Source organism: Dyadobacter sp. CY345 (genome assembly GCF_021502725.1).
Taxonomy (GTDB): Bacteria; Bacteroidota; Bacteroidia; order Cytophagales; family Spirosomataceae; genus Dyadobacter.
Genome location: NZ_JAKFFS010000002.1, coordinates 1 through 57,671 on the forward strand (window position 1 = coordinate 1; position 57,671 = coordinate 57,671).

At 40.5% G+C, this 57,671-nt stretch carries 48 protein-coding genes and 2 rRNA genes (1 of these 50 running past the window's edge); 19 read left to right on the forward strand and 31 right to left on the reverse strand.

Going from position 1 to position 57,671, the window contains the following annotated elements; genetic code table 11:
• A 23S ribosomal RNA gene (locus L0657_RS09805) occupies window positions 1-139 on the forward strand; the annotation flags it as partial.
• Window positions 140-288: 149 nt separating this feature from the next.
• Window positions 289-400: ribosomal RNA gene (gene rrf / locus L0657_RS09810) — 5S ribosomal RNA — on the forward strand.
• A gap of 310 nt (window positions 401-710) precedes the next feature.
• On the opposite strand, the gene L0657_RS09815 is transcribed toward rrf, so the two are convergent.
• A complete protein-coding gene (locus L0657_RS09815) occupies window positions 711-1,505 on the reverse strand; it encodes a class I SAM-dependent methyltransferase (RefSeq protein ID WP_235150443.1) in 795 nt (264 codons plus the stop codon).
• 274 nt (window positions 1,506-1,779) lie between these two features.
• On the opposite strand from L0657_RS09815, the gene L0657_RS09820 reads away from it, so the two are divergent.
• Entirely contained in the window at window positions 1,780-2,265 is a 486-nt protein-coding gene (locus L0657_RS09820; protein WP_235150444.1) for a hypothetical protein, read from the forward strand.
• Window positions 2,237-3,052 carry a tetratricopeptide repeat protein gene (locus L0657_RS09825; protein ID WP_235150445.1) on the forward strand — a complete coding sequence of 272 codons (816 nt, stop codon included), beginning with the start codon at window positions 2,237-2,239 and terminating at the stop codon, window positions 3,050-3,052. Before L0657_RS09820 ends, L0657_RS09825 begins: the two co-directional genes overlap by 29 nt.
• Window positions 3,053-3,065: 13 nt before the next feature.
• On the opposite strand, the gene L0657_RS09830 is transcribed toward L0657_RS09825, so the two are convergent.
• The 3 genes from L0657_RS09830 to accC form a co-directional block, all read right to left on the reverse strand.
• Window positions 3,066-3,740: a 2-C-methyl-D-erythritol 4-phosphate cytidylyltransferase gene (locus L0657_RS09830; RefSeq protein WP_235151385.1), complete on the reverse strand. Its 675-nt coding sequence runs from the start codon at window positions 3,738-3,740 to the stop codon at window positions 3,066-3,068.
• A 99-nt stretch (window positions 3,741-3,839) separates the two neighbouring features.
• Entirely contained in the window at window positions 3,840-4,889 is a 1,050-nt protein-coding gene (queA, locus tag L0657_RS09835; RefSeq protein ID WP_235150446.1) for a tRNA preQ1(34) S-adenosylmethionine ribosyltransferase-isomerase QueA, read from the reverse strand.
• A 268-nt stretch (window positions 4,890-5,157) separates the two neighbouring features.
• Window positions 5,158-6,663, reverse strand: a complete 1,506-nt coding sequence (gene accC / locus L0657_RS09840; RefSeq protein WP_235150447.1) for an acetyl-CoA carboxylase biotin carboxylase subunit — start codon at window positions 6,661-6,663, stop codon at window positions 5,158-5,160.
• 187 nt (window positions 6,664-6,850) lie between these two features.
• On the opposite strand from accC, the gene L0657_RS09845 reads away from it, so the two are divergent.
• Both L0657_RS09845 and L0657_RS09850 read left to right on the forward strand, forming a co-directional pair.
• Entirely contained in the window at window positions 6,851-8,122 is a 1,272-nt protein-coding gene (locus L0657_RS09845) for a pyridoxal phosphate-dependent aminotransferase family protein (RefSeq protein ID WP_235150448.1), read from the forward strand.
• A gap of 256 nt (window positions 8,123-8,378) precedes the next feature.
• Entirely contained in the window at window positions 8,379-8,558 is a 180-nt protein-coding gene (locus L0657_RS09850; RefSeq protein WP_194123229.1) for a histone H1, read from the forward strand.
• A gap of 55 nt (window positions 8,559-8,613) precedes the next feature.
• Here L0657_RS09850 and L0657_RS09855 read toward each other — a convergent pair whose 3' ends face one another.
• From L0657_RS09855 to L0657_RS09865, 3 genes are all read right to left on the reverse strand, one after another.
• Complete coding sequence (locus tag L0657_RS09855) at window positions 8,614-9,027, reverse strand: MaoC family dehydratase (protein WP_235150449.1); 414 nt, start codon at window positions 9,025-9,027, stop codon at window positions 8,614-8,616.
• Window positions 9,028-9,159: 132 nt separating this feature from the next.
• Window positions 9,160-9,537, reverse strand: coding sequence for an HPF/RaiA family ribosome-associated protein (locus L0657_RS09860; protein ID WP_235150450.1), 378 nt, complete (start codon window positions 9,535-9,537; stop codon window positions 9,160-9,162).
• Between the two features lie 229 nt (window positions 9,538-9,766).
• Entirely contained in the window at window positions 9,767-10,069 is a 303-nt protein-coding gene (locus L0657_RS09865; RefSeq protein ID WP_235150451.1) for a DUF4286 family protein, read from the reverse strand.
• A gap of 152 nt (window positions 10,070-10,221) precedes the next feature.
• Here L0657_RS09865 and L0657_RS09870 point away from each other — a divergent pair, with 152 nt between their 5' ends.
• Window positions 10,222-10,641, forward strand: coding sequence for a cytochrome B (locus tag L0657_RS09870; protein WP_235150452.1), 420 nt, complete (start codon window positions 10,222-10,224; stop codon window positions 10,639-10,641).
• A gap of 119 nt (window positions 10,642-10,760) precedes the next feature.
• On the opposite strand, the gene cysM is transcribed toward L0657_RS09870, so the two are convergent.
• The 11 genes from cysM to L0657_RS09925 form a co-directional block, all read right to left on the reverse strand.
• Window positions 10,761-11,633 carry a cysteine synthase CysM gene (cysM, locus tag L0657_RS09875; RefSeq protein WP_235150453.1) on the reverse strand — a complete coding sequence of 291 codons (873 nt, stop codon included), beginning with the start codon at window positions 11,631-11,633 and terminating at the stop codon, window positions 10,761-10,763.
• A 171-nt stretch (window positions 11,634-11,804) separates the two neighbouring features.
• Window positions 11,805-13,013, reverse strand: coding sequence for a S9 family peptidase (locus L0657_RS09880; protein ID WP_235150454.1), 1,209 nt, complete (start codon window positions 13,011-13,013; stop codon window positions 11,805-11,807).
• A gap of 86 nt (window positions 13,014-13,099) precedes the next feature.
• On the reverse strand, window positions 13,100-13,831 hold the full coding sequence (locus L0657_RS09885; protein ID WP_235150455.1) for an alpha/beta fold hydrolase: 732 nt from the start codon (window positions 13,829-13,831) through the stop codon (window positions 13,100-13,102).
• Between the two features lie 274 nt (window positions 13,832-14,105).
• Window positions 14,106-14,306, reverse strand: a complete 201-nt coding sequence (locus L0657_RS28045; RefSeq protein WP_310588275.1) for a hypothetical protein — start codon at window positions 14,304-14,306, stop codon at window positions 14,106-14,108.
• Window positions 14,306-14,542, reverse strand: coding sequence for a hypothetical protein (locus L0657_RS09895; protein WP_235150456.1), 237 nt, complete (start codon window positions 14,540-14,542; stop codon window positions 14,306-14,308). Before L0657_RS09895 ends, L0657_RS28045 begins: the two co-directional genes overlap by 1 nt.
• A 75-nt stretch (window positions 14,543-14,617) precedes the next feature.
• Entirely contained in the window at window positions 14,618-16,327 is a 1,710-nt protein-coding gene (locus L0657_RS09900) for an AMP-binding protein (RefSeq protein WP_235150457.1), read from the reverse strand.
• A 146-nt stretch (window positions 16,328-16,473) separates the two neighbouring features.
• On the reverse strand, window positions 16,474-16,983 hold the full coding sequence (locus L0657_RS09905; protein WP_235150458.1) for a GNAT family N-acetyltransferase: 510 nt from the start codon (window positions 16,981-16,983) through the stop codon (window positions 16,474-16,476).
• 40 nt (window positions 16,984-17,023) lie between these two features.
• Complete coding sequence (locus L0657_RS09910; protein ID WP_310588276.1) at window positions 17,024-18,406, reverse strand: hypothetical protein; 1,383 nt, start codon at window positions 18,404-18,406, stop codon at window positions 17,024-17,026.
• Between the two features lie 39 nt (window positions 18,407-18,445).
• Window positions 18,446-19,588, reverse strand: coding sequence for a hypothetical protein (locus L0657_RS09915; protein WP_235150459.1), 1,143 nt, complete (start codon window positions 19,586-19,588; stop codon window positions 18,446-18,448).
• A 99-nt stretch (window positions 19,589-19,687) separates the two neighbouring features.
• The gene (locus L0657_RS09920; protein ID WP_235150460.1) at window positions 19,688-20,305 is read right to left on the reverse strand and encodes a hypothetical protein; all 618 of its coding nucleotides are present in this window, start codon (window positions 20,303-20,305) and stop codon (window positions 19,688-19,690) included.
• A gap of 27 nt (window positions 20,306-20,332) precedes the next feature.
• Window positions 20,333-20,887 (reverse strand): thermonuclease family protein, encoded by a 555-nt coding sequence (locus tag L0657_RS09925; RefSeq protein WP_235150461.1) that lies wholly within the window; start codon window positions 20,885-20,887, stop codon window positions 20,333-20,335.
• A gap of 101 nt (window positions 20,888-20,988) precedes the next feature.
• On the opposite strand from L0657_RS09925, the gene L0657_RS09930 reads away from it, so the two are divergent.
• The gene (locus tag L0657_RS09930; protein ID WP_235150462.1) at window positions 20,989-21,576 is read left to right on the forward strand and encodes a Uma2 family endonuclease; all 588 of its coding nucleotides are present in this window, start codon (window positions 20,989-20,991) and stop codon (window positions 21,574-21,576) included.
• 1 nt (window position 21,577) lies between these two features.
• Here the strand turns inward: L0657_RS09930 and L0657_RS09935 are convergent, their stop codons facing one another.
• The 5 genes from L0657_RS09935 to L0657_RS09955 all read right to left on the reverse strand — a co-directional run bounded on the left by L0657_RS09935 (window position 21,578) and on the right by L0657_RS09955 (window position 29,280).
• Window positions 21,578-22,006 (reverse strand): hypothetical protein, encoded by a 429-nt coding sequence (locus tag L0657_RS09935; protein ID WP_255717807.1) that lies wholly within the window; start codon window positions 22,004-22,006, stop codon window positions 21,578-21,580.
• Between the two features lie 24 nt (window positions 22,007-22,030).
• Window positions 22,031-23,263: a sulfite oxidase gene (locus tag L0657_RS09940; RefSeq protein ID WP_235150463.1), complete on the reverse strand. Its 1,233-nt coding sequence runs from the start codon at window positions 23,261-23,263 to the stop codon at window positions 22,031-22,033.
• Between the two features lie 243 nt (window positions 23,264-23,506).
• A complete protein-coding gene (locus L0657_RS09945; RefSeq protein ID WP_235150464.1) occupies window positions 23,507-24,292 on the reverse strand; it encodes a ferritin-like domain-containing protein in 786 nt (261 codons plus the stop codon).
• A gap of 30 nt (window positions 24,293-24,322) precedes the next feature.
• Window positions 24,323-25,051: a ferritin-like domain-containing protein gene (locus L0657_RS09950; protein ID WP_235150465.1), complete on the reverse strand. Its 729-nt coding sequence runs from the start codon at window positions 25,049-25,051 to the stop codon at window positions 24,323-24,325.
• Window positions 25,052-25,263: 212 nt separating this feature from the next.
• Complete coding sequence (locus L0657_RS09955) at window positions 25,264-29,280, reverse strand: Ig-like domain-containing protein (protein ID WP_235150466.1); 4,017 nt, start codon at window positions 29,278-29,280, stop codon at window positions 25,264-25,266.
• Between the two features lie 1,609 nt (window positions 29,281-30,889).
• On the opposite strand from L0657_RS09955, the gene L0657_RS09960 reads away from it, so the two are divergent.
• Both L0657_RS09960 and L0657_RS09965 read left to right on the forward strand, forming a co-directional pair.
• Complete coding sequence (locus tag L0657_RS09960; RefSeq protein WP_235150467.1) at window positions 30,890-31,192, forward strand: hypothetical protein; 303 nt, start codon at window positions 30,890-30,892, stop codon at window positions 31,190-31,192.
• Window positions 31,193-31,323: 131 nt separating this feature from the next.
• Window positions 31,324-32,694 (forward strand): sigma-54 dependent transcriptional regulator, encoded by a 1,371-nt coding sequence (locus L0657_RS09965; RefSeq protein ID WP_235150468.1) that lies wholly within the window; start codon window positions 31,324-31,326, stop codon window positions 32,692-32,694.
• Here L0657_RS09965 and L0657_RS09970 read toward each other — a convergent pair.
• From L0657_RS09970 to L0657_RS10000, 7 genes are all read right to left on the reverse strand, one after another.
• Window positions 32,682-35,234 carry an ATP-binding protein gene (locus L0657_RS09970; protein WP_235150469.1) on the reverse strand — a complete coding sequence of 851 codons (2,553 nt, stop codon included), beginning with the start codon at window positions 35,232-35,234 and terminating at the stop codon, window positions 32,682-32,684. The genes L0657_RS09965 and L0657_RS09970 overlap by 13 nt on opposite strands.
• 176 nt (window positions 35,235-35,410) lie before the next feature.
• Window positions 35,411-37,348: a c-type cytochrome gene (locus tag L0657_RS09975; protein ID WP_235150470.1), complete on the reverse strand. Its 1,938-nt coding sequence runs from the start codon at window positions 37,346-37,348 to the stop codon at window positions 35,411-35,413.
• Between the two features lie 58 nt (window positions 37,349-37,406).
• The gene (locus tag L0657_RS09980) at window positions 37,407-39,257 is read right to left on the reverse strand and encodes a family 16 glycoside hydrolase (protein WP_235150471.1); all 1,851 of its coding nucleotides are present in this window, start codon (window positions 39,255-39,257) and stop codon (window positions 37,407-37,409) included.
• 260 nt (window positions 39,258-39,517) lie between these two features.
• Complete coding sequence (locus L0657_RS09985; RefSeq protein WP_235150472.1) at window positions 39,518-41,164, reverse strand: RagB/SusD family nutrient uptake outer membrane protein; 1,647 nt, start codon at window positions 41,162-41,164, stop codon at window positions 39,518-39,520.
• A 12-nt stretch (window positions 41,165-41,176) separates the two neighbouring features.
• Window positions 41,177-44,254, reverse strand: a complete 3,078-nt coding sequence (locus tag L0657_RS09990) for a SusC/RagA family TonB-linked outer membrane protein (RefSeq protein ID WP_235150473.1) — start codon at window positions 44,252-44,254, stop codon at window positions 41,177-41,179.
• A 401-nt stretch (window positions 44,255-44,655) separates the two neighbouring features.
• Window positions 44,656-45,678 carry a LacI family DNA-binding transcriptional regulator gene (locus L0657_RS09995; RefSeq protein ID WP_235150474.1) on the reverse strand — a complete coding sequence of 341 codons (1,023 nt, stop codon included), beginning with the start codon at window positions 45,676-45,678 and terminating at the stop codon, window positions 44,656-44,658.
• 126 nt (window positions 45,679-45,804) lie between these two features.
• Window positions 45,805-48,117, reverse strand: coding sequence for a GH92 family glycosyl hydrolase (locus tag L0657_RS10000; RefSeq protein ID WP_235150475.1), 2,313 nt, complete (start codon window positions 48,115-48,117; stop codon window positions 45,805-45,807).
• A 299-nt stretch (window positions 48,118-48,416) separates the two neighbouring features.
• On the opposite strand from L0657_RS10000, the gene L0657_RS10005 reads away from it, so the two are divergent.
• From L0657_RS10005 to L0657_RS10045, 9 genes are all read left to right on the forward strand, one after another.
• Window positions 48,417-49,181, forward strand: a complete 765-nt coding sequence (locus L0657_RS10005) for a DUF1080 domain-containing protein (RefSeq protein ID WP_235150476.1) — start codon at window positions 48,417-48,419, stop codon at window positions 49,179-49,181.
• Between the two features lie 168 nt (window positions 49,182-49,349).
• Window positions 49,350-49,550 (forward strand): type II toxin-antitoxin system HicB family antitoxin, encoded by a 201-nt coding sequence (locus L0657_RS10010; RefSeq protein ID WP_235150477.1) that lies wholly within the window; start codon window positions 49,350-49,352, stop codon window positions 49,548-49,550.
• A 47-nt stretch (window positions 49,551-49,597) separates the two neighbouring features.
• Window positions 49,598-49,768: a type II toxin-antitoxin system HicB family antitoxin gene (locus tag L0657_RS10015; protein WP_235150478.1), complete on the forward strand. Its 171-nt coding sequence runs from the start codon at window positions 49,598-49,600 to the stop codon at window positions 49,766-49,768.
• A 156-nt stretch (window positions 49,769-49,924) separates the two neighbouring features.
• Window positions 49,925-50,491: a hypothetical protein gene (locus L0657_RS10020; protein ID WP_235150479.1), complete on the forward strand. Its 567-nt coding sequence runs from the start codon at window positions 49,925-49,927 to the stop codon at window positions 50,489-50,491.
• 96 nt (window positions 50,492-50,587) lie between these two features.
• The gene (locus L0657_RS10025) at window positions 50,588-51,727 is read left to right on the forward strand and encodes a hypothetical protein (protein WP_235150480.1); all 1,140 of its coding nucleotides are present in this window, start codon (window positions 50,588-50,590) and stop codon (window positions 51,725-51,727) included.
• Between the two features lie 201 nt (window positions 51,728-51,928).
• Window positions 51,929-52,708, forward strand: coding sequence for a 3'(2'),5'-bisphosphate nucleotidase CysQ (gene cysQ, locus L0657_RS10030; RefSeq protein WP_235150481.1), 780 nt, complete (start codon window positions 51,929-51,931; stop codon window positions 52,706-52,708).
• A gap of 103 nt (window positions 52,709-52,811) precedes the next feature.
• Entirely contained in the window at window positions 52,812-53,873 is a 1,062-nt protein-coding gene (locus tag L0657_RS10035; RefSeq protein ID WP_235150482.1) for a DUF3500 domain-containing protein, read from the forward strand.
• A gap of 29 nt (window positions 53,874-53,902) precedes the next feature.
• Window positions 53,903-55,546: an alpha-glucan family phosphorylase gene (gene glgP, locus L0657_RS10040; protein ID WP_235150483.1), complete on the forward strand. Its 1,644-nt coding sequence runs from the start codon at window positions 53,903-53,905 to the stop codon at window positions 55,544-55,546.
• Between the two features lie 218 nt (window positions 55,547-55,764).
• Entirely contained in the window at window positions 55,765-56,835 is a 1,071-nt protein-coding gene (locus L0657_RS10045; protein WP_235150484.1) for an isoaspartyl peptidase/L-asparaginase family protein, read from the forward strand.
• A gap of 37 nt (window positions 56,836-56,872) precedes the next feature.
• On the opposite strand, the gene L0657_RS10050 is transcribed toward L0657_RS10045, so the two are convergent.
• Window positions 56,873-57,671 carry the 3' portion of an NAD(P)-dependent oxidoreductase gene (locus L0657_RS10050; protein ID WP_235150485.1) on the reverse strand. Its footprint extends 122 nt past the window's final position, so 799 of the gene's 921 nt are visible here — the last part of the coding sequence; its start codon lies off the right edge, out of view; the stop codon is at window positions 56,873-56,875.

Consider the following 57,671-nt stretch of genomic DNA (forward strand, 5'->3'; position numbering starts at 1 on the left):
AAGCATCTAAGTGCGAAACTAGCCCGAAGATGAATCTTCCACACAAGGGTCGTTGTAGACTACGACGTTGATAGGCTGCAGGTGTACGTGTAGAAATACATTCAGCTGAGCAGTACTAATTACCCAACAGCTTGCACAACTTTTAACTCATTCTCTTTTGCTTCCAATATGACATGAAATTCAATGAATGAATTTTGAATGAGTGAATAAATGAATGACTGCATCTGCAGCCACCATTCAAAACTCTATCATTCTCTCATTCAATCATTGTACACTCACAAAGATCTTGTTGGTGGCTATTGGCCCGGTGTTCACCTCTTCCCATCCCGAACAGAGAAGTTAAGCCCGGAACCGCCGATGATACTTGGGTCAAACCTGGTAAAGTAGGTAGTCGCCACAATACTATTACAATAAAAAAAGGCCATCTCGAAAGGATGGTCTTTTTTCGTTTATCGCCACCGCCTCTAAGGGAGGCGCAGTCCAAGGCTTGGCCGACTGCCCACGTTGATTGCCTAAGCGCCGGGATCCGCTCTGAGTTTACTCCAATTCAAAACATTGTGGATAGAAAATGTAGCAATTTCCGCCACCCTCACATAAGAATTTTATCACTTGCAATGCGGTAAAATCAAAAAAACCACCTCGTTTATCGGGATGGTTTTTGATAATATCTTCGTTTTTACTTGCGGTATAAATAAAATTTTACTTTTTATTTAAACCTGTAAAATTGCGATGCTGGTTCCTCCTATGTGCTTAATGTTTTTAAATCTCGAATCTGAAAGATACAACTCATTTAGGGCAGTCCATACTCCTTCCCAATTGGTATAATCATGCCAAATAATTAGTCCTCCTGGGCGCATGGTTGATAAAATTTTCTTGCTGTCATTTATAACATATTCATAGGCATGCGACCCGTCAATAAAAGCGAGATCAATCGTATTTTGATAATTGGCGAACGAATAAGTAGCAGAATCCCCAAAAACCTGCGTGATTTTCTGTGCCATCGGATGCCCAATAAATCTTTCTCCGGATACATCTTTTTTTACATACCTTATTTCCCCTTCCTCAATTTCCATAGCAGTAGAGCTCAAACCTTCACTCGGCAGGTCCAAAGTCGTAATTACAGCGTTAGATTTTGTGTTCAAAGCCATATTCAATGTCGTTCTTCCTTGGAAAGTTCCGATTTCGAATATACTATTCGGATCGAATTTTTTGACAAGATTACTGATCACCTTCAATTCGAACTCGGTGGTGTGACCGAAACCACATTCATAAACTCCCTCATATTGAGCATTGTCATTTCCAAACAATTCAAATACATCCGTTTTAGGAAGTATAAAAGGATCAATAGGTGTGACATCTTGTTGGCTATCTTTATTTTCGTAGTGATTATAAAGGGCTAAAAGATTGTTTCTGCGTTTTTCATCCAACATGCCGACTGTAAGGGTGGACCCAACTCTGCGACATACGCCAAAGTATAACCTAAGATTATTCAAAAAATTTGCCATGCAACGATTGAGTTTATGATATTTCGGGTTAAAATACTATTTTTTAATTATATATCATATACAAGTAAATTAATCCTGGTTTGAGAGCTAGGCTGAGCTAGATTTTTATCTTTGACGTCTGAAGTTAAATAAGTACATATTGCAAAACATTGAATTGGAACATGTGACTTCCATAGTGAAGTTGCCGTCTGAGAATAACACATGTTTTCAGCGTACAGTCTCTTTGTTATATAAGATCCCAGGAGTGTTTCCAATCTGTTAATCCGCTGGACAAATGAAAGTTGTCTTTAGGTTATATTTATTACTGTCATCCATAAGTCTGTTTGGGCAAAATTATATTACTCCAAAAGGAGAATTTATGGATACAACCAGGGTGTATAGCCCTGGTTGTGCTCCGCCGTATCAGATATTTTATTATCAGGTAAAGGCCAAGTATCCAGTGTCTTCGGCGCTTTTATTGGCTGAATCAAGAAACTTTATTAAGTCCAAAGAACGAATAAATTCTGGTAGCGGCTATGTTACTTTTCGGTTTATTATTGACTGTGAGGGTATTATGAGCCGTGTTCTGGTGCAACAAACAGATGAAAATTATAAACCATTCCATTTTGAAAAGGAATTTGTGAATGACTTGTACAGTTATCTAAAAACAATGCGTCTGTGGAAGACACACCTTCGGGTGGAAAATCTTAATAATATCAATTACGTCGCTTTCGTTTCTTTTAAAATAAAAAATGGGGAAATTATTAATATTATTCCTTAGCATTTTGCTTATTCCGACTTCAAGTCGTTCACAGCAAAAAATAGATTGCAGCTCTAAATTTGCTCAGGATAGCCTTTTGGAAGTATACTCTGCAAAAGCCTGGAAATTTGGATATAATCATCCGGATTGGGAGGCAAACTGGGACAGCCTGATTTCCATTTGTCCCAATATCGCAGATGCTTATCAGGAAAAGGCTATTCCTTATTTGAAAAGCGGAGATTATGCTAAGGCGTTTGAACTGGAAGATAAAGCGGTGGAGCTTGATCCGAAGAGATGGATTGCATACCGTGGATTTTTGCACTGCATTTTTACAAAAAATTGTGAAAAGGCTCTAACTGACTTCCAGCTGGCGGAGCAACTAGTGCCCAATGCTAGTGTAATGGACCATACCTATTCATTTTTTTGCGGCCTGGCTTATCTTGAAACCGGAGCTTTGGAGGAAGCGGAGAAAATGTTTTTAAAGGATATCGAACAACAAAAGAGCAGGGGAAAAGACAATGATATCCATTTTAACTCTTTGCTTTATTTGGGGATAGTTCAATTTGAAAAGAGGGATTATATTGAAGCTGAAAGAAATCTCAAGGAATGTCTTATATATTATTCACAATTGCCAGAGGCTAATTATTTTTTAGGACAACTATTCAAGGCAATTGGAAATCCTGATTCCGATTTGCATTTTAAATTTGCAAAGCAATATTTTAATCAAGGATATAGTATGAATGAAGATAACGAGGTATACGTTAACTATCTACGACAGATTTCCTTGGTTGAGATTGAGCGGCAATGAATGTCTACTAAACTTAATTTTTAAGATAAATCTCAGCCCGCTTCAAATCCTCCGGAGTCGTTATTTTAATGTTTTCATAAGATCCTTCTGTCAAATGAATTTGGTAACCCTGGAATTCCAGAACGCTGGCGCAGTCTGTAAATAGTGATTGGTAGGGATTTTCGAAAGCTATTTTCATCCAGTCGATTCGAAAAGTTTGCGGGGTTTGAATTAATCTGAAGGCTGACCGGTCCATAGCCGTATTTTTCTCAGAATTTTCAATAATTCTGATTGAGTCTTTTAATGGCACGCTAACCACTGCTGTACCAAACTGGGCAGCATTTTGAAAACTTTCCGAAATTATTTCTTTACTAATCATAGGACGCACGCCGTCATGAACTGCCACAAAGGCATCATCAGTTGCTGTAATACTATCCAAACCATTTTTAACAGAGTGAAATCTTGTTTCACCACCGGCTACAAGTGAATATGTCTCAGTAAATGAAAACGTTTTACAAAGGTGATTCCAATAGTCAAACTGAGCCTCTGGAAGAACAAGAATTATCTGTAAGGTGTCAGAGTAATTTCTAAATGCCGTAATCGTATGCATCAAAATGGGTAATCCGTTGACAGGAATAAACTGTTTTGGGATATTACTTTTCATCCGGCTTCCTGAGCCACCTGCGACGATGATCACATATTCCTGCATAATAAAACGGTTTCGGTATTTCAAAAAAATGTCATTTATCAACACAAAGCTTAGCTAATATGTTAATAAATGACAAAAATAATTCTATTGATGCCAGGATCAGATGATCAGCATCGCGTCTCCATAAGTGAAGAATTTATATTTCTCCTTGATCGCCATTTCGTAAGCTTTCATAACCAAATCAAAACCACCAAATGCGCAAGCTGACATCAATAAAATTGATTCAGGTAGCTGAAAGTTAGATACCATGGCGTTTGCAATTTTGAAATCGTAAGGAGGAAAAACAAACTTATCCGTCCATCCTTCAACAGCTTTTAGGTGTCCGCTTGCAGAAACAGATGATTCAATCGCCTTAAGGGAAGTTGTACCAACAGCACAAACGCGTTTTTTACCGTCCAAAGCTGCATTTACAATATCAGCGCTTGGTTGGGTAATGCGATAATTTTCAGAATCTGTTTTGTGTTTTGTTAGATCTTCGACATCTACTGTACGGAACGTGCCCAAACCAACGTGCAAAGTAACCGGTGCAAAATTAATACCTTTAATTTCAAGGCGTTTCATCATTGCTTTCGTAAAATGCAAACCGGCTGTCGGCGCAGCTACTGCTCCAATATGTTCTGCAAAAATCGTTTGAAAACGTTCACGGTCAGCGCTTTCAACTTTACGGCGCGAAATAATTTCCGGAGGAAGTGGTGTTTCGCCCAATTGGTCAACAAGTTTCATAAACTCGTCGTTATCTCCGTCATATAAAAAACGGATTGTACGACCACGGGACGTTGTATTGTCAATTACTTCTGCAACAAGGTCACTGTCACCAAAGTATAATTTATTACCAACACGAATTTTACGTGCCGGATCGACCAGTACGTCCCAAAGACGCATTTCGCGGTTAAGTTCGCGTAATAAAAATACTTCAATTTTAGCTCCTGTTTTTTCCTTCTGGCCATATAACCGAGCCGGAAAAACTTTGGTATCATTGATTGCCATTACGTCTCCGTCCCCAAAATAATTAATCAGGTCAGGAAACATTTTATGTTCTATTTCTCCGGTGGCACGGTTGACTACCATAAGGCGTGATTCGCCGCGGTCGGAAGGATGAAGTGCAATCAGGCTTTGAGGAAGATCAAATTTAAATTCGGATAGCTTCATAGCTTGTTAAATCGGTGAAAGTCGATAAGTCGTGAGACAAAAATGGGGCGGTCGAAAATTTTATTCAAAAAATAGGATATCTACTGAACGTTCAATTAACTATATCTTACTGGACAATAATATCTTAACTCATAAAGGATAAACCTCTCTGTGGAAACTTAATTTTTAGATAAGTCCTCCCGCAAATTCCTAATAATTTTATATAGCAAAAAATTAAGACCGCAAAAGTATGAATTTGCAAGAAGAATTCCCAGTAAAATCTTATTTTTTAGTGACGACTTAACCGTTGTGTCTTCCATTTAGAGATAGAATGGGTTTGCACTTCCGTTTGACCAGCGTTATGAGGAGTTTTCTGTCGCATTAAATAAGCAGATATCATAGCAGCAAGTTCTTTTTCAGTCTCGTTTTGAGTAAAATTGAGGTATTCCGGATGAAAAAAACGATTAGCAAAATTAGTATCAAAACGTCCGGAAGTGAACTCTTCATGCTGCATCACAAAATGGCAAAATGATAGAGTTGTCTGAACGCCTGAAATGTGGTATTCTTCAATGGCTCTGATCATTTTTTGAATCGCTTCTTCACGGTTTTGTCCATAAGTGATCAGCTTTGCCAGCATGGGATCATAATAAATCGGAATTTCCATTCCTTCTTCAAAGCCATCATCGACCCTTACGCCATTTCCTTGCGGTCTGATATATCTTCGCAGCGTACCTACGTCTGGTAAGAAATTATTTGCCGGATCCTCCGCATAAACTCTTACCTCAATGGAATGGCCTTTGAGGTGTAATTCTTCTTGTTTAAAAGCCAGCGGCTTCCCCTCAGCAATAAAAATCATTTGCTTGACCAGATCAATACCCGTTATTAATTCAGTCACCGGATGTTCAACTTGCAGGCGGGTATTCATTTCCAGAAAATAGAAATTTTTATTCTCATCCAAAATAAATTCTACCGTTCCTGCTCCATAATATCCACAGGAGCGGGCGACATCGATGGCGCAACGGCCCATATCCTCACGTATGGCGGGCGTTATGGAAATTGACGGAGCTTCTTCTACCACCTTCTGATGTCGACGTTGTATGGAGCATTCGCGTTCAAATAAATGAATTATATTTCCGTGTTGATCGCCCAGTATCTGAATTTCAATGTGTTTAGGGGATGTTATATATTTTTCAATAAAAACAGCTCCATCACCGAAGGAAGAAATAGCTTCGCTTACTGCGCGATCCATTTGTTCGTCAAATTCTGTTTCCTTCTCAACGATACGCATTCCTTTACCTCCACCACCGGCGCTCGCTTTTATCAGGATGGGGTAGCCGATTTCAGAAGCAACGCGTTTTGCCTCCTCGCGGTCCTCGATAGCGCTGGCAGTTCCGGGTACCATCGGGATATTGTAGTGCGAAGCAGCTTGTTTTGCGGCCAATTTACTACCCATAATTTCAATTGCCTCCGGCGATGGGCCAATGAAAATGAGATTGGCTTCTTCCACTTTTCTCGCAAATTCAGCATTTTCCGAAAGGAAGCCGTAACCTGGATGAATTGCATCAACGTTTAAATGGTGGCAAACTTCCAAAATTTTTTTTGTATTTAAATAGGACTCAGATGAAGGAGCCGGGCCGACACAAACTGCCTCGTCTGCGTAGCGAACATGGGGGGCATTACGATCGGCTTCACTGAATATTGCGACTGTGGCAATATTCATCTCGCGTGCTGTACGCAGTATTCTCATGGCGATTTCACCACGATTTGCAACCAGAATTTTTTTAATTTCAGTCATGTAATCAGATCACTATGAGGCAACAAGATATGCGAAATTAATTCAAAATATAAAAGTTGTATCTTTATATTTTAGCTAGTGACAATTCCTTGAATATAAGGTTTATACTTAATGTATTATAATTTTTTTTATTTTTGCATTTATCTAACATATATTACAAGTTGTTACCCACATAAATTAAGAGAGAGTGGATATTTTTGAGAAACTGCACAATAACTCAGGCCCGATAGGAACACCGGCTAAAATGCTGAATAGCCATCATTACTTTTCATTTCCAATGCTGGAAGGTGATCTGGGTCCCAAAATGCGGTTTATGGGGCGTGAAGTTTTAAACTGGAGCCTTAATAACTATTTGGGTCTGGCGAATCATCCGGAGGTGCGTAAGGTAGATGCCGAAGCTGCGGCAAAGTGGGGATTGGCTTATCCGATGGGTGCACGTATGATGTCAGGTAATTCAACGTTGCATGAAGTATTTGAAAAAGAACTTGCGGAATTTGTAGGTAAAAAGGATGCCTTTTTGCTGAATTATGGATACCAGGGCGTCATGTCGGCAATTGAGTGTATCTGTGATCACCGCGATGTGATCGTGTACGATGCTGAATCTCATGCATGCCTGATCGACGGGATTCGTTTGCATAAGGCAAAAATGGGTCAGTATTACAAGTTTAACCATAATGACATGGCTAGCCTTGAAAAAAATCTGATCCGTGCGACAAAAGCTGCAAATGAAAAAGGTGGTGGTGTACTGGTAATCACGGAAGGTGTTTTCGGGATGTCCGGGAAAGTGGGAGATCTAAAATCCATCGTTGAATTAAAGAAAAAGTACGAGTTCAGACTGTTGGTAGATGATGCGCATGGATTTGGGACTATGGGTGAAACCGGTGCCGGTGTTCATGAATTGCTAGGTGTTCAAAAAGAAGTAGATCTTTACTTTTCTACGTTCGCAAAATCGATGGCAGCCATTGGAGCATTTATAGCATCAGATGATCCTGAAATCATTATGTATCTAAAATATAACATGCGTTCTCAAACATATGCCAAGGCACTTCCTATGCCTTACGTGGAAGGTTGCAGAAAACGTCTTGAAATGATTAAGACAATGCCGGAGCTTCGTACCAAATTATGGGAGAATGTTGCGGCTATGCAAAATGGTTTGAGAAGCCGTGGATTTAATATCGGAGAGACGGAATCGCCTGTAACACCAGTTTTCCTTCACAGCGAAGGAGGAGTTCCGGAAGTAACGCGTATGGTTCGTGATTTACGAGAAAATATGGGTGTCTTTTGTTCGATTGTTGTGTATCCAGTTGTTCCGAAAGGACAGATTATGTTACGTATCATTCCGACAGCATCACATACTTTGGAGGATGTAGAATATACATTGGAAGCATTTACAACCTTAGCTGATAAATTGAAGAATAGAGTTTATCAGATTGAAGATGTTCAAGAGGTTGCCGAGTAGCAAAATCATTGTCTATTGAGTTAAGAGGACGTTTTTTAGCAAAATGTCCTCTTTTTTTGTGGGCTGACTTTGAAATATTTATTTAACGTAATTAATTGATATTTAAATAGTTATGTAGGTTACTAACCTAAAATTGGATTATAAGATTGTTTTTTTTTGTTTTTAGGGTTGCGGTAATGCTTTTAATTGTTAAATTTCGGGCAAAACATGCGTTTCTAGCTTGTTAGAGGCATTTTAACTAAAAACAAACAAAAACATGGCAAGATTTGATGAAGTTAAAGATTTGATCCTATCGCTTGAAGGCGATTTCGATAAGTTTTACAATAAAGCGAACCAGGCTGCCGGAACGCGTGTACGCAAAGGAATGCAAGAGCTAAAAACTTTGGCTCAGGAAATCCGTTCGGAAGTACAGAATAAAAAGAACGAAGGCGAATAAGTAACCGGCTTTACGGTTTGCAAAAAAGGCCCGGTTTTAATCGGGCTATTTTTGTTTAGAATTTCTCCTGATTGATCATCGTGGCCATGCCTCTTGTCACGACTTTCTTTGTATTTATGTCAACAATTTCAGTTGATATTTCAGCAATATGTTTAACCGGATCAATGGTTTTAATTGTAAAAACAGCTTTGTAATCTGTATCTACAAACATAGGTCTTAAAAATTCCACTGTTTGTTTCAGATAGATTGATCCAAATCCAGGAAACTGAGTTCCTAATACTTTTGTGAAAACTGTTGCGCCCAGCATCCCATGGATAATCGGGCGTTTGAAAGTTGTTGTTGCCGCATATTCCGCATCCAGGTGAAGCGGGTTATTATCGCCAGTCAGCGCTGCAAATTGAATAACCTGCTCCTGTGAAAATCGAAAAGGATGATCGAAGGTGGCATTAACAACAGGTTCAATATTCATAAATAGTTTTGTTTATATTTTTGGCAAAAATCGGCTAATTCGCTGATCTGTCCAAATCGGTTTGGAAATTGCTTTAAAACAAAATAAGGCTACCCGCTAGGGCAGCCTTATTTTTGTTTTACCTATATGATTTTATTCTTCTATGTCCTCCGTTATGGCAGCCACTTCGTCCGCCTGTAAAACTCCATCCATTATTTTTGGAGCCCTTGCCTTGTTCCGCTTGTCTTTAAACTTTTTTACCTGCATTTTTAAGGTATCAATCGCTAAATCAGTCGCCTCTTCAAACGTTGTCCCTTGTTCCCTCACAAACATTGTTCCACCGGGGACGTATATTTTTACTTCAAGAAGTTTAGTATGTAACTTGGCGTTGTCACTCTTGTCCAATTTAAGAAATACTTCACCGCTTGTGATCTTATCGTAAAAAGTATCGAGTTTATCCATTTTTTGTTGAATAAATGTCAACAATTTTGGGTCAGCGTCGAAGTGAATTGCTTGCATTTGCAGTCTCATAAGCACTTAAGTTTTATGGTAAAACATTACTTCCAACCGGGCCTTGAAAATTCTCTTGGTTACTAAAGCGGCTCGCATCTCACGTTGCAAATTCCAAACCGCCCTTTCCTCCCAAAAGATTTCGAAGACTTACGGTATACTAAATAAAGAGAAAGATTACCGTAATGTCAAGCGAATGTTAAGGATTTGTATAAAAACTTTTTTGCTTCAATAAATTGGCAAGATCCTCTCAGGCTTCCTCTAAAAGTGTCCTGAAAGAGACATATTGACCGTTAAATTTTTCATGATGGCGCTCTTGCAAATCTGCCTGGAACTCGGTCTGGTATGCCATGAAATCTTCCATGGTTCGGAAAATAAACTGGTTTGTGTAGGTCGCGCCTTCGTTTTCGATTTCCGTAAGAAGCCTTAACAACTTTGTTTCAACCGGCAGCCCAGTGGCCATAATGGCCGGAATATGCGCTTCCTTCATATATTTTAACCAATCTTTTTCAGCGGCGTGGCTGATATTCACAGTGATATTAAAAAGGATCATGTTTTATTTATTTCAATTTGAAAACTTACGCAAATATCGCGCTTTAAATATTAATCGTTAACTATTATCATTTCAGTTACATCAATTGTTGTGATATGCTCAATTCGCAATTACCTTTGCAGGCGTACGATTCACCATAACCCGTTTTACATATGAACGCTCTTATACGTGCCCATTCGGGCTTACGTTATGTTGTCCTAGGATTATTGATTGCAGCTGTTATAATCGCTTACTCAAACTGGCAGAATAACAAACAAGGCGACAGCAAAGTTTATTTATTCGCTCTGATTGCCACTCATACGCAATTGCTGATTGGCTTGGTGCTTTATACGATGAGCCCTTTGGTGAATTTTGGAGAGATCAGTAACAAGGTCATACGATTCTATACGATCGAGCACGTTTTCATGATGGTAATCGCTATCGTCCTTATTACAGTAGGACGCGTTCGCTCAAAAAAATTAGCGGGCGCCGACAAACATCGTACTGTTCTTTACTTTTACGGAATGGCATTAATCATTATTTTGGCAGCTATTCCTTGGCCTTTCAGGAACCTGGGAGCAGCATGGTTCTGATCTGGCAATCGGCTTTCGGCGGTCGGCCATCGACTGCCCGCTGGAAGTCGTTGTATTTGACAGGTTTAGCTTAAAGTCTCCATAAGAAAGCCGAAAGCTGATTGCTGACTGCCGATAGCTTACCCAAACAAATCACTTGAAAGATATCGGTCGCCCCGATCGCAGATTATAAATACGATTGTTCCGGATTCGAGTTCTTTTGCCAGCTCAACAGCAGCCCAGGCGGCTCCTCCACTACTCATTCCAGCAAAAATTGCCTCTTCTTTTGCTAAACGCCGCGTCATGAAAGTGGCATCTTCCTGAGTCACCTCAATTACTCGGTCAACACGATTTCTATCAAATATTTTTGGAAGATATTCCTCCGGCCATTTACGGATTCCAGGGATACTCGAACCATCTGTTGGCTGGCATCCAACAATCTGGATATTTTCATTCTGTTCCTTTAAATAGCGGGAAACGCCCATGATGGTCCCGGTTGTACCCATTGAAGAGACAAAGTGCGTTACTTCCTTATTGGTATCACGTAATATTTCAGGGCCGGTCGTATTATAATGTGCCTTCCAATTATCAGGATTTGCAAACTGGTTCAGCATAAAAAAATCACCATTTTTGGCTTTTTCTTCTGCGTAATCACGAGACTCTTCCATCGTGTCAATTAATGTCACTTTCGCGCCGAAAGCTTCCATAATCAAAACACGTTCCCTGGTTGAATTTTTAGGCATAACCAGTTCTATTTCAATAGCAAATAATCGGGCGATCATTGCCAATGCAATACCAGTATTACCACTCGTGGCCTCAATTAACTTTGTACCAGACTTAATCTCACCACGATCCAAAGCGCCCTTAATCATACTGTAAGCAGCGCGGTCTTTTACACTGCCGCCAGGATTATTTCCTTCTAATTTACCGTAAAGTTTAACGTTTGGATTCGGATTGATACGGTTTAATTCTACCAATGGAGTATTGCCTACTAAATCAAGAAGTGCGGACATGAAGTAAATTATAAAATGTGATGTGAATTTGTAATGTCATTTTATAAACAAACAACATCGCACAGCAACATTCAGGTTCATCTCGAACCGATTATGTGAAAGACAGAAATAATAAATTTTGATCACAACCATATTTGTCTGATAGACTTAATTGATTGCAAAGGTAATGGTTTATTGGTATTTAGGAGTTGTGAAGAATGCCAAAGTTCCAAGCAAAAACGTAGTGATAGACGAAGAATGTGTCCCGCCGATTATAGGAATCAGCTGTACATCTGTAGCACCTCTTTTTTTCATGGCCGCTTCTGCATTAACTGAATTAAAATAAAACACCAGCGGATCCGCATCACCGTGAAATAGCCGGGTAGGCGTATTAGGCTTCCAGTCATAAACATCGTTATCACCAATTGCTGCGATAAAGCCGGTATCGGTTCCAGTATTTATTGCTGTTTTGAAAGAGTCGTTTAATATGGTATTAAAACTGACATTAATCGGATTTTCGATACCAAGTCGCTCTATCTGAGCAGCATAAGGATCCTTAAAATAATATGTTTTTGGCTTGTTGAGTTTGTAGATTCTGTCGTAAGTAAGCATAACCCATAGATACAAAGAGTTATAAGAAGCCACATCATTGACAGAGCTGTTAATGACATATTTCATAAATGCCGTTTTATCATAAGCACCGGCACCGCAGCTAGATGCTTTCAGATTAAATTCAGATGAAGCTTCCTCCTCAATTTTTTTCTGTAAACACATGGTTGCATATCCGCCTTCTGAATATCCTGCTACATATAATTTTTCATTCCATTTCACATCCGTCTGTTGTTTCAAAAGTTCTTTTGCGGCTCGTAACATATCCAACGTTGAGGATGCAAGGCTTGCACGATGTTCGTATGGATGAGGTAAATCTTTCGATGCACCGTAGCCAATATAGTCGGGATAGGAAATGATATAGCCAATAGAGCCAAAAACTGAACCAAATGTTGCAGCTTCTGAACCGTCCTTGAAATTTGAGGGTGCAGCATCATCAGATGTTATAGTGCCATGCTGGACACTAATCATAGAGACCGGTTGATCGGTTACGGGCATTAAAATGGCACCAGAAGCGATGATGTCAGACCCATCAGTATTCTTGGTTTTATAAGTAATCTTGTAAACTTTAATATCATTTTTAACATAGAATGCCAAAAGAGGATTGATTTTCAGAATATCGTCTCTTGTAGAATTTTTAATGAATGTACTTGATACTAAATATTTATTTTCCTCAGATGGTGCTGGGTCAACAGGATTATCGTTGTCGCTGCAAGCGGTCAGAAGAAGTAAACTCCAGATTAAAAGCGCCCAGCTTTTACGAAAGAGAAATGTAGAAATGTGTTTTTTCATACCGTTATAAGGAAACAAGTCAGTGTTCTGTCTGAGATAACGAACACTGACTTGTTTTTGATAAAGATAATCTGATTTTCTGATAATTATATTTTATCCATATACCAACTTATCATTCGGGCAGATGCGTCAGGTCTTTCCACCATTCCCATGTGACCAGCTTCGGCCAGAATAAATGGATAACTTTGTTTCGGATATTCTGAAAGGCTGATGCAACTTTCAAAAGGAATCAGTTTGTCCTGCATACCGATAATGAACAAAACAGGAAAAGGCATCGCAGCTAAAACGGCTGTACGATCAGGTCTTTCACGCATTGCGTTAAGTCCTGTGATCAATGCTTCGGCGGGAAGTTTTCCATAACGCTCGATATGCTCTTTTATCTTGTTCGGATAAAGTTCTTTGAACCTGTCTCCATATAAGTTTGCAGCCATATTTTTTAAAAACATTTCTGTTCCGTAATTCCGGAGCATATCGATGGTCTGGTTGCGCTGATGTTTTTTGGATTCGTCATCGGCGTAAGCAGTGGAATGAAACAGTCCAAAACCTTCGAGCATTTCCGGATACTTTTCAGCAAAGGCCAGAGCGATATAACCACCCATCGAGTGGCCGATCAGTGTACATTTCTCTATTACCGCTGTCGTAAGAAATCGATGTAATTCATCAGCATATTCTTCAACTGTATGGCAAAAAGTGAAGAGGGAAATATTTGGTCTGATGACCGTGTAATATTCATTTATCAAAGCATCAATATTATCCCAAATTGCATCATCAACGCCATGGCCATGCAGTAATACAAGTGTCTTTCTGTGTAGATTCATAGCAGTTTACTCTTAAAGGTTGAGTTATTCTTTGGTTAAATATACATAAACCGAGAGTAAAATCAGCTTTTGATCAGGAATTCATTGTAAATTAATGGAGACTTAATGTTGGAAGTAGTGGGGGAAATAGAGACAAGACAAAATTTTAACTCAATTGATTATCCTGTAAAAGCTGAATCAAAAAACTATCTGAAATGGCATTTTGTTCAGATTTGTCGTAGATAGAAAGTAACGTTACGGTTTCCTTTGAAATTTTAACGCAAGTGATGATTCTTCACCCGCCGGATTTTCCTTTGTTTTTTGAGGAAATAGCCATTCGGATTTTATAGCAATCTTTTCCAAGCAAAATACCTTGATATGGATCTTCTTCAAGTTCTTTGATAAGTTTTTTTAAATCAGTTAGAAGTGATGGGTACTTTTTCAAAAGTTTTTTTAACTCCTTATCAAAGTTTTTAACAGTGAAAATTTTAAACATTAGTTTTCGACTTCGTTTAGCAGAAACTGTATGGGGCGTGATGTAATTAACCCCTTATCTACCATCTCCATTTCCTGAAAACCAGCTTTAATATTTTCCCAAGTTTCTTTCTGTTCTGACGAAAGACCGTCGTTTGCCTTTGCCGATTCTTCAATTTCTACAAAATCTAATGCACGAACTAGCTTCATGAAAAAAGCAAATTGACTTTCAGGAACGTTTAGAATTACTTGTTTCATAATATGATTGAAAAGTTATTCAAATAAAAATTTCTGTGGATCGAAAGATACATCAATTTAAACCAGATAATTAATCTATTTGTTCAGCTTCGCCATTTCTTCTTCGCGCAAAGCCCTGCGTAATATTTTACCTACGTTTGTCTTAGGCAACTCTGTACGGAACTCGATTTTCTTTGGACATTTATAAGGCGTAAGATTTTCTTTACAGTATGCTTTTACCTGCTCCTCAGTAAGTTCAGGGTCTTTTTTTACGATAAAAAGTTTGACCAGTTCTCCGGATTTCTCATCAGGAATCCCGACACAGGCCACTTCCAAAACTCCCGGGCATTGTGCCACGACATCTTCTAGTTCATTTGGATAAACGTTGAATCCGGAAACCAGGATCATATCCTTTTTTCGGTCCACAATTTTAAAATAGCCGTTAGCATCTTCATATCCTAAATCTCCGGTTTTGAACCAGCGCATTCCGTCTTGTTCAAAAATAACCTGAGCGGTTTCTTCCGGCCGGTTGAAGTATCCGAGCATAACCTGCGGGCCTGCCGCGCATATTTCACCTACTTCACCAAGATCTGCCCACGAACCATCTTCGCGTAAAATTCGCATGGCTGTGCTGGGCCAGGGAATACCAATTGTCCCGATACGATTTTCACCTACGAGCAAATTGGAAGACAAAACAGGTGAAGTTTCAGAAAGTCCATAACCCTCGGTCGCTGCACATCCTGTTGATGCCAGCCATTTTTCTGCCACAATTTTTTGCAGCGCCATACCTCCTGCGGAAGTTGCTTTTAACTCACTGAAATCAACTTCGCTGAATTTTGGATTGTTCATCAGGCCATTAAACATCGTGTTAACGCCTGTGAAAACATTTATTTTATATTTTTTCAGATCTGAAATAAATGCGTTCATATCCCTTGGATTAGTTATCAGAACGTTCATTGCTCCAATTTTTATTCCGGACAAAGCGTTGACTGTTAATGCATAAACGTGATATAATGGAAGTGCAGCTACGAAAATTGGCACTTCCATATTCGTCATGATCGGTTTGAGCCAGGCATTATTTGCTTCCACATTTGCAATGAGATTACGATGCGTCAGTAGCGCGCCTTTTGACACACCCGTAGTTCCGCCAGTATATTGGATAAATGCAATGTCGATATTGGAGACAACCGGTTTTTGATATTCCAGACTTGAACCTATTGAAAGCGCCTCTGCAAAGGGAACGGCTTTCGGGATATGATAAGCCGGTACCATTTTCTTGACATATTTAACTACTGCGTTGACTATAACCTTTTTTGGGAAACCCAGTAAGTCGCCAATTTGTGTGATGATAATATGTTCAATTTCAGTATTATTAACTATTTTTTCGAGGTGTGAAGCAAAGTTTGCAAGAATTACGACGGCTTTAACACCTGAATCTTTGAACTGGTGCTGCATTTCCCGTGGCGTATAAAGCGGATTCGTATTTACAACGACCAGTCCTGCTCGTAATGCACCGAACATCGCCACCGGATATTGCAATAGATTTGGCATTTGGATAGCAATCCTGTCACCTTTTTTTAAACCCAGACCTTGCAGGTAAGCTGCGAAATTCCGAGAAAGCTCATCTAATTTTCCAAAGCTGAGCTCTTTACCCATGTTTGCATATGCAGACCTATCCTTGAATAACCTGAAACCGGTTTCCAGCATTTCAATGAGTGAGGAATACGCATCAGGATCGATTTCGTATGGCACTCCTGGCGTATAAAATTTTAGCCAGGGATATGTTTCTTTGGATATGGCAATCATGGGTTCTGTCGCAAAAAGTTGATGATGTCGCTTTCAGGATTTTAAGTTAAACAATTGACACAAATTAATATTGAATCTGTCCAATTTATTTTCTTGATCATTTAAACGAAAAACATACGACAAGGTAATACAAAGCAACAAATTGTTTATCTCTTCGAAATTTCCCATCGCCAGAGTGGGCCTTCGTCCGGATCTTTTACATCCTCAGTTCTTACAAAACCTAGCTTTTCCAGGATATGTCCGGAAGCGTTTTCTTCGGCCAGCGTATGCGCAACTACCTTTAATACTCCACTTTGTGAAAAAGCATGTTCCAAAAGTGCACGGGCTGTTTCAGTACCAAGACCCATGGTGCGATGTGATGGCGTTATTTCATAACCAATTTCTACCATTCCATTAGAATCCGGTTCGCCTTTGTAGCCGCAGGAGCCAATTAATATGTTATCCTGTTTGTATATAATTAAATAAACCCACCAAAGGCGAAGAGGTGGGTGTGCCTTCCAACGATGATAGGAAGGCGTAAAAGTATCACGGAATTCAGTCCATTTTTTTGGAACATTTACACCCATGACACGACCAAGGACATTGTTGCCCATTCTTATCGCATCAAAAAGTGTGTCGTCGCACGGAACAATATCTAAACGAGGGCTTTGAAGCATTTTAAAGTTAAATTGTCAAATCAAAGCCGAATTTACAAAATCACAACGAATTGTCTTCATCGAATTTATCTGTGATCGCTTTCCGTATCGCCTGATGAGGACGCATTCCTGAACTTTTTGAACGGGTAACAGCTCTGTCAGAAGGATTCGACTTTGCGCGTAATGCGAGATTGGATACCGTCATGTGTCCGTTTCTCCAGTGTTCAAATTCTTCTTCCGTCATGATGTCACGGGTCACTTGTCCGTGGGCATAACCGTCTCCGAAAGACTGGATTCGACTATCTGTAAGGGCAAGTTTCCTTTCTTCTTCCAGATTTTCGATTTCAGTTCGGATATCGATTTCTTCCTGTTTTAATTCTTCCCAGGTAGGCAAGACAGCAATATCGTTTTCGAGAATATTTTTCTGAGCAAGTTGTTGGGTCAATGTCACCTGCAGCTCGTCCATTTGTTTTTCAATCTTCTTTTTGCGTCTTCTTAACCGCCATAATTTGGGATCAATCTGTAACCAGCGCATCCAGAAACCTTGCAGCACGGGCAACGCCATTCCTAGCGAGATTGCACCAGCAATTGCAAAAAGTACTCCACTCATTACGAAAGACAAAAGCGCCCAGGGACTATTTACCAAGTTAAGATTTAGCTGGTCGGAGTTACGAAGTGCCTGTTCAATTTTATTGGTAAGTTCCGGGCTGTTGATCGGAGCACCGGTCATTGGGTCAACCGCATTCAACTGTAATCCCTTCACTGATTTATTAATCGCTTCTTTCAATTTGTCGGTACGATATGCCTCATAACGAAACCAACCCAGGATGATCAGCGTAACAATCGCAAAAACTGATAAGATCAATTTGAATTTTGCATAACGACTTTTGGCCTTCTCAGTACCTTCCTTTTGATAAGGTTCCTCAATCAGTCGGTCGTATGCAGGTTTTAACAAGACAGATAACATGGCCAGACCAATTGCAAACGCCCATGCTTCGTTTGGGTTACGAATATTCAGGGCATATGCGACAATTTCATGGGAAATAATAAGGTCACCAGCTATAAATGAAATTCCTGCAACAAGAAAGATAAGGCCAGCGACCAACGAATAATATGGTGCGGATTCTTTCCTCTTATCAAGCAGTTGTTCTGTCTGCTGTCCAATATTCCAGATGGAAGTATCAAGATCCTTGATTTTTTTTGCGCTGTGGTTTACACCCATAACCTGATCCTGAAGCTTATCATACGACTGCTTATGAACCCGAATTGTTTCCTGCCTTTTGTTTTTTATTGCATCAAGTTCAAATCGCTTTTGATTGAGGCGATCCAGCACCCAATCGTGGCTAACATTACTCGACAAATATGCTTCATAAACCTGGCGGTCCAATCCTTCAAGGCCGCTTGCGTAGCCATGTTGGTAGTCGCTGTTTTGTTCGTCCATCATTTTTTAAGTTTTTATAACATTCGATGTGATGCGCAAAAATTATTCCGCACTTCTTCTTATCTCCTGCAATTGCTTATTGCTTAGCTGGTTTTTCATACGTCTTGCCAGAAAAAACTCGCTTTCAAAGAGTTTAATTAACATATCACGTCTTGCATAAATACGGTCGCGCTCTGTTTCGGACTGGCCTTGTTCACGAAGAACCTGCCACTTTTTGATGCGTAATTCATCAATTTCACCTTTTAAAATCTGAATTTCATTCTCCCAGTTTTCTGAATTTTCGACGAATTCTTTACGATTACGGTTACCATTGAACAGAATAAGCAAGTCGTTTCTCAAAACAGTTACGTTGCTGAGCAACAATTTTCCTGCAAAAAGAAACAGGAAGAAAACAAATACAAAAAGCGCAACTGCCTGCCAGGCGCCTTGATATGGCAAAGCATTGGCAAAAACAAATAGCGCTGCTGCAAAGGGTAAACCAACTTCTTCAAGCAACGAACGCCACGAAACACGGGATTCGGTATCATGAAACATTGAAATTCTGCCAAATAAACTGAACATACCAGCCAGAAAAATGCCCAGGGCGATCCATGAACTTTCGGCGAAAGCGGGTTTCAGAGATTCTCTGATCAGAAAAAAGTTGCCGGTACACATCGCTATGGAAAGTGTCAGGCCAATCAATGTGCGAGGCAACTGATGATCACCATTAGGCCCGGAAGCTACCAGATTTCTGAGTTTTTCATTAAGTTCTTCCGAACGATTGTTTTTCTGACCAATAAATAAATTCAATTCCTGAATGCGTTCGTTGTGCTGTTCGATGCTGCTCAAATGTTCCGCAGCCAGGTGTGAAAAGTATTTATGGATAATATCCGTTTTTTCAGTTGGATCGGATTCGGATAACCCAAAAAGAACGCCTTCATCGCGTAAGGTATCTTCGTCTTGCAACCAATATGGAATAGCCACTTCGCTTTTGACTGTCAAGCCAGGATTTTTCTCAGGCTGGGTGAAATTATTATTAACTGTTGTCGGGTATGGGACAGATAAATTCGGTGTATTTTGGGGCATGGTATCTTTGAAGCCGGAGGTAGCTTCTATTGTTGTTTCAGGATTGGTGTCGTAAAAAATTTCTTCGTTTTTGTCGAAATAACGGAACCAGTTTGAGATACGTTCAGTGAATTTTCCCATAAGTTTTTCATGGATTTAGCCCGCAAGTATCCATCAAAACTGGCAACTAGCCAATATTATTGTGATGACCGGTGATTTAGTACTGTAAAGCGCTTGAAACTAAGACTTTGGGAACATTTGTTTCAATGCAGTCCAGAGTTTTTTCTTTAAATCACGATCAGCTTCAATGACCGGAAGTGGATCAGTTAGTAAAAACCATATTCCTTCCACTTGCTTTGGCGTATAAGGCGGGAGTAAAAGATCGAGATGCAGTTTTATCAAAGGAACTCCAAACGTAATGAAATAATTGATGCGCTTTTCCGAGAGAACACTTCTTGCATCTGGTCCTGAAAGAAAACTGAAATTAAGTATATCCGAATTTTCCGGGGAATGTCCGACAGCTTTCAAAACATTATCCAAAAATAAAGCTTCAGATACAAGCATTTCGCGTTGTTTCGGTTCATCAACCAGTATGAGGACTTTATGATTTAAAACAGGAAACTGGGTTTGGGGAACAGCAGGTTTTGTTGGTTGTACAGCTTCTTCTCTAACAGTTGAAACAGGAATTGAAACAGTTTGTTTCAGTGTCGGAGTTTCGCTTTTTGTCTCAACTAATTCAGGTTGATCGATGATTTCAGGGAGATTTTCTTGTTGCTGAGGCGCTATAATAATTTCTCCCGGCACTTGAAAAAGTACGTCATGCTGATATAAGATCTGGAAAAGTGCAGCTGAATTCATCGTTTGTATAACTATCCTAATCTGAAATTACTGAATACTCCAAATGCCCAGCTTTTTCTTTTGTGCGTTAATTTCAAGATTAGCATATTCCTGACTCGTAGAATACTTTTTGAAATGGATCGCCAGACCTCGCTGGACCAGTTCTTTGTTAAGCACGGAGCCATTTGGTAAAATTACTTCACCTAAAAGTCTTCCGTATCTGTCAAATTCACCGTTATGTTTTATCGTAACAATTTTATGAAAACATTTTTCAGAAGTATACTGCTTGGCAACTTTATAAAAAGGCTTTCCGCGTTCGGGAGAATTAATATGCAAAAATCGAATTCTGATAGCCTTTCCCTGGCGTAAACCAGCCTTTTTACCATCAAAAATAAATTTCATTTCTATGGTATCACCATCCTGAATACCGATCACTTCTGCTTTCAGCGGGCTCGGCAAAGTGCTGGATTTAACAATCCCTTTATACTTGTCAACAGGTTGTTCTTTTTGTTTCAAAGACAGCAATCCTGGCAATAGGGAAAACGCAATAAGATAATGAACTAATAATCTGTAACTTGAAATTTTGGAAATTGGCACGCGCATTTATACTGAAAAGTTTGGACTGCAAAGGTAAGGAATACTTCGCAGCCAGAGACTTGTTAAGATTTGTTTATCTTTAAATAGACAAATTATTCCAACAGCTTATGACCATTGACCAGCTTGACATGGATGGTACTTATACCTACGCAGATTACCTTCAATGGACCTTTGAAGAGCGTTTGGAAATAATTCAAGGGAAAATCTTCAAAATGTCACCAGCTCCTGACAGACGTCACCAGGATATTTCTTTTAAACTAGGTGTTGCAGTATATAACTTTTTACAGCAGACGACCTGTAAGGCATATATGGCACCGTTTGATGTCAGATTGTCTCGGTTGAAAAGGAAAGCGAGCCCAACTCAGGTTTACACCGTAGTGCAACCTGACATTTGTGTGATTTGTGATCTGGAAAAATTGGATGATCGTGGCTGTATTGGCGCGCCGGACCTTATTATTGAAATTCTTTCGCCTGGAAATTCTAAAAAGGAAATGAAGGAAAAGTTTGAGGTGTACGAAGAAAACGGCGTCAAAGAATATTGGCTGGTAAATTCTACTGAACACTTGGTACTTGTTTACATCCTCAATGACGAGGGTAAATACATTGGCTTGAAACCTTTTATAGAGGAAGAAATAATAACTTCCTCTATCCTGCCTGGCTTCGAAATGTTGGTCGGTGATATCTTTGCAGAATAAATTATTTTAATTTCAAGTCATACCATTTAAAATCCTTCAATGGCGCGCGACGCGAAACCATTTGCTTCGGAGGGTAATTTTTTTCCAGATAATCCAAAACCTGTTTTTCAGTTTCGCCCAAATCCCAAAGGTTATGGTTTGCCTGCATCCAGCGGATTTTCTGTTTCCAGCCATCCCGGGTGAAATGATTAGCGCTGATCAGCTTTGTAGAATGGCAGCCTGTGCATTGCGCCTTTACCATGTATAGATTTTCATCCACCACAAGTCCGGTTTCCTTATCCAGTTTTGTTGTGTCAGATAAAAATCTGGTTGTAGAAATTGACGGAAGTTCATCAGAAGAAATTCCGTTTTGAGTTTTTGTTTCCTGTCGAAATGAACTGAATAAAATTCCCAGTCCCAGAAAAACGATGAGTGTTGCTTTGATTCTCATTTATATATTATTTTCCGGATCGTATTATCCAACCTTAACAGCAATTCTTTCGCAGGCATTGTTCAAATAACCTCCCGGGTTCCATGCCGGAATAACCATCGGCTGTGCAACTCCTTTTTCATCAGTCGCGCGAACCCAAACTTCATAATAACCTTTCACAGGAAATTTGATGTTGGTATTCCAGTGTTGCCAGGCAAGCCGGTTCGCTGGGGCTTCCAATTTGCAATCAAGCCAGGTCGCTCCGAAGTCAATGGAAACCTCTACTTTTTTTACAGAAAAATCACCCGCCCAGGCATGTCCGCGCAAAGGTAGCGTGTCGTTTGAGGAAATCGATGCTCCTGTTTTAGGAAACGTAATCATCGATTTCACAGGCATAGACTCGATGATTCTGTAAAATTCATCAGTTGTTGGAATTTCAGTTCCTGGTGCAACAGGACTTTTCGGCATTTTGTAACTATGGCCTTCCATTTTTGCTCCATCATGCACTTTATTACGAACGGAAATGCCACTTAACCATTTTCCTGAAACGGAAGCTGGCCAGCCGCCGATAACCAATCTCAAAGGAAATCCATGAAATTCCGGAATATCTTTTCCGTTCAACTGCCACGCAATCAAGGTTTCGTCTTCCATGGCTTTCGCAATAGGTACACCTCTTGAAATGGCTTCTTTTTTTGGATCTTTGCTTAAATGGAGATCTTTTCCGTGATATCCGATATAAACAGCGTCACTTTTAACTCCTACATCGGCGAGAATATCTTTTAGTCTGACGCCCGTCCATTCCGAACAATGCACGGCACCTTGTCCCCATTGATTACCCGAAGCAGCGGGAAGATATCCTGAACGGCCATTTCCTCCACATTCAAGTGTAAGCTGATAGGTATAATGCTTGAATTTCTTTTTCAGATCGTCAAGCGTATAGGTTTTAGGAGCTTTGACAGATTCTCCGTCGATAGTCAGCGTCCAGGTTTTGACGTCAATAGTCTCCGGGATCAAACCATTATTACGGATAAACATTTTGTCAACAGGCGTAATGCGGTCGTCCAACAAATCAAGCGGAGCTTCTACATTCCATGGGCGATCTCCCTGAACGATCAGGTTCGTATTTTTCCCTTTCAGAGCATCTTTTTCTCCGAAACCAATTGGTATATAATTTTTGGGTAGATTTTCAGCAAAAACAATTTCGCTTCCAAGTGTGGCAACGATTGCAGCTAGACTTGATTTTTTCAGGAAACCGCGTCTGTCAAAGAGATAATTCATACTATGGGTTCAGCTTAATAACAATTATAACGGCTTTGTTCAGGAAACCTTATTTTCAAAGCTGTCAGAAGTTCAAATTTACCGAATTTACAATAAAAAGGTTACCCTATTGAGGATAACCTTTTTACATTTTCATGAATTATAGCGTGTAACACTGATTTTGAACTATCACTTGCACTGAAAGTGTATGTATATGTTCAACAGGGTGGGTTATGCGTTATTCATTCAGTTACCTTAAAGTTGTTATAAGAACAAGCCTGCAATGGCAAGTACCTGCTCTTTTGTAAGCGGTTCGTCGAATGCCTCGGTTATCGCAGCATCTGATTTTCCTGCAAGACCTGTTAAGTTAACACCGCCCTGCATTTTGTTATCTTCACCTGCATAAACAGCAGCCGGAGCGCCTTCATTTCCTGTAATCCAAGATTTAATCGCAACATTTCCAGTTGCAGCACCAAGTAATTTACGAACGATCGAAGCATGTCTTGCTTCAACAGAGTGAACTTGCAACGCATATTCAAGAAGAGCTGGGTCAGCCATCAAGCCACCCGCCTGTCCTTTGTAAGCTCTAACTCCTGTATCCTCTAATGCGTGAGAAACAGTCAGGAATGTGTTGTAATCAGAGAAGACCGTAGCAAAAGCACCTTTTCCTGTAAAATCAAAAGCTGGTTTAGCGACTGCCTTAGCTCCAAGCGCACCTTTTAAAAATGCTACGTGCTGCGTTTCATGTTTTCCGATTTGCGTAAAAATCGTTTTATCACTTGCCGGAATCAGGTTTGCCGTTCCATTTGCTTGCTGATAGAAATCATCTTCCAGATATTCCAGCGTAAGCGCAAAGTTTAAGATATCAATTGCTCCTGCTGACTGTGCATAAGCTTTGTTAACAATGGATGCAAAAACTGTCGGCACTGCTGCTGCGGCAAGTTTACTTCCAATTTTGCTCATAAAATGACGGCGGGTTGCATGTTCCAAACGGCCCACTGCATCACCATCTATTTTTTGAATTTCGTCTACTATTTTGAAAATGTCCATATTGGTCAAAAGTTGAAGTCTGTTGGAAAATTATTTAGGTAGATTAGCGCCGCTGATCTTAGTTTTAACATAAGGCTGAACTGCTGCAAGAATCGTTGCAGATGCTGTCGCTTTATCTAAACCATTTGAATCAATCTGCGTATCACTGGCAAAACCAGCTGTTTTTGGCGTTAACAGATCGCTGATCGCTGCGGCATGACGCGCTTCAACCGAGACAATTTTCCCAGCTAATGTCAGGTAAGTTGCATCCTTTATAAATTTGCCTGCACCATTATAAGCAGCGACTCCAGTATCTTCAAAAAGTTTGGCAGCTCCTAAAACTTGCGCCCGATTTGAAAAGTCAATGGAAGAGAAATCAACTTCAAGAGATGGAATGATCTGTGTTGGAGCAGCGGCTGTAAGAGCAGCTTTAAAGAAATCTCTGTGGATAACTTCGTGATCGCGGATGTCAGTAAGAATTGTAGTTTCAGCAGCCGTAATTCCTGTATATGGAGTTTTAATAACTTGCTCATAAAACGCTGCTTCAAGTTGCTCAAGCGCATAAGCATAATTCAAAATTCCTACGTCGCCACTTCCAAGATCAACCGTTCCCGAAGGAGGAGTTATCATATCATCGTCATCATCTTTACATGCGCCAATGGCCAGTGTTCCCACTGCTGTTGCAATACCGGCTGAACGTAAGAATAGTCTTCTGTTCAAAACGGATCCGTCACCTTTCTTGGTTTCGGAATCTTTCTGTGTGATGTTATTATTGATCATAGCAATTAAAGGTTACGATTTTCTTCTCGCCCATCGAAAAGAGTATTTGGAAAACCTACGCCTGGAAAAATGCTTTAGATCGATACAGTAGAAAAAACGTATAAATTATTTGTTATTAATCATATTTATTTCGGGAGATTTGGTAACATTAAAACACAAATGCCCGGAAATTAATTTTCCGGGCATTTGTGTTATTGATCAAAAACTGAATTTTATTTTTTCACGATTTTACTTGTGATAACCGTTCCGTTAGTACGAATCATTTGCACAAGATAAAGTCCTGAAGGCAAATTCTGAACATTGATTTCTTTGCTTGGAACAAAAGCGGACTGATAAACAGCTCTACCACTTGCATCAAAGATCGATACGCTCTTAATCTGAGTGAAATCATTTGCTTTGATTATAAGCTTCTCTGCAACCGGGTTTGGATAGAACGATGCTGATAGGCCGTCAAAGCTTATTGACTCAATTCGGCTGTAAGCAAATGTTCCGTCGCGGTCTACCATTTTAAGACGGTAAAGATTTTCGCCGTTAAGAGGTTCGCTGTCAATAAAGTTGTAATTTTTGATTGACGTGCTCTCTCCGTTCGATTTCTTCGTTCCGATCATACCCCATTGTTTACCATTCTGGCTGCGTTCAATCTCGAAACGATCACTGTTTGTTTCTGTCGTTGTAGCCCAGTTTAGTAATGCAGTCTGACCTTCTCTTGCTACCGTAAATGAAGTAAGTGTTACAGGAAGTGGATTCGTCGGATCCAAAAGCAAATGCAGTGTAGCAGTAGCACAAGCTGATGGCGTACCATTGTCACATGTTGTGTATGCGAAGTTTTTCGGTCCTTTAAATCCGGTGGCGGGAACGAAAGTGAAACTTCCATCTGACAATAAGGTGAAAACACCAGACCCATCCGAGATACTCTGAGGTGAGACGACCTTATCATTTCCATTCGGATCTATATCGTTAACTGACACATTTCCAGTGGTAGTAATACCAATTTCAGAATTAAAGTAGTCGTCCGTCGCCGATGTAGCATTCGCAGTATTAGGCTCTCTCACAGAAATATAAACCGTGGTACTAGTACACAAACCTGACGGCGTTTCGCAAACCGAATACGTGAATAAGTCTGGACCATAGTATCCTGCATTAGGCGTATAAAGGATATTTCCACCTGATACCGATACTGTTCCGTTTGACGGCGTAGTTGGTGTAGGATTTCCCAGCACGCCATCTTTATTTCCAACCCCATCATTTGCTCTGACATTGATCGTGACTTGTCCGGGTGAAGTAGTAGCACCTGTAACAACAGCTATGTCAAAATTCGCGAATGGCACATTGCTATCCGTAAGCGGATCTTTAACTGTAATAACCAAAGGAACATTTGTGCAAGGAGTTTCAGGAATACAAACTGGGACATCGTAGGTATAAACCCCTTTGGTCGTAGCTGTAAAGGTATACGTTCCATTTGAATTCAATACCAAATTGGCACCTGCCGGATTTCCCGGAGCGGCTGTTGCAGTTGGACCATAAGTGCTGCCTGCAGGTAAAATGTCATTTGTCGAAACACTTGCAGAAACCTGAACATTTATCTGTGTGGCAGTAAAGTCTGGATTTTTGATAGCATTACAGCTTAAAGCACCTCCGCCAACAGAAGTTCTGGTATCTATAAATGCACCAAATACATCAACAACATTAATTACGTCGGCCAATGCTGAAAAGACAATCCTTACCTCGTCAAATGGCTGCGTCGTGACAAAACTTGGATTGATCTGGGTGCCTACGCCAACCGTGATTACATTCAATAATTCCAGGTTAAGCAGCGCTGAGCCCGATCTCGATTCCTGTAAAACACCATCGTTGTAAGTCTGAATGGTAATGGAATTCAAAAGATCCACTTGCGCAATACTGTTAACATTTCTGATAACGAACCCGGCAGCAGTACCGACTGGATAAGTAGAAATTGGATCGACCACTGAAATCGCGGCGGATGCGCCAACATTTGCAACAAGTGTCACACGAGAGAAATCAGAGTTGCTGGAAGATATTACATTCCATGGATCTCTTACGGAGCAACCAACACATGCCACACCAGAAATACCGGTTTTCGCAGCATCGATTACGACTGGGAACGCAGGCTGCGTTAAGAAATAGCTATTATTGCAGGCGATAGTACCCTGGCATAATTTATCGAAAATAGCTCCATAAATTCTGATGTTGCCAAGATCGGCACCAACGAGTTGTGTGAAGGTTATTTTTACTTCATCGTAAGCTTGATTCGCGACAATTCCTACAATCTGGCGGCTCGATCCTGTTAGCAAAGATGTACCTGCTCCCACAATAAGTGCATTTCCGGTACCGGTCTGCACCAAAGCTCCGTTGTTGTAAAGCGATATTGTAGCACTGCTCAGCGCGCCAGCAGAAAGTAATGTCGTAGTTTCCACATCAAACCCTGCAAAAGAATTTGCGCTGTAAGTATTAAGTGCATCCGCAACTGCAAAATCAGCAGAGCTTGCAACACCAGCAGCCAGCACGATTGTGGCTGAATTGCCAGCATCGGAGTCAATCACATTTCCGGAATTGTTTATAGTACATGCGACACAGGCCGGTGAAGTTATTCCTGTATTTTTGCCATCAACATAAACAGGAAAATTAGGATTTGTAAGCGCAGTAAGCGTGTTGCATTCTAAAGGAGTTCCTGCACAGAAGGACGTAAATACTGCACCATAAACCTCGGTGGTTCCCAGGGTCAAGCCGACGGTCTGATCCACAGTCAATTTGACTTCGTCAAATTCTTGTGTGGCAACAAAACCAATGGTTTGCCTGCCAGATCCACTCAAAAGTGGGGCTCCGACAGATAAAAGGCTTCCATTTCCAAAAACATCACTGGTAGCTACACCGTTCAGATAAGTCTGAATTCTTAACCCACTTAAAGCGTTTACCCCGATTATACTTGGGTTATTGATATCAAACCCTGTAAAGGTTCCGGCCGGATAAGACTGCTCAACACTTTTGACTGCAACTGAACCACTTACGCCAACCCCCGCGGTTAATACAATATCCGTATGATTGGCAGGATCTCCGTCAATTAAATTGCCCGTATTTGAAACCTGGCAATTAGCACAAATATTTGCGTCAACCCCAGTGTTTGGCGTACTTATTAGAACTGGATAATTTGGGCTGGTGAGTGCAGTAGGCGTATTGCAGGATAGTGCAACTCCATCACAGAAAGTCTGGAATACAGCATTGTAAACCAATGTTGCACCAAGATTTAAGTCTGCCGTGGCGGCTATCGTAATCTGCACTTCATCAAAAGGGACAGTGCTCACAAAACCAACGCGCTGTCGTCCTGAGCCGCTTAGTAATCCAACCGACAACAAGCCATTTGTTGCAGTTTTTACCTCCTGCTCTGCTCCGTTCAAATAGGTTTTTAGTGTGATACTTTTAAACACACCAAGATTAAGTATTGCAGAATTTTCAATTTCAAAGCCTGCAAATGTCTGCGCCGGATAGTCCGTTACTTGGTCCTTAATAGACAAAGAAGCGCTTCCAATTCCAGTCACTGATAGGCTGGCAGCATTTGAAGTGTTGGCGTCAACCGCATTTCCGGTATTCGTCACTGAGCCAAGACCGTCAGTAGTTGTTCTCGCAGGAGAAACTATCACAGGATATTCCGGATAATTTACAGCAGTTGCCGTGTTACATACCAGCGCAGGTCCTGCTTTGTAAGCCCTTTGCACCGCGTAAAAAACGTCGTATGTAGTTATTGCGCCTAGTGGACTGTTAATTTCAATTTCTACCCGGTTGTAACTTAAAGTCGTGTAAATTCCAACTTCCGTTGCATCTGAAACTAATGATGAACTAAGGCCTAATAAGTTTATCGATGTGCTGGTTTCCTGTAATGCGTTGTCAAGATATGTTCTGATGGTTATTCCATTTAACACAGAAAGGCCGAGCAAGGAGGAATTTCTTATTAAAAAACCAACGAAATTCCCAGCCTGGTATGTGTTGGCATCGGCAACTCTCATCGTAAGAGAACCACCAATAACAATCGTTCCGATTGCTGGCTGCGTTAAGTTGTCATCGATTGCTCTCGAAGCGGACGTCCAAAAGCTCAATCCAGGGGAAGTATTCGTTTGCGTTACAGTAAAGCTTGGCGTTGATCCATTCACCCAGGGTGTTGATGTTGTCGAGTTCAATGGAAGATTAGCCTGTTGAGCCAAAGCTTGAAAATTCAAGACAAAAAAACTTATAATAGCTATACAGCAGATGACAAACGAGTTTTTTCTAAAAACCGTTTTACGAGTATGTGATACCATGACTATTTCTTTATAGGGTTTGTAGTGTGTTTAAATAGTGCAATCCAGGAATGGTGGATTGAGGACATCCAAAGTTTGGAATGGCGTATCCCACTTGTTTCAGTTGGTATCTGTGCAGAACTGCTTGATCAAGTGAACGGTAGGTCAACCTAGCCGGCCACTTGCCATAAGTAGAAATTTTCATTGTCAATTAATTTTATAGTGAGAAATATTTAGTAAAAAATCTGTAATAGTCAGAGCATAGCTTTCCTGTTCATGATTTGAATCAATTTCAAACCTGTTAAGAAAGTAATATGTTTTTTGACTTTGAACTGTCTAAACTAATGCCGGAGGTGAGCAGCAATGGAGACAGGGGAATGCCGAGATACCGAAGTCAAACTGCTCCTCACAGTTGACCGGGTAGTGCGAGAAAAGTAGTAGTGGTGTGCTTTTCATAAAAATAATATATATGGTGAGAAATATTTATTCGCTTTTGATATCTGATGCCTCTTTTTGTTACTCTTCGTATTTAGAAAATGACAACCTTATTAAATCTTAAATGATCATGCCAAATGATAGTATTCGTATCATTAATTCACTGTCATAATCATCCATGAAAGTAATTGCAGACATTGCTACCGGATGGCAACAAGCCAGACGAATTTAGCCGAAAAGTAATCCAATAACCGGCAATCTTCTGAGGGGTAAGGTATGCAATCAAGTAATAGCGCATTTTAGAAACTATATATGCTTTGTTACAAGATCTGTCATATGGTTCAAATTTTTCATGTGCTAATAAGTATTTAAAGAGCTCATTTCATAAGCCTCAATATGCTAAGATGCTACGCTATCATAAACATAGTAAAGTTTCTACAATATACAAATAGTAGTTTTCAAATTTTATAGAAATTAATTTCGCTTGTGTAGAAAAAGTTAGTTTTCGGTAAAAATTTTGAGGTGATATACTAGCGATATTTCTGATGAAGACGTAGAAAATTACTGAGGTTTGGTCGCTATCGGTAGAAGAAAAATTCAAAAGTGTTAGTAAGTACGCAAAGCCGAAAATAAAAAAGGATAACCAAACAATGGGTATTGCCGGGTTATCCTTCAAAAGACTTATATAACGTTGAGTAAAGGTTGTTCTATATTAGATACTATTTAAAAACCTTGGAAAAAATAAACTCTCGAATCAACAAAGTTACCGGGCAATAGATGTAATATTTATACTACAACTTTGTATCTAATAACTTCGCTGTAAATATATAAACAATTTAGATTTTTACCAGTTTCTTAACAAAAAAATAATTTTATTCTGCCTGTCAGAAATTGCTGTGAACATTTTAATTATCAAGCTTTGCACGCAACAAATTGATGCGAATCTTTTGAAATACTCCAAAAGTGATAAATCGTACCGGGAATAATTTAATATTATAATTCATTATTCTTTTCTTGATACTTTTTGGATGATTTTACTAGTTTTGGCATATGTTTTGATCCTTTACACTATTTATAAATAAAACCGAGTTCCCATATTAAATTAACAGGAAATATGAAGAATATTAGGATCATTTTGATTTTCGTAGTAGTTGCGATCGTCAGTCCGAGAGCAAATAGTTCTACAAATGGCTTTTTTGTGGAATCAGTATTACAAGATAAGGTTTCAGTTAAACCGGAGGATTTGCCGCAGCCTATTAAAACAACCTTGGAGACTGACGTTTATTCAGGATGGGAAATAACAGAAGCCTTCATTATTACGAAGCCAGATAAAACGCAATTTTTCGAAATATCTCTTAAACACGGAAGCGAAACAGCTAAAATAAATCTGGATAAAGACGGCAGGAAGGTCGAATAGCGATATTTAATCATTTAAAGCCAAAAAGCCGGAGAAGTCTCCGGCTTTTTGGCTTTAAATTTTGCAATTTTGTATTCTCGTAAATCGTTAACTTACGGATATTTTTCTAATCACTAATTTATTTTGCCCTTATGGCTCATTTGCTTCTTGTTGAAGACGATACTACATTTTCCAAATTACTGAGTAACTTTCTTGGTAAGCATGGCCATGCAGTACAGGTTTGCTCAACAATAGCCGGTGCCAGGGATGCCATTCGTTCAAAGGCCGGCGCATCAGATGATTTTGCAGTATTTATGCTGGATTATCGTCTTCCGGATGGTAATTCTCTGGATCTTTTAAAGTCGCTTCGTGAAGAAGGCAATCGGACACCTGCCCTGATCATGACAAGTTTTAATGACATCAGGACTGCCGTAAATGCGATGCAAAGCGGCGCTTTTGATTATATTACCAAACCTGTAAATCCGGAAGAGTTACTTATGGTTTTAAAGGAAGCTCTGAATAGAAAAACAGAGGTTTCAGTCAAAACAATTTCTAAAAAACCAGAAAAACAGTCGCTTGATTTCATCGAAGGGAATAGTAAAATTTCTAAGCAATTGTATGAATATGTTCGTCTGGTCTCTCCAACTGATATGTCTGTAATTATACAGGGAGAAAGCGGGACAGGTAAAGAACACGTCGCCAAATCAATCCATAGATTAAGCAAGCGTGCTGAGGGGCCTTTTGTGGCTATAGACTGTGGGTCTCTGTCGAAAGATCTGGCCGCCAGCGAACTTTTTGGACATAAAAAAGGTGCCTTTACGGGTGCATTAACTGATAAAATTGGCCAGTTCGAAGCTGCTGATGGCGGAACACTGTTTCTGGATGAAATTGGAAACCTTGGATATGATGTGCAAATAAAATTGCTTCGCGCTTTGCAGGAGAGGATTGTAGTACCCATAGGGAGTACTCAGCCGGTAAAGGTTGATGTAAGATTGATTGCAGCCACCAATGAAGATTTGCTTACAATTTCTTCAAATGGTGACTTCCGGGAAGATTTGTATCATCGTTTGAATGAGTTTAAAATTCAGGTTCCTGCGCTTCGGGAGAGGGGAGAAGATCTAGCCGTTTTTATACAGCATTTTGTCGATAAGGCAAATGAAGAGCTCGAAAAAAATGTTCGGCAGTTATCGAAGGAAGTTATGGATATCTTCATGAAATATGACTGGCCCGGTAACCTGCGCGAACTTAACAATGTGATCAAAAGACTGGTATTGCTTTCAAAGGAAGAAACCGCCGATCTGAAAGCATTGCCGCAGGAAATGATCACGTCGATGGAGAGTATTGCCGCAAAGCCAACGGTATCCAGCGGTTCTGATCTGAAATTATTGCAGGAAACGCATGAAAAGGAAATGATCGAAAAGGTATTGCAGGATGTGCGTTACAATAAAAGCAAGGCTGCCAAGCTACTGAATATTGATCGGAAAACGCTTTATTATAAAATCGAAAAGTATCATATCGAGTAAGAAAAGATCTTTTCTTCAATATATTCAATGAGGGAATCTGTCTGAGATATGGCAGATTCCAATTCATTTTTTGAAATACTCTCAGGATCTTCACGAAGCGATATTTCGAATTTCCTGAATGTGCCCGACAGCGATGACGCACCTATCTGGCCAATTCTTCCGGATAATTTATGAGCAATTTCTGGAATGTTTTCTATGTTATTTCTCTCGATTTCACTTCTAAGTTGGTCCAGATCATATCTGGTATCTTTTACAAACTGTTCTAGAATTTCCTTTAAAAGCGCTTCATCACCGAAGGTCATTTCCTGAAGAACACTTAAATCTGGCTCATCAGAAGCTTCTTCGGAAGGTTTTTTCGAGACGAGGATTTTATGCGTATCCGAATTCTTTTGTAACAAATCCAGTAACTCGTAAGAATGGAATGGCTTCATCAAAATTCCGTCAAATCCCATCTCCATCAATTTGACCTGTTCTTCTGGTAACGCTTGTGCGGTCAGCACATAAATTTTCACAAAAGACGGGGCAATTTTTCTGAGCCTCATACACAACTCACCGCCATTCATGCCTGGCATACGCATATCTGTTAGCACGACGGTTACGTCATTATCCCACTCTGTGTTCAATACCGCCTCCGCAGATGAAAAGCTTTCATGCGGTATGTGATGCGATGCCAAAATGGATGCGCACCATTTTAAAATAAATGCATCGTCGTCCACGAGCCATACCTTGCCGTTGATCTTGTATTGTTTTTCTTTTAAATCATCCGTTTTGTTCAAAGGCGCGACTGCTTTTTCAAACGATACCTCAACGGTAAAAGTGGTTCCTTTGTCTAACGCACTGGAAACTCTGATATTTCCGCCCATGCCATCCACCAGAGCTTTTACGATGCTTAAACCCAAACCACTCCCACCAAATCTTCTCGCGATTGAAGGGTCGGCCTGTTCAAATTGGTTAAAAACCCGATGCATCTGTTCTTTTGATAAACCAATCCCTGTATCGGTCACTTCGAATTTTATAGATATTTTTCCGTCATATTCCACGCTGCTGGTTCTCAACCTGACTTCACCGCTTTCAGTAAATTTGATCGCATTTGTTAACAGATTATATAGAATCTGTCGCAGACGAAATGGATCACCAAGCAGATATGCGTCAGGCTCTAATTCATTTTCCAACGATAAAGTCAGAGACTTTGAAGAGGCGGTCGGCCCAAGCATTTTAACAACCTCAGTCAGAAGTGGCGTGATGGCAAAAGTCCTTTCTTCAAAAGTAAACTGGTCTGAAATAATCCGGCTGTAATCAAGCACTTCATTAACCAGGTAGAGCAAATGTTCAGACGCAGAATGAAGCGTTTCAAGATCTTCTTTTTTTGGTTTCTCGTCTTTCGTTAAAGCTTCGGTATAGCCAATAATGGATTGCAGTGGCGTACGGATTTCATGGCTCATGTTGGATAAAAAGCGTTGTTTGGCCATGCTGTGATATTCCGCTTCTTCCTTCGCTTCTTCCAGTTCGTGCCGGTATTTATTGCTTTTTGTGATGTCAGCGAAAATCAGATATGCTAGTAATGCGGTCAAAAACAAAAAGCCGATCATGATATATTCGATCATATTGATACTGTCACCAACCGTATTCTGAACCTGCAAACCGTCCGTACTTACCTGCCGAACAACTTCTCCCTGAACTTCCTGCATTACATTGCGAAGCTGGCCAACAAGCGAATTTCCAGCAGCGGTAAGTTCCTGTTCACGGCTGACAAATTTATTGGTCCGCATCCGTTGTGATTTTTCAATCGCCTGGACCGCAACTTCGACTTTCTCTATCACACTGTCTTCCTGGGCGATGGAAAGCGTATCAATATGGGAAGTAACTTCTTCCTTTCGAATCGTTTTAGGTACAGGAATTGGAGCCGGAGTTTTGGTTTTTTTTGACCCAAAAACCCGATTTAAAAATCCTTTTTTTTCTTCCGTTACTATGGCCGGGACTACCGGTTCTGTATAAGTCGTAGTGGTTGTTGTACGCCTTTCCGTTGTAATAATCGTACTGTCAGGTTTTGCTTTTTTCTTTGTCGTTATCAGTCCTGAAATCGAATGTACTTCATCTGAAAGTGCTTTGTTATTAACCAGTTTAGAGCGGACTTTTACATAATCACTGAAAATGCTGTCCCTCGCCATCAGCAAGATTTTCATTGAATCAATCCTGCTGACCTGTAATTTGCTGTCGCGGCAGAGGAAACTCAATGTATCCAATGTACTTTGCAGTTGTCCGGATTGGTTGAAAAATTGCTGTTTTATTGAATCTTGCTGCTCCGCAGTTGGCCGTGCATTCTGCAATTGATCCAGTTGAAGGATATCTTTGAAAACCTTATTGACAATTCTCAGTTTTTCATTGGGCGTGGAAAGTATTTCCAGCTTGTCCACCATATTCTCAAATGCCAGCTTACTGATAACCCACGAAGAAGCCAATGCAATAAATGCCACCAGGAAGCCTAGAAGCACTTTACCTTTGACTGACTTGGAAATTGAGCGGTTACGTAGAGATGACATAGTTGAGAAACCGATGATTACTAGTTATTAACGCAATTTTGCGAAAAAAAAGTTTATTTCCCGATACGTGGACATCGATTATGGTAATTGCTTGGATTTCAATGACATAAATAAAAAAAACCAGGCCGCTCCTTTTCAGAAGTGGCCTGGTTTTTAAAACTAATTTCTCAAAGCAATTATTTTGCCAATGAGTTGATCCATGCAGCAATCTTCATTGCCTCAGCTTTTGGAACCTGCGGCATCGGTGCCATTGGCGTTGAATAATCAGGCCAGTTTTCAGGCTTCGGAGCATAAATCAGTTCAACGATTTTTTCATTGCTATATTTACGTTTTGCAACGTCAGCATAGGCAGGACCTACAACTTTTTTGTCGATTGCGTGGCAAGCCAAACATGTATTTTTTGCTAGAAGTGGTTTCACTTCTTCCCATGTTGGTGCTTTTGCGGTTTTAGTTGTCGCAGGAGCTTTGCCTTTTCCATCCGGAGAAACGTGCTCTTTTACAGGAGCTGCATCAGCCGGTTTTGCATTGCCTGATCTCGTTGTTTTCAAGTCAGATGCTTTCAGTTTTTCCCCGTCAGGAATATTATTTAAAGTATAATAAGCATCCGGGTGAACAAGTGACCAGTAGTTATTTTCAGCACGTACACCTGCTAATTCGATTTTATGTACGAAATACTGACGCATACCATCCAGAACAATTCTTACTTTTTTGCCATCTTCTGACAATTTTACGCCTTTCACGTTTACATCTTTGGTATCGATCGGAGGACTTCCGTATACCGGATAATGTTTGTACAGGTAGCTGCTCACTTTATAAGAATCAAGATCCTCTGCTGATTTACGGTCAACCGGCATCGTGAACTCAATCTCAAAACCGTCTGGCATTGCCTTCACGGTATACATTTCAAAAGGCATTTTACCATTCCATACCAGACGCTGCAGACCTTGGTTTGCATCACCCGCTGAACCCCATCCGCGGTTTGTTTCACCTACGAACATCGAACCGTCTTTATCAAAAGCCATACGTAAAACACCTGACTGGAAACCGCTGCGGAATCCGATCGAAGCCCCCTGATATTCACCTTTTACTTTTTCAAGAACGATACGCATGATATTACTTTGTCCCTGGTCACCTACGAAAACCTGACCTGTGAATGGACCAAAACCTCCGTTGGTTTCATCCATGATCAACTCAGAAGTAGAAACTCCGTGAACACCATAAGGCAACCATACAGCCGGAAGCTGCACCATATCATATTTTTCTTTCAACTGATACAAAAACTGAGGTTCTTCCTTTCGCGTGTTTTCTGGTTTGATAGCACGATTGTTCTCATCTCTTTCCTGACGGTTATCACGTTCAGCGAAGAATTGTTTTTCAGTTAATTTAACAGGAGAATTTGGAAGTTCTGCCCATTTCAAACCTGCCGGGTGGCCCATGAAACCACCTTTTTTTACAGGGAAAATTCCACCAGTACCCATCCAGTCACCCTGGTTATCTGTATACCAAAGTTCACCTTTCAACATACTGATTCCGGCTGGAGAGCGAACACCTGTTGCATAAGGTTCAAACTTTCCGTCTGGCGTGATACGGAAAATCCATCCGCGGCCAGGTACACGGCTTTCGCCTCTCCACCATTCTTCATCACCAAAAGCTACGTTTCCACTCACGAAGAAACTTCCGTCTGGAGCCACTTTTGGTCCGAAAGAATATTCATGATAGTGGCCTGATAGTGGCCAGGAATAAACAGTTTCATAAACGTCTGCTTTTCCGTCACCGTTTTTGTCGATCAGTTTGGTCAGCTCACCACGTTGCGCACAATATAAAACACCGTCTTTGTAAGCAAGACCAAGCACTTCATGTAAGCCGGTAGCAAATTTTCTGAAATACGGTGTACGGCTTGTCGGATTGTCTACGATCCACACATCGCCGCGACGTGTCGAAATTCCTAACGATCCGTTTGGCAGGCTGGTCAGACCACCTACTTCCAGCACAATTCCTTCCGGAATCGGTGGTGTCACGATCTTATAGAAATCTTCTTCTTTTGGCGATTCCTGGGCTTTTGCCATCGGCAGGGCCGCCAAAATGATTAATGCTATCTGAGCAATTTTTTTCATTGTTTTTTATCAGCTTATAGCTTTGAGCGATTGGCCCGGAGCTTTGGGTAACTTTAAATTAGAATAAGATGGCATACTTAACCCCACCATTCTTCACAGGAATGATCAGTTCTTGCTGGCCGTTAACATTTCTGATCTCAGGTTTAACTGATTTGTCAGCCACCTGGATAAAGTAAGATTTGTTATTAACCGCGTAAAGTCCTTCTGAAACTTTTTCGATAGACGTTCCTTCTGCTACTCTTGCAACAAGATCTTTCACAGGATTTGCAACTTTCACTTCACGTTCGAAATATTTGTTGTCAACAACCGAAAGATGATCAGAAACCGGCGAACCGAATGCAGTATAATTGAAAGTCGGAGCATCTGTGTCGTCCAAAGTATATCCTTTCTGACGGAAACCACTACCTGTAGTATCTGCCGTCCAGGCGGATTGTCCGCTCGCTTTACCTAGAAGCATTTCATTATTCAAAAGTGTTACACTTCCGCGAGGGCGGGATGAACCGTCACCACGGTCATGCCACATCGGCGTTGCGTCAAGAAATTCGCCGCGCCAAACTTGCAAAATAGCGCCTTTTTCAAGGTCATAAGTATAATGTACATTGGAAGGACTTCCCACAGAAACGGCGTGAACGACACGAACATTCTTAGCTGTTGGTGTTTTTTTGAAATCCATGAAACTACGCATAACCACGTTGGTTGGAGCAGTTACCAAAATTGGATCAACACCGCCGCCTGTTGTTACAGAACTTGCCGTGTTCAAAGAAACTTCTCTAAAACCAGGGCCAGAAACCCAAACAGCCAGACCAGGTCTCATATAACCTTCGGTTTTGCTGTTGAAAATTTCGATTGTATGTGATCCGGCTGTCAAATCAACTTTTCCGGTGCGGAAAGTATTGTTGTTTTTGGATTCAGCAGGTAAAACATTTTTTCCATCAATTTTGATGTACGCATTACCCGCAGCCTGCAACCTGAAATTGTATTCACCAGCTGTAACGGCATTGTATTTTCCGTTATAAACGTAAGCATAGTTATTATTCTCTTTCAGGATCTCCCAAGTGATGGCATCCGTTTTTCCAGTCTCAGCTGGTTTAGATTTCAGGAAATCTTCTGTGGAATCAAAAGTACCGTAAAAAGTCTTGTAAGTCAGGTCTGATAACGTTCCCGGCTTTTTGTCAAAATTATTGATCGTAATATTTTTGATAGCCAAAGAGCCGTGGTCACCCTGGATACGCAACGGTCCGGATGCAACATCTTCCGCTGTAAGAGCACCACGTGTCGGGCCGCTAACTTCTACATTTTCATGAATCGTAACACCATTCAGTACAATTTTCAAAAACACAGCATTTGAGATTTTCTTTCCGGCTGAATTGAAACGAGGTGCCTGGTAAGAAATTTTGATGTTTTGCCACAAACCAGGTGCTTTTGAAACATTGAAACGAGGAGCGTATCCTTCGTAACCTTTTTCGCCTTCTGGTTTTGAATCATTCCAACGTTCGTAGATTCCTCCGTTGTCGTTGTATTTAGCAGTTTTTTTACCCCAGCTGTCGAAAAGCTGGACTTCATAATTTCCCTGAAGATAAATGCCCGAATTGGATTCTTTCGTAAGCATGAAATCCAATTCCAGGTCAAGGTCTCCGTGCTTGAAATTTGATACAAGTTCATATTCCTGGCCGTATTTGCCCTTTTCGTGCAGACACGCTAAAACTCCTTTACCAGGTTTGGTGCTTAAAACATTAACTTTACTAATGTCGACAGAGGCGTCGCCAACAATCTTCCAATTGCCGGCCTTGTTTGTAAATGCGCTGAGATCATTCAAAGGGATAGCTTCCTGTGCAAAAGACGTTTGCACGGCTATCACCCCCAGACCCCAGGCGATGAATTGGAAAAAGAAACGGGTAGGTTTAAACATACTCTACGTAAGCTTAATTGGTTTATATTAAAAAGAGGAACAAATTACGATATAAGAATCGGGAAAATCACATTTCTTTTGAGCGGAATATAATTTTCTGATCCATTTTTTAACTGGTTAATATTGGAGTCCTGAGAAAATCCGGGACGGTTTTGTTTTTCAATATACGCGGTTTAAGAAATTAACAAATCCAACGACAGATTCCTGACAGAACCGTCGTTGGATTTTAAGAAAAGTCAAGTGTAAGGAATAATGAAATCTTAGTTATATCCCTCGTTTTGTTTCAGATTGGCGTTAAGCGTAATCTGTCTGCGCGGGATAGGGAACAACTTTTTGTAAGATTCTGTCGGTTTGTGATCCCACCAGCTACCCGTTGTGAATTTGTCAAAACGGATCAGGTCATCGCGGCGGAAGCCTTCAAAAATAAACTCACGACCGCGTTCAGCCAATAACTCGTCCATTGTTAAAGTTGAGGTCGTATATTTCTCAGTTGTCCATGCGTCAGCAGTATAAGCACGTTGTTTCACCTGATTGACCAGGTCAACAGCTTCTGCCGTAGCAACCTTGCCATTTTTACGCATCAATGCTTCTGCTTTCGCAAACATCACCCACGATAAACGGTAAATTGCCCAGTCGGAACCATTATAGTTAGGATCTTCAAGTGCACCTAATTTATACTTATTGAAACGAACACCGCTGTTTTCTTCACCTTGCGTCATATCAGACGGCAAAGAATTTGGATCTTGTCCGGCTTGAAGTGTTTTGTTTTTACGGATATTGTCAACAAAAACCAGTGGCTGGTTGTCATATTCATTTCCACCCGTTGCCAAAACCGGTTTTGTAGGATCAGCATACTGATACTGCGTTCCTTCCAAAATCCATTCTTTCTTTCTCTTATCCGTTGCCTTAAATGTTGTATAAACACCCGGAATTACCACAACACCATCATTTCCGTTACGCGCACCGCCATAAATAAAACGTTGCTGGAAATGGTAAAAGTCGCTTGTCCATTGTGGCTGAAAAGTAGCTTTTTTGAATTCGTAAGCAAGTTGAAAAAGAATTTCCTTTGATTCGAAGTTCGCTGGTTTATATGTATCCGTCAGGTTAGCATCCAGAACCGGTGCGCCATTAAGTCCTCCTGCTTCACCATTGATGAGTTTGTTTGCTGCCGCAACGCAATCATCCCAACGCGCAGTGCCTGTCCAGGCTTCTGCATTCAGGTATAATTCCACCAACATGGCATATCCACCCGCCTGTGTCATACGCCCGATCATCGCTTGTGAAAGCTTTGGCGCTGCGTTGATATTGTCAAGGATTTCTTTTTCGATAAACTTGAAAACCTCAGCACGCGGCTGCGTAGGAGGGCTGACAGGATCTCCCACTTTGGTTACTGTCGGAATGTTACCAAACAAACTCATGATTTTCAGATAATGGAAAGCGCGCAAAAGTTTCAATTCAGAAACATAAGCCGCTTTTTCGGTATCGGTAATGCCCATGGATGCCGGAGTACGGCCTTCAAGCGCTTCGATCGGATCGGTACAAAGTCCAAGTCCCCACCACATTAATCTCCACGCGCCCCAAACTGCATCCTCATCCGCAGTCCAGGTATGGTAATGCAGGCGAAGCCACTTACCGCCATCTTGTCCGTGACGACCCTTTACCGGCCATGCAAGCTGATCAGCAGAAAGTTCGTTCAGTCGCCACCAGCCATCTTGTCCCGGAGTAGCCCAGGCGTTTGCGTGGGTATAAGGACGGAGCACGGCCGAAATAACTTCGTTTTTATTATTGTAAAAATTATCGGTTACCAGCTGATCATAAATATTTTCATCAAGATCAGTACAGGCCGTTGTTGCAAATAATGGCAAAGCCATCGCAGCAATTTTGAATGCTTTCTTAATATTTATCATTTTTTATTAATATTAAAATCCGAAACTAAGACCTACTAAGAATGAACGGGTGTTTGGATAAGCACTGCGGCCATCGATACCCAGGCGGCGCTGACCATCTTCTTCTTTTCCAAGTCCTGTGTCATTGACATAGTCAGGATCATTACCTGTGTATTTTGTAAATGTGGCAAGGTTTGAACCTGTTGCATACACACGAAGCGAACGGATGATATCACCTTTGATATTGAAATTATAGCTAAGCGTGATCTCGTCAAGTTTCAGGAAACTTCCTGATTCGAGGTAGTAGTCAGAATATTGGTAGGTATCATTCAATTGCGCATACTTACCAAATGTGCTGTTCAAAACATTGTTTGGAAGCGAAACTTTGTTGGCATAAGAAAGTGCCATCGTGTTCAGGATATCGTAATCAAAACGTCCTCTGAAAAATACGCGCAGACTTAGATTTTTATATGCAAAGTTGTTTGTCAAAGATGCGTTGAATTTAGGAATCGCATTTCCGATAATTGCCAGATCTGATACGTTTGGATCAGTTGAATTATTGATCTGATCAAAACTTACTTTCTCGTTATTACGGTTGTAGAATAACCATTTTCCGTCGTCTGTAAATCCTGCAAAACGCTTCCCGTAGAAGTTACCCAATTTTCCACCTTGTTCAATACGCATCGCTTGCCCAAGCGCGCCATATCCGCCGATATCTCCGGTAGCAATGGCCTCAACTTTGAATACATCATTGGAAAGATCGTCCGCTCTGTTGGTTACAAAACTTCCTGTCGCATCGATGTTCCAACTAAAATCCTTTGTTTTGATAGCAACACCGCTCAAAGTAAGTTCAACTCCTTTATTCGAAATTGACCCAACGTTGGTATAAATTGTTTCACGTACAAAAGGAGGAAGCTGCGAAGTGTACTCATATAACAGGTCATTGGTTACGCGTTTGAAAACGTCAAGCGATCCGCTCAGTCTTTTGTTCAAGACAGAAAAATCGACCCCAACGTTATATTCCTTTTTGCGTTCCCATTTCAAGTTCGGGTTCGGGTTTCTGTTCGGACCATAAGTTTCTCTCCATTGTCCGTCCGGATTGATATAAACACCACCTGTTCCCAAAGTTACAAGGGAAGAATAATTGGCGATATCCTGGTTCCCCGTCACCCCAAATCCTGCACGCAGTTTCAGGCTGTTAACAAACTTGATGTTTTCCATGAATTTCTCCTTGCTCAGGTTCCAGCCGACAGAAGCAGCCGGGAAATTTCCCCATTTATTGTTCACACCGAAACGAGAAGAACCTTCGTGACGAAGAATTAAAGAAACCAGATATTTGTCCATGAAGGAATAATTGGCCCGTCCAAAAAAAGCGATCAAGGTATTATCACCTTTTCCGCTCCCCATTGTTGCCTTTCCGGCCACGAGCTGATTTCCTGCACCCAGATTGTTTTCTTCGAAGACATCATTTACAAAACCGTAGTTGGCGGCATCAAAACTCTCTTCCACCGCATACTGATAGCTATAACCTCCAACTGCGTTAATCGTATGGTTTGCACCAAATGATTTGTCAAAAGATACCGTTGGTTCAACGGTGTAGTTATTTCTTAAATAGGTGGATCTGCTTGCATAGCCACCGTTTGGATAAACATCATTTTCTTTCGAAAACTCAGAAGCCAGTGAGCGGTAGGCACCGTCGATATAGCTATCTCTCTGCACAGCACCAAAGATCGAAGCTTGCAAGCCGGGCAAAATCTGGAGGCTCATTTTCGCATCTGCGGAAGTCGTTTGCTGCTGGCGACGATTTGTTTCCTGTTTGAGACGGGCAACTTCATTGGTACTGGTTTGTTCAAAATAATAACTTCCGTCGGGGTTATAGAACGATAACGTCGGGTTTCTGATCAGCGAACCTTCCCAACCGCCACCGCCCAAAAGGTTGGCTTTGTTGAAGTTGGTTGCCAGGTTGACTTGTGCCGTCAAACGATCTTTTAAACCAGTCTGCATAATGCTCAAACGTCCACCATATTGTTTACGGCCGTTTTCTTTTGCAATTCCCTGCAAATCCTGATAATAAAGACTTGCACGGTAAGTTGTATTTTTTCCACCGCCAGACATGGCAAGGTTGTGGTTCTGGCTCAGATTTCCGTGGTTGATCAGCGCATCGTACGCGTCCGTCGTGGCGCCGTAATCTGCACTGGCAGGAATTGTTCCGTCAGCAATTTTGGCTCGATACTGCGATGCAGTCATGAAATCGGGACGGTTGCGGACATATTCTTTTCTGAAATATGTATTGTAATCGAACTTTGCACTTCCCGAAGCACCTTTTTTGGTGGTAACCAGAATTACCCCGCCATTTGCGCGCGTACCATAAATAGCCGCTGCCGAACCGTCTTTCAAAACACTGATCGATTCAACATCATCCTGTTGCAAAAGGTCAAGATTACCACCAGGAATACCGTCGATAACGACAAGCGGAGCCAGGCCACCTGTCAGCGACGTTACTCCACGAAGCTGCAAGGATACACCTGAATTCGGATTTGAGCCGCTTCTGTTGATATTAAGACCGGCAACTTTCCCCTGAATAAGGTCCATTGCATTTCGCGCACCAGATCTGTTGAATTTGTCTGAAGTGATATTGGCAATAGCAGAAGTTGTTCTTTCCCTCGTCTGCGTACCATAACCAACAACAACAACTTCATCCAGCAGTTTCGCATTTTCGGCAAGGTCAACGTCGATTACGGATTTATTCCCGACTGCAACTTCCTGCGTAATACTTCCAACGAAAGAAAAAACCAGGACGTCCTCGGGACCATTCACGGTGATGGTATAATTTCCTTCAACATCTGTAGTGACCCCTTTCTGTGTTCCTTTCAAAATAACCGAAACCCCAGGAAGGCCGGATTTATCCTTCGCACTTACTACTCTACCTTTTACCTCAATCTCTGCTGCGGATATCGTTTTTGTGATCAGCGGAGTAATCAAAGTTTTTCCGTTTCCTGCATGCGCTGCTGGAGAGGAAAAGCATAACGCCAGGGAAAGGGAGCCCAGGCATAACATCCTGAATTTTCCGCTTCGTGGCCTGAAATGATTTACCAGTACTTTTCTTTTCATGAAACTGAATTGTGTTTAAGAATAATTAATAGGCGCTAAATCGTTTTAGTATTTTGTTATTTTTCTTTTATATTTTTTATCGTCATGCAGTTACAAAATTCAATTAGGATTTAAACAAGCTTTGGCTCAGAGGTAAGGCAAACCGACCTCAATTTTTTGATATTCTTAAAATTACATTTTAATATTTCGCTAAATCGATTTAGCAATTTTCTAATTTTTAATGTTTTATTTTTGATAAATAGTAATTAAAAAAGAAATAGTAGGGATTTTGTGATTGTCAGTTATAAATTTTCAAGAGCGTCTATGCGCCGGAGCCTGACTTGCATTTGGGAGCCAAGTTAAATGTTATCTTAGTATCATGCAAATGTTATGTTAAAAATACATAACGATCGACAAAAAATTTAAGTGTTCAACAGAGATGAAGATTCTCTGATAATCAATTTTGCAGGCAAAACAATTTCATGAATTTGTGTGTCTTTTTCTTCCAGGGCATTTAGCATAAGCCGGATAATGTGGCTGGATATTTCCGGAACGGGCTGAGCTACAACAGTGATGGATGGAGTGTAAAATTTAAACAGATCCTGATCATCGAAGGAAATAACAGCAATATCGTTCGGAATCCGGAGATTTAGGCTTTTGATCGCTTGGAGCCCCCAAACGCCGATATAGTTTGTAGAGAAAAATATGGCATCAATATTTTTATTTTCTTTAAGGAAAGAGGCGATTTCGTTTACATTTTGCTCACCCGCATCATGAAATCCAACTTTTTTAACATACGGTTTCAGGTTGTGTTCAGCAATTGCTTTTTGATAACCGCCGAGACGGTCGGCCATTTGCATCTGATCAGAATCGAGGGTGACGAAAGCAATATTTTTAAAACCATTTTCAATCAGGTGTATAATGGCCTGGTAGGTACTGTTCAGATTTTCGATCACCACGTGGTTGCAATCCAGCAATGGCAAATTTCGGTCGATCAATACTACAGGTATTCCTTCATCTAAAAGTGACTGGATTTCTTTCTCAATTCCTTCCGGAGGTGTGATGATATAACCATCTATGGAGCGATCACGGAATAGTCGGATCAGCTCAATTGCCTTTTCCTTTTTGTTATCAGTGCTGCAATAAATAATTCTGTAACCTTTGTTGTGCGCTTCTTCTTCGATCAGACGAGCAACCTGAGCAAACAAAAGATTATTGGAAATATCTTCAACCATCAGGCAAATGATTTTGGACTTTCCTGTCCGCAATCCCTGAGCCATCATATTAGGTTTGAAATTTACTTCTTCAACAAATTTTAATACTTTTTCAGTAAGGGCTTCACTTATCCTTTTCTCCTTGGCTTTTCCATTCAAAATAAACGATACCGTGGTGATTGATATCCCTAATTCTTTCCCAATATCACGAATGGATAGTTTTTTGCTCATCTTACTGGCCGGTATTTGTATTGTTATGATAGCAGTTAAAATGAAAATTCATCAGAATCAATGGATTCCAATGAATTTTCATTTCCAATATCTTTATATAAAAAATTCAGAAAGCAATATACACAATCATTTCTTATTCATTTGTGCAGTCACTCTTTTCTTGTTTGGTTTGGCGCCCATATAAAATTTAATCTGGCCGCCATCCATAATCTCGGTATGTGTAATGTAGTTGCGTGTCAAAACTTTACCATTCAGTTCAATCTTCTGCACGTATACGTTTTTGTCGCTCTGATCCTTTACGTCAACCTCAAAAGTTTTTCCATTTTCCAGGTTAATCTTTGCGTTTTGTATGGCCGGACTGCCAATAATATATTGATCAGAGCCCGGTGCGACAGGATAAAACCCAAGGGAACTGAATATATACCAGGCGCTCATTTGCCCAAAATCGTCATTTCCACCTAATCCGTCAACAGTAGATTTATACATTGCTTTCAGGATCATCCGGATTTTATCTTCCGTTTTCCAGGGCTGGTCCAGCCAGTTATACAAGTAAGCTACGTGATGCGACGGCTCATTACCGTGAACATAATTTCCAATGATCCCTTCCCGGGAAATATCTTCCGTATTTTCAAAATATTTATCAGGCAAATTCATACTGAAAAGAGAATCAAGATGCGCTGTAAAACGCTTTTTGCCACCCATCAGCTCGATCATTTCTGCCGGTGCCTGAGGTACATATAAGCTGTAATTCCAGGAATTTCCTTCAATAAAACCTTGTCCGTGCGTATCCAGCGGATCAAATTCTTTGCGCCAGCTGCCGTCATCTAATTTTGGGCGCATAAATCCGATGGACGCATCATAGACATTTTTGTAGTTATGCGACCGCTTGCTGAATTCTTCATAAATGTCATTCCGCCCCAGTTTTTTTGCCATTTGCGCGATACACCAGTCGTCGTATGCATATTCCAGCGTCTTAGAAACCGACGAGGTATTCTTGTCATCCGGAACGTACCCTTTGTCCATATAGTAATTCAGCCCGTCGTAATATTTATTTCTGGCCGTGGTCACGCAGGCATCCAGCGCTTTATTGACATCGAAATTTGCATTTCCTTTAATTACAGCGTCTGCAATAACCGGCACAGAATGGTAACCGATCATGCACCAGTTTTCATTCGCATAATGCGACCATACCGGCAGCATTTTATGTACACTCTGATCGTAATGCGCCATCATGGATTTGATCATATCCGCGTTTCTTGCAGGCTGCAAAACGTTGAAAAGCGGATGAAGTGTCCTGTAAGTATCCCAAAGCGAGAAACTTGTATAATTTGTTGACTCCTGCGTTTTGTAAATATTCATGTCCAGACCTTTGTAAGAACCGTCGACATCCATATAGGTTGTTGGCCCTAAAAAAGAATGATACATTGCGGTATAAAAATTTACCTTATCGTTTTCGTTGATTGTTTTTACAGCGACTTTATTAAATTCTTTATTCCAAAGCGCTTGTCCTTCCTGCTTCACACGGTCAAAGTCCCAATTCGGAATTTCCGCTTTCATATTGGCCAGAGCACCTTGGGTACTGACAGGAGATATTGCAAATTTGATTTTGATTTTTTCATTTTCCGTAGTCTGGAAATCAAAATACATTTTCAGGTTTCTGCCGGCTACCTCCGGAAAATTATGCTCCTGATCAAATTTTTTCCAGAAACCTTTGTAGACATTATTATCGTCGATTTTAGTGCCATAATTTTTAAACGGCTTACTGAAAGTCATCGCAAAATAAACGATACGTGTTCTTGCCCAGCCATTTGTCTGGCGAAAACCTGTGATCAGCGAGTCATTTTCAACACGGACAAAAGTCCATACATTTTTGTTGTCGTACTGATAAAGACCAGCCATCAAATCCAGAATAACGTGCGCATCATCCGATTTCGGGAAAGTGTACTGATGCATACCGACGCGATTGCTGGCTGTGAGTTCGGCGGTAATATTGTGATCATCCAGCTTTACCTTATAATACGAAGGCTCTGCAATTTCATTTTTGTGAGAAAACGCGGAACGGTAACCGCTTTCCGGCTTGTCTTCTGTGCCGGGATTTAGCTGCAATTTCCCGGTCGTCGGCATAATCAGGAAATCACCCAGATCAGAATGTCCGGTGCCGCTGAAATGCGTATGGCTAAATCCGACAATTGTCTTGGAGTCATACTGATAACCGGCGCAGAACTTATAAACATCCGGGTTATATTTTCCATTGACACCGTAAGGAAGCGTGTCCGTATCAGGCGACAGCTGAACCATACCGAATGGAACTGTTGCGCCAGGATAGGTATGTCCCATTTTTGCAGTTCCAATTAAAGGATGTGCATATTTTACAAAATTTTCATTTGTGGATTGCGCTGAAACATTCACAGCTGCGAAAATGAAAATCGCAGAAAACATTTTCCGCAAAATCGGTTTGTAAATTGTGTTTAAGGAAAATAGGGACATAGAGGTGAAGATCGAAGATTAACTTTGGGTTAAAAGTATAAATAAATCGTTTTAGCCAGCTTTAAAGCAATTTATATTTTTAAAATTTGTGCTAATTATACAATTCAAGAACTGTAAATTTGAAATCTCTCTTGAAAGTTAACGTTTATTACCATATTTCGATAAACGAATTTTGTAGCTTTCCCGGAAGAATGAGTAAATCAGTATTCTTTAAACCTTATAATTTCCAAATAAAAATCGATTGATAATCTATGAAAAAAATTACAATGATTGTGGCTGGTATTTTGACAGCAGCTGCATCGCATGCACAGTTACAGCCCTCAAAACAAACGCCTGAATCAAGTGAATTGTGGACTCCGGTTCCGCGTGTTGTGACACCAGGTAAGCCTTCAACGGCAGTATCAGGATTTACTGCACCTTCGGATGCAACCGTTTTGTTTGATGGAAAAAATCTTGATCAGTGGGTTTCTGCTAATGAAGGAGGCGGCGCTGCGCCGTGGACTGTTGCAGACGGAGCTTTAACTTGCGCACCTAAAAAAGGAGATATTCAAACGAAAAAAAGTTTTACTGATTACCAGCTGCATATCGAATGGCGCACGCCTGCAAAAGTAGAAGGAAGCAGCCAGGGACGTGGTAACAGCGGAATTTTTATGCAGGGAATTTATGAGCTTCAGGTACTTGACAGCTATAACAATCCGACCTATTCAAACGGCCAGGCTGGTTCAATTTATAAGCAAACGATGCCCTTAGTGAATGCAACGGTTGGGCCGGGTGAGTGGCAAACTTACGACGTTGTGTACACAGCGCCGCATTTTAATAAAGACGGACAAATGACAATTCCTCCATACATTACGGTAATTCACAATGGAGTAGTTGTTCAAAACCATACTGCAATTCAGGGAACAACGCCTTATATTGGTCAGCCAAACATCACGCCGCACGGTGCCGGTCCGATCAAATTGCAGGATCATAACAACACAACAAGTTTCCGTAATATCTGGATTCGTGAGATTTAATAATAAGTTCTGATCTATAAATCAGGATTTTAGAATTTAAGAGAGAAGTCAGCTTTTAGTAGTTGGCTTCTCTTTTTTTTATTTAAAATCAACTTTTTTTGGCATATACTGTTGTTGCTGATGGGTTATAAAAAAAGTATCTTTGATTATAAATTCACACATCAAAATATGAAAGAAATAGTTTTTATCGTAGAGCAGGAAGAAGACGGAGGTTTTGTCGCAGAAGCTAAAGTGAACGAGAACGAGAACGAGCAAATTGTGACCGAAGGAAACGACCTTGATGAACTGAAATTAATGATAAGAGAGGCTTTGGAATGCCATTTTGATAATTCAGAAGAGATGCCAAAGCAGGTTACGGTCATTATGTAATTTCTAGTGCTATTTTGTTTTTCGGATCGGATTAAAGTTTACACACAATGAAACTGACAGTTGTGATTATTCAGGGTGAGACTCAGTTAGTAGGCTCCATCAAAGAAATTCCAGGCGTTATTACGCAAGAAATTGACCGAAATGAGGTAATGGAAAATATTCACGACGCCTTAAATTTATATTTGGAAGATATGAGGTCTGAAATAAGTATTAATTGAAAAAATATAAAACAACAAAAAATTCACTTAGTGGAGAAGTCAGCTTTCAATAGTTGGCTTCTCTTTTTTTATATCCATGAACCACCTTAAACCTCTTTTTTGTTTTAAATTCAAAGGATTAATTCCTGAACTTACTTCATTGAACGAAAAAGAAACATGCAGGAAATAGAGCCTTATTACAATTGGGAAAAACATTATGTTGCCAGCCGTGATCGAAAATCTCCATTTTATGGCCGGACCTACAATCTTGATTATTACGAAAATGCGATATATGGATATTACATTCATCCGCTTTGGGACCATATCGGTTCTGAGACGCTTTACGTCAAAATTCTTTATGCAGATTATAACAAACATTATGTGATCATCGAACTTTTTGGTGAGTGGAATGATACACTGCATAATGACATTATGTATTTCAAACGTCAGGTCGTTGATCCTTTAATTGACGAGGGAATTAATCAATTTATCCTGTTAGGTGAAAATGTCATGAATTTTCATGGCGCAGAAGACGACTATTATGCTGAATGGTTTGATGATGTTGAAGACGGCTGGATTGCTGCGGTGAATTTCAGAGATCACGTCGAGGAAGAATGGAAACGTTTCAGGCTTGATTATTATCTGAATTTTGGCGGGACATTACAACTCGATAACTGGCGGACGCTTCAACCGGACATCTTTTATGAAATCGTTAAAAAATTGATCATTAGAAGGTTATCCTGATAAAAAGGTCTGCTTGTTGCTTGGAAGGTTGGTAAGTCCTTTGTAGCTTACGTGTCGAACCTTTTCAATCCATTCAACCAAACATCATCCACTGATATGGCAGACAATGAGAATCCTAAACCAACCAATGCAGACGAGACATTGGATAAAAAAATCGAAGACATTAAAGACAAATCGATAGAAGTTAAAGATGAAGCTGCCGAAGGAATTTCGGAGATTAAGGATGATGTGGAGATTGTAGCTGAAACAAAGTTTGAAGAAGTAAAAGATGAAACTTCTTACAAAGTTGAGGAGGTTAAGGAAAGTGCGGTAGAATTGAAAGAAGAAGCAGCTGACAAAGCTAACGAATACCAGGAAATTGCTTCGGAAAAAATAGATGAGGTAAAAGCGGAGGCGTTAGTATTGAAAAAAGAAGCTTCGGATAAAGCAGAGGAATATCAGCATATAGCATCCGGAAAAGTTGAAGAATTAAAAGCGGAAGCAGCCGATTTGAAGGCTGAAGCGATCTATAAAGCGGATGAATTAAAAGCTGACGGAGAAGAAAAACTTGAAGAAGTCAAAGAGACTTTTACTGACGTAAAAGACGCTGCTGCTGAAAAAGTGGATGAGGTACAGGAAATAGCGGCAGAAAAAGTAGAGGACATAAAAATGGAAGTTGCTGATGTAAAAGCTGACGCGGAGGATAAGGTAGAAGAATTGAAAGCAGAAGCTTCCGATAAAGCCGAAATCGCTGAGGAGAAAGTTGCAGAAGTAAAAGAGGAAGTTGTTGAAAAAGCTGAAGAAGTGAAGGCGGCGACTGCTGAGAAAGTAGAAGAAGTGAAATCTGGCTTCTCGGGAAAAGTGGAGCAACTGCAAAATGAAGTTGAGTTAAATATTGCAGCCGGGAGGGTGAAGGCAGAGGAAATTATTTCTGACTTATCAGGCAGAGCGGATCATTTGAAAGAAGAAGCCGCTGATAAATTTGCAGATCTTAAAGAGGAGGCAACTGAAAAATTTGCTAACCTGAAAGAGGATGCCACTGAAAGATTTGCGGATGCGAAAGAGCTGGCTTCCGAGAAATTGGAGGATGCAAAAGAGATTGCCGCTGAAAAACTGGCAGAGGCGCAAGTTAAGGCTGCGGAGCTTAAAGCAAAAGCAGCGGAGGAACTGGAAGAATTAAAAGCGACGGCATCAGAAACTTATGAAGAAACCAAAACCAAGGCCAAAGGTTTCTGGGCGAGGTTGTTTGGTAAGTAAGAAAATATAAGAGTAAAATTAAGTACCTGTCGGATAAACCATTCCGGCAGGTACTTTTTATTTAAGCCTTTCATGCAGGATAATAGGATTAGTTGCGCAAATGGTGAAGTGTGAGATTATTTTTCGGATTCAACAATTGAAATTTTACTTTTAACTTTATTATTTGCATATTAATCTTGCGAATTTACAATTTAGATTTTTATGCAACTGGAAATAGAAGAACTACTATCAATCGCAAGAGATGCCGGAAAAGTCGTTTTGGATGTATATAATGATCAGAATAAATTTGGAGAAGTAAAACTCAAATCTGACCAATCGCCGCTTACTTTGGCAGACCAGGCTTCAAACGATCTGATTGTTAGTAGATTAAAAATATTCTCTCCTGACATTCCAATATTATCTGAGGAAGGTGGAGATATTACTTACGAAGAAAGGAAACAATGGAAACATTTCTGGTGTGTTGACCCGCTGGATGGCACCAAAGAATTTATAAGCTGTAACGGAGAATTTACGATTAATATAGCGCTGATCCAGGATCGGATTCCAGTTTTAGGAATAATATATATTCCGGTGACCAACACCATGTATTATGCAAATCAGGAAACGGGCGGTTGGAAAATTGACTCGGAAGGCGTGAAATCTTCAATCAAAGTAGATAAAAATAGTATAGACTGGATTTCTGTTGGTAGTCGGTCTCATGCATCTGATTTTGAAAATGAAGTACTTGCACGGTATCCGGTCGTTAAAAATGTCGCCATTGGCAGCTCTTTAAAATTTTGTCTTGTTGCGGAAGGACTGGCGCATATTTATTGTCGTCATGGTCCAACAATGGAATGGGATACTGCTGCCGGGCAGGCAATTCTTACGTTAAGCGGCGGACAGATGACCACGCTGTCAGGTGAGCCGTTTTTATATAACAAGCCTTCGCTACTCAATGGAAGTTTTATTTGCAGCGCGCAATATTTGACTTTGCGGGATTAAGACGCAGATAGAATGACCGGTAATAAAGAGCAGTTAACCTGGCTCAGTATAATCGGAAAAGTCTGCTCTTTTTAATTTAAACAATTCAAAATCAACAAACGTTATGAAGAGTACTTTCAGGTTTTTCCATTTCGGATTGTTGTTTTTGATACTTCTAACTTCAAAAAATGCAGTAGCGCAGGATAAAGTCGTTTTGGCTAAAATGACGTCAAATGTTCAGGATTTTATAAATAGTCTCGACGCTGGAAAAAAGAAAGATGCGTGTGTCGGTTTTGACGATTCCCTCCGTTTCGACTGGAACTATGTGCCGAGGTCCAGAAAGGGATTAACCCTGAAAAACATGAACGAAAGCCAGAGAGCGAAAGCGTTTGCGATGGTAAAATCTGTTTTGAGTGTGGAAGGTTATAAAAAGATAACGGATATCGTAGATATGGAAAATGTGCTTCGGGTTATTGAAAATAAATCATCCACAGACACATACCGCGACCCTGAAAGTTATTCGTTCCTGATTTTCGGATTGCCGGGTCAGAAAGCACCCTGGGGATGGCGAATGGAAGGGCATCATATTTCACTGCATTTTACGATTGTCGGCGAAAAAATAACTTTTACTCCTGGTTTTTTCGGTTCTAACCCCGGCAAAGTCTTAGCTGATGTTCCTCAAAAAGGCAAGCGAATTCTAAAGGAGGAGCAGGATGTTGCGTTTGCATTATTGCAATCTTTTTCGCCGGAACAAAACAAGCAGGTAATCCTGTCTGAAAAGGCGCCCTGGGAAATTCTGTCTTCGAATAAACGAAGTAATCTTGTTAACCTGAAACCAGAAGGTATAGCCATGAACGATATGTCCGCCACGCAAAAGACGCTTTTTCTTGGACTTATTGCTGTATATCTGGATCGGTATCACGTGACTTTGAAAGATCAACAAATGGTTAAATTAAAGGAATCCGGGCTGAATGGCATACATTTTGCTTGGATGGGAGACAAGGAGCCGAGAATTGCGGAAGGTGCCGGGTACTATTATCGGATACAGGGACCGTCAATCCTGATCGAGCTGGACAATACCCAGAATAACGGTAACCACATTCACACCGTTGTAAGAGATTTAACCAACGACTTCGGTGAAGACTTACTGCGATCGCATTATCAAAAGATGCACGCCAATCATTAGAAAATATCTTTCATTTTAATCATTCTTCGATGAAGCAGCCATTTTCTGTGCCTTTTAAACATCCGTTCCAAGCGGATAAAAATTATTCAAAATCAGTCGTTTATTTCTCCATGGAATTCGCTCTGGATCAAGCTTTAAAGACTTATTCAGGCGGTTTGGGTTTTCTGGCAGGGTCGCATATGAAGAGCGTTTATGCCTTAAATCAGAATCTTGCAGGCGTAGGAATGCTCTGGAAATATGGATATTATGACCAGGGAAGAAAAAAGGATAACAGCATGGAACCTCAGTTTCATGAGAAGATTTATCACTTTTTGCAAGACACCGGAATTCATTTTTCAATACCGATTTTAGGGAAAGATGTGTGGGTGAGAGCTTATTATCTTGCGCCGGAAGTTTTCAAAACTGCACCTATGTTTTTCCTAACCACCGATACCGATGGAAACGACGAAGCGACAAGGGCGATTTCTTATTCGCTTTACGATTCAGATGTTACGATGAAAGTGGCGCAATGTATGGTTTTAGGAATAGGTGGCGCGAAATTACTGGACGAGCTGAAATATCAGCCGGATGTTTATCATTTCAACGAAGCTCACGCCATTTCTGCGGCTTTTTATTTATATCAGAAATATAAAAAACTGCCGGAATTGAAGAAACGGATGGTATTCACGACTCATACGCCGGAGGAAGCGGGGAATGAAAAACATGACATCAATTTCCTTGAGGGACTAGGTTTCTTTTCTGGTCTGAAAATGGATGTAATAAGGAAAATTACGGGTATTGAGGACGATACTTTTAATCATTCCCTTGCAGCGTTACGATTAAGCAGGAAAGCCAATGGTGTTTCGAAATTGCATGGTGAAGTGTCGAGGAACATGTGGAAGATTTATCCTGGAATTTGTGAAATAACTCATATTACAAACGCCCAGAATAACACTTATTGGGTGGATCCAGTTCTGGAAAAAGCCAGACTCGAAAAAGATTCCAAGGCAATTTCAGAGCGAAAAAAAGTTTTGAAAACGACGCTTTTCAAAACAGTGGCCGATCAATGTGGAAGGATTTTTGATCCCAATGTGCTGACGATCGTTTGGGCCCGCCGGTTTGCCGCTTATAAACGTCCGGACATTCTGACCTGGGATGTTGAGCGATTTAAAAAATTACTCGAAAATACTGATTATCCGATTCAAATAATCTGGGCCGGGAAACCTTATCCAAAAGACGAAGGTGCGATTAACACTTTCAACCATCTATTTTATCTAAGTCACTATTTTCCAAACATGGCGGTCTTGACAGGTTATGAACTTGAACTTTCAAAGTTGATGAAAGATGGTTCAGATGTGTGGTTGAATACGCCGATCGTAACCCGCGAAGCATCGGGAACTAGTGGAATGACGGCTGCGATGAATGCTTCGCTGAACGTTTCCACATTTGACGGATGGATTTGTGAATTTGCCAAAAATGAAGAAAATTCTTTTATTCTGCCGGTTGCCGAAGGCGATGATATCAACAAAATAGACTGCGATAATCTTTTCGAAGTGATTGAAAACAAGGTTCTTCCGACATATTATAAAGATCAGAAAGAATGGCAGCGATTGATATTGAACAGTATGAACGACGTCAGCGAAGAATTTAACTCGGATCGCATGGCTCGTGAATATTATGAGAAGCTATACTAAGAAGTCAGGGTTTCACGCAAAGTGGAAAAGTAAAGCAAAGAGCGCAAATTTTATCCTTTGCGCTCTTTGCTTTTTTTACTTACCTGCTTTGCGTGAAAGGCGGTTGTCAAAAGCATTAACCTACTTCAAAGCCAAACAAAAAAAGTAATATCAACATATTGAATCCAAGTGATAGTTAGTAGATTTGATAAAGTCAAAAATCAAAACTACACTCCTGAATGAAAACTATTTACAGCCTAATTTTAACACTATTCATTATTCCAACTGCTTTTGCTCAGGATTATTCCGACAAAATAACTTTGGTTATTCACGGAGGAGCCGGAACAATAACCAGGGCTAACATGACGCCTGAAAAAGAAAAAGCATATAGAGAAGTGCTCGATACGGCGCTTCAAAACGGATATGCTATTTTAAAAAAAGGTGGAACAAGTCTGCAAGCTGTTGAAGCTGCGATTATGGTCATGGAAAATTCGCCGTTGTTCAATGCCGGAAAAGGTGCAGTTTTTACACATGAAGGCAAGAATGAAATGGACGCAGCAATTATGGAAGGCAATAATTTGATGGCCGGGTCAATGGCTGGTGTTACGACAATCAAAAATCCGATCAAGGGCGCGATTGCTGTGATGGAAAAATCTCCGCATGTGCTGATGGCTGGAAAAGGTGCGGATCAGTTTGCGAAAGAACAGGGATTAGAAATTGTTGATCCATCCTATTTTTATACAGAAGCGCGTTACAAAGCATTGCAGAAAGCGATAAAAGAGGAAAAAGTAGAATTGGATCATACAGAAAAGACAAAAGAGGAAATAAAAAAAGCTCCTAAAACAGGTTACCAAAAAGACGAAGATCTGATTTTTACGGAAGGGAAAAAGTTTGGAACTGTTGGTTGTGTTGCGCTTGATAAATTTGGAAATCTAGCGGCGGGAACTTCAACAGGTGGAATGACCAACAAAAAATATGGTCGAGTGGGAGATGCGCCCATAATAGGTGCGGGCACATATGCCAACAATGCTACTTGTGCTGTTTCTGCTACGGGACATGGTGAGTTTTTTATCCGATCTGTTGTCGCCTATGATATTTCTTCGTTGATGGAGTACAAAGGTTTGTTAGTCAAAGATGCTGCTGATGAAGTTGTTATGAAAAAATTGGTGGGTCGTGGTGGTGAAGGTGGTGTGATTGCTTTGGATCGAAATGGAAATATTGCAATGCCTTTCAATAGTGAAGGCATGTATCGTGGTTATATTAAAGAAGGGAAAAGTGAGGTGATGATTTATAAAGACGAGAAGCGCTAACACCGATATGCAAGTCGGTGTTAGCCGCTGTGGGCGATTAGGCGCCGATTTGTTTTGCAAGAATGGCTATTCCTTCCCGGAACGTATGCGGTTTGTAACCCAGGATTTTTTCTGATTTTGTCAGATCAAAGCCAGTTCGTGGCGGTCTTTTAGCGGGTTGGGTAAATGCTGACGCATCCGTTTGAGAAATCAAAGATTTGTCCAGACCAAAATAATCAGCGGCTATGATCGCCATTTCATAAGGTGTATAAAGCTCTTTTCCGGAAATGTTAAAAATACCTTCCGCCTTCTGATCTGCAATCAGAAAACAGCCTTGGGCTAAATCCTCGGCAAGGGTCGGCGTTCTGAACTGATCGGTTACTACTTTTATATTTTTGCCTTCTTCAAGAGACTTTTTCACCCAGAGGATAATGTTGCTACGGCTCATATCATGGGCAATCCCGTATACCAGGACAGTTCGTGCAATGGCCCATTTTATATCTGAATTGATGACAACTTTTTCTGCTGCATACTTACTCCATCCATAAAAACTGATCGGGTTTGGATCCGCTTCTTCATTATAAGGCCCTGCTTTTCCGTCAAAAATAAAATCGGTGGATACGTGGACAAGGAAAATATCATGTTTTTTGCATGCTTCAACCAGAAATTCCACCGCATTAACATTCTGTTTCCAACACGCATCTTTTTCCATCTCACATTGATCCACATTTGTCATAGCAGCGGTATGAATGACGACGTCGGGCTTTATCTCCGAAATAACCTGTTCAATTTGCAAGGGATCCGTAATATCCATTCCATAATATTCGTAAGAATCTGTGAATGGTAACCGGTTCTCT

Bases quoted from the DNA above. Each gene is read 5' to 3' on its own strand.
- L0657_RS09980 (WP_235150471.1), bottom strand. From the start codon at position 39,257: ATGTTTAAACCTACCCGTTTCTTTTTCCAATTCATCGCCTGGGGTCTG.
- L0657_RS09900 (WP_235150457.1), bottom strand. From the start codon at position 16,327: ATGATTGCCATATCCAAAGAAACATATCCCTGGCTAAAATTTTATACG.
- L0657_RS09895 (WP_235150456.1), bottom strand. From the start codon at position 14,542: ATGAAACAAGTAATTCTAAACGTTCCTGAAAGTCAATTTGCTTTTTTC.
- L0657_RS09935 (WP_255717807.1), bottom strand. From the start codon at position 22,006: ATGAGAATCAAAGCAACACTCATCGTTTTTCTGGGACTGGGAATTTTA.
- L0657_RS09940 (WP_235150463.1), bottom strand. From the start codon at position 23,263: ATGAATTATCTCTTTGACAGACGCGGTTTCCTGAAAAAATCAAGTCTA.
- L0657_RS09975 (WP_235150470.1), bottom strand. From the start codon at position 37,348: ATGAAAAAAATTGCTCAGATAGCATTAATCATTTTGGCGGCCCTGCCG.
- L0657_RS09985 (WP_235150472.1), bottom strand. From the start codon at position 41,164: ATGATAAATATTAAGAAAGCATTCAAAATTGCTGCGATGGCTTTGCCA.
- L0657_RS09930 (WP_235150462.1), top strand. From the start codon at position 20,989: ATGACCATTGACCAGCTTGACATGGATGGTACTTATACCTACGCAGAT.
- cysQ (WP_235150481.1), top strand. From the start codon at position 51,929: ATGCAACTGGAAATAGAAGAACTACTATCAATCGCAAGAGATGCCGGA.
- L0657_RS09885 (WP_235150455.1), bottom strand. From the start codon at position 13,831: ATGAATCTACACAGAAAGACACTTGTATTACTGCATGGCCATGGCGTT.
- glgP (WP_235150483.1), top strand. From the start codon at position 53,903: ATGAAGCAGCCATTTTCTGTGCCTTTTAAACATCCGTTCCAAGCGGAT.
- L0657_RS09915 (WP_235150459.1), bottom strand. From the start codon at position 19,588: ATGGGAAAATTCACTGAACGTATCTCAAACTGGTTCCGTTATTTCGAC.
- L0657_RS09945 (WP_235150464.1), bottom strand. From the start codon at position 24,292: ATGGACATTTTCAAAATAGTAGACGAAATTCAAAAAATAGATGGTGAT.
- accC (WP_235150447.1), bottom strand. From the start codon at position 6,663: ATGACTGAAATTAAAAAAATTCTGGTTGCAAATCGTGGTGAAATCGCC.
- L0657_RS09910 (WP_310588276.1), bottom strand. From the start codon at position 18,406: ATGATGGACGAACAAAACAGCGACTACCAACATGGCTACGCAAGCGGC.
- L0657_RS09825 (WP_235150445.1), top strand. From the start codon at position 2,237: ATGGGGAAATTATTAATATTATTCCTTAGCATTTTGCTTATTCCGACT.
- L0657_RS09960 (WP_235150467.1), top strand. From the start codon at position 30,890: ATGAAGAATATTAGGATCATTTTGATTTTCGTAGTAGTTGCGATCGTC.
- L0657_RS09905 (WP_235150458.1), bottom strand. From the start codon at position 16,983: ATGCTTCAAAGCCCTCGTTTAGATATTGTTCCGTGCGACGACACACTT.
- L0657_RS09950 (WP_235150465.1), bottom strand. From the start codon at position 25,051: ATGATCAATAATAACATCACACAGAAAGATTCCGAAACCAAGAAAGGT.
- queA (WP_235150446.1), bottom strand. From the start codon at position 4,889: ATGAAGCTATCCGAATTTAAATTTGATCTTCCTCAAAGCCTGATTGCA.
- L0657_RS09820 (WP_235150444.1), top strand. From the start codon at position 1,780: ATGAAAGTTGTCTTTAGGTTATATTTATTACTGTCATCCATAAGTCTG.
- L0657_RS28045 (WP_310588275.1), bottom strand. From the start codon at position 14,306: ATGTTTAAAATTTTCACTGTTAAAAACTTTGATAAGGAGTTAAAAAAA.
- L0657_RS09855 (WP_235150449.1), bottom strand. From the start codon at position 9,027: ATGAATATTGAACCTGTTGTTAATGCCACCTTCGATCATCCTTTTCGA.
- L0657_RS10045 (WP_235150484.1), top strand. From the start codon at position 55,765: ATGAAAACTATTTACAGCCTAATTTTAACACTATTCATTATTCCAACT.
- L0657_RS09880 (WP_235150454.1), bottom strand. From the start codon at position 13,013: ATGAAAAAACACATTTCTACATTTCTCTTTCGTAAAAGCTGGGCGCTT.
- L0657_RS10035 (WP_235150482.1), top strand. From the start codon at position 52,812: ATGAAGAGTACTTTCAGGTTTTTCCATTTCGGATTGTTGTTTTTGATA.
- L0657_RS10020 (WP_235150479.1), top strand. From the start codon at position 49,925: ATGCAGGAAATAGAGCCTTATTACAATTGGGAAAAACATTATGTTGCC.
- L0657_RS09865 (WP_235150451.1), bottom strand. From the start codon at position 10,069: ATGATCCTTTTTAATATCACTGTGAATATCAGCCACGCCGCTGAAAAA.
- L0657_RS09870 (WP_235150452.1), top strand. From the start codon at position 10,222: ATGAACGCTCTTATACGTGCCCATTCGGGCTTACGTTATGTTGTCCTA.
- cysM (WP_235150453.1), bottom strand. From the start codon at position 11,633: ATGTCCGCACTTCTTGATTTAGTAGGCAATACTCCATTGGTAGAATTA.
- L0657_RS10000 (WP_235150475.1), bottom strand. From the start codon at position 48,117: ATGTTTTCTGCGATTTTCATTTTCGCAGCTGTGAATGTTTCAGCGCAA.
- L0657_RS09970 (WP_235150469.1), bottom strand. From the start codon at position 35,234: ATGTCATCTCTACGTAACCGCTCAATTTCCAAGTCAGTCAAAGGTAAA.
- L0657_RS09995 (WP_235150474.1), bottom strand. From the start codon at position 45,678: ATGAGCAAAAAACTATCCATTCGTGATATTGGGAAAGAATTAGGGATA.
- L0657_RS10010 (WP_235150477.1), top strand. From the start codon at position 49,350: ATGAAAGAAATAGTTTTTATCGTAGAGCAGGAAGAAGACGGAGGTTTT.
- L0657_RS10005 (WP_235150476.1), top strand. From the start codon at position 48,417: ATGAAAAAAATTACAATGATTGTGGCTGGTATTTTGACAGCAGCTGCA.
- L0657_RS10015 (WP_235150478.1), top strand. From the start codon at position 49,598: ATGAAACTGACAGTTGTGATTATTCAGGGTGAGACTCAGTTAGTAGGC.
- L0657_RS09850 (WP_194123229.1), top strand. From the start codon at position 8,379: ATGGCAAGATTTGATGAAGTTAAAGATTTGATCCTATCGCTTGAAGGC.
- L0657_RS09920 (WP_235150460.1), bottom strand. From the start codon at position 20,305: ATGAATTCAGCTGCACTTTTCCAGATCTTATATCAGCATGACGTACTT.
- L0657_RS09925 (WP_235150461.1), bottom strand. From the start codon at position 20,887: ATGCGCGTGCCAATTTCCAAAATTTCAAGTTACAGATTATTAGTTCAT.
- L0657_RS09990 (WP_235150473.1), bottom strand. From the start codon at position 44,254: ATGAAAAGAAAAGTACTGGTAAATCATTTCAGGCCACGAAGCGGAAAA.
- L0657_RS09830 (WP_235151385.1), bottom strand. From the start codon at position 3,740: ATGCAGGAATATGTGATCATCGTCGCAGGTGGCTCAGGAAGCCGGATG.
- L0657_RS09965 (WP_235150468.1), top strand. From the start codon at position 31,324: ATGGCTCATTTGCTTCTTGTTGAAGACGATACTACATTTTCCAAATTA.
- L0657_RS10025 (WP_235150480.1), top strand. From the start codon at position 50,588: ATGGCAGACAATGAGAATCCTAAACCAACCAATGCAGACGAGACATTG.
- L0657_RS09815 (WP_235150443.1), bottom strand. From the start codon at position 1,505: ATGGCAAATTTTTTGAATAATCTTAGGTTATACTTTGGCGTATGTCGC.
- L0657_RS09860 (WP_235150450.1), bottom strand. From the start codon at position 9,537: ATGAGACTGCAAATGCAAGCAATTCACTTCGACGCTGACCCAAAATTG.